We start from the raw sequence: 54839 nt of genomic DNA, 5'->3' as shown, positions 1-54839 counted from the left end.
GGCGGGCATGAAAGCTTCGTGGCCGAGCTGGGCGCCGACGTCTATGCCTACCCGACCGAGCGGCTGACCCTGCGCGCCGGGCCGCGCGCGCTCTTCGCCGAGGACGACTACGCCCAGACCTATTTCGGCACGCCGGGCTTCGATGCCGATGGCGGGCTGATCTCGGCCGGCGTCGAGGTCGGCGGCATCTACGCGTTCAGCGAGGACTGGGGGCTCGACGGCGCCGTCACCTATGAGCGGCTGCTGAACGACGCCGCCGACAGCCCCATCACCGAGGATGAGGAACAACTCGGCGCGCGGCTGGGGATCACCCGGCGGATCGATTTCCGGTTCTGAATCAGGCGGGCTTTGTCCCTCGGCTGCACGGCATGGCCTGGGGGCGGGCCTCGCGCCGCATCTCGTTACGGTCGAACGGGACACTTGAAGCAAATATGAAAAGGGCCGGTCCTCTCGGACCGGCCCTTTCGAATTCCGAAGACGCCGTACTCAGACCAGCCGCGAGGTTTCCACGGCGGCGCGCACGAAATCGGCAAAGAGCGGATGCGGCGCGAAGGGCTTGGATTTCAGCTCAGGATGGAACTGTACGCCGATGAACCACGGATGGTCCTTCCACTCGACGATCTCGGGCAGGCGGCCATCGGGCGACATGCCCGAGAAGCACAGCCCCTTGGCCTCGAGCGCTTCGCGATACTTGGTGTCGACCTCGTAGCGGTGACGGTGGCGCTCTTCGATGCGGCTCGCACCGTAGACCTCGGCGACGCGGCTGCCCTCGGCCAGCGCGGCGGTGTAGGCGCCGAGCCGCATCGTGCCGCCCTTGTCGTCGGTCACTGCCCGCTCGACCACGTGGTTGCCCTGAATCCACTCCTTGAGGTGGTAGACGACCGGCTCGAAGCGGCGCTTGCCGGCCTCGTGGTCGAACTCCTCCGATCCGGCGGTCTTGAAGCCCGCCACGTTGCGCGCCGCCTCGATCACCGCGAGCTGCATGCCGAGGCAGATGCCCAGATAGGGAATACCGCGCTCACGCGCGAACTGGGCTGTCTTGATCTTGCCCTCGGTGCCGCGCTCGCCAAAGCCGCCGGGCACGAGAATCGCATGGTAGCCCTCGAGATGTGGGGCTGGGTCCTCCTGGTCGAAGCGCTCGCTGTCGACCCATTCGACCGTCACGCGCACCCGGTTGGCCATGCCGCCATGGGTCAGCGCCTCCTTGATCGACTTGTAGGCGTCCTCGAGCTGCACGTATTTGCCGACGATCGCGACCTTCACCTCGCCCTCGGCATGGGTCAGTCGGTCGTTCACGTCGTGCCAGCGCGCGAGGTTCGGCTTGGGCGCGGGCGCGATGCCGAAGGCGTCGAGCACGGCCTGGTCGAGCCCCTCGCGGTGATAGGCCAGCGGCGCCTCGTAGATCGATTTGAGGTCGTAGGCCGCGATCACACTCTCCTTGCGCACGTTGCAGAAGAGGCCGATCTTCTCGCGCTCTTTTTCCGGGATCGGGTGCTCGGAGCGGCAGACCAGCACGTCGGGCGCGATGCCGATCGAGCGCAGTTCCTTGACCGAGTGCTGCGTCGGCTTGGTCTTCAGCTCGCCGGAGGCGGCGACATAGGGCAGCAGCGTCAGATGCATGAAGATGCACTGGCCGCGCGGCCGCTCCTGCGCGAATTGGCGGATCGCCTCGAAGAAGGGCAGACCCTCGATGTCGCCGACCGTGCCGCCGATCTCGCAGAGCTGGAAATCGACCTCGTCGGCGCCGATCGAGAGGAAGTCCTTGATTTCGTTGGTGACGTGCGGGATCACCTGGATCGTCTTGCCGAGGTAGTCGCCGCGGCGTTCCTTCTCCAGCACGTTCGAATAGATCCGGCCCGACGACACGCTGTCGGTGCGCCGCGCCGCGACGCCGGTGAAGCGCTCGTAATGGCCGAGATCGAGATCGGTCTCGGCGCCGTCATCGGTGACGAAGACCTCGCCATGCTCGAACGGGCTCATCGTACCGGGATCGACGTTGAGATAGGGGTCGAGCTTGCGCAGCCGGACCGTGTAGCCGCGCGCCTGCAAGAGCGCACCCAGCGCCGCCGAGGCCAGTCCCTTGCCGAGCGAGGAGACAACGCCGCCGGTGATGAAGATGTAACGCGCCATGGTCGGAAGTACCCCGTGATCGTCGAATGAGCATCGAATGGAAGACTGCCGCGAAACGAAGGCTTCGCGGCATCACGGGATTTGAGGATATCCGGATTCGGCCCGTGACCGCAACCGGGGGCGCAAGATCATGTGGCCGAAATCGGCCAACGCCCAGTGGTTGTGGGTGGCCTTTACTCGGCCAGCGGCACGACGGGGCCGTCGGTCGGCGCGGGCGGCAGCAGGCTGTCACCCAGATCGGTGGCGGGCGCATCCTCTTCCGCCGGGGTCCCGGCGGTCAGCCGGTCGAGCACCGAACCGCCGGCCGAGTTCTCGGCGGCGATGATCGTCAGCGCGATCGAGGTGACGATGAAGGCCGCGGCGAGGCCCCAAGTGACCTTGCCCAGCGCGGTCGCGGCCGCGCGGCCCGACATCACGCCGCCGCCGCCACCGCCCATGCCGAGGCCGCCGCCTTCGGAACGCTGCAGCAGAACCACGCCGATCAGCGACAAGGCGAGGATCAGGTGGACGATCAGGACGACGTTTTCCATGCGGACCTCTGCGTGCGGCGGGGTGGGGCGGAACGCGCCGTATCTAGAAGAGGGCGGCCTCTGTCGCAACCCCGAAGTGGGCGGGGCCGGAGGTCGCGGGCCAGTTTGCGGTTTCGCGGAGCCGCGCCCGGCGCTATAGGGACGCCGGATTGAAAGACCGGAGAGGGTACGTCCATGGCGAATGTGGTGGTCGTCGGCACCCAGTGGGGCGACGAGGGCAAGGGCAAGATCGTGGACTGGCTGTCCGAGCGCGCCGACGTGATCGCGCGGTTCCAGGGCGGTCATAACGCGGGCCACACGCTGGTCGTCGGTGGCGAGGTCTACAAGCTGCACGCGCTGCCCTCCGGCGTCGTGCGCGGCGGCAAGCTCTCGGTGATCGGCAATGGTGTCGTGCTCGACCCCTGGCATCTTCTGAAGGAGATCGAGGGCATTCGCGGCCAAGGCGTCGAGATCACGCCCGAAACGCTGATGATCGCCGAGAACACGCCGCTCATCCTGCCCTTCCACGGTGAGCTCGACCGGGCACGTGAGGGGCTCAACACCGTCGCCAAGATCGGTACCACCGGGCGCGGCATCGGGCCCGCCTATGAGGACAAGGTCGGCCGCAGGGCGATCCGCGTCGCCGACCTCGCCGACGACGCGACGCTCGAACTGCGCGTCGACCGGGCGCTGGTGCATCACAACGCGCTGCGCGCCGGTCTCGGGCTCGAACCGATCGACCGCGACGCTGTGCTGGCGCAGCTGCGCGAGATCGCGCCGGCGATCCTCGAATACGCGGCCCCCGTCTGGAAGGTGCTGACCGAGCGCCGCCGCGCCGGGGAGCGGATCCTGTTCGAAGGCGCGCAAGGCGCGCTGCTCGACATCGATTTCGGCACCTATCCCTTCGTTACCTCCTCGAACGTGATCTCGGGGCAGGCCGCCACCGGCACCGGCATCGGCCCGGGCGCGATCGACTTCGTGCTGGGCATCGTCAAGGCCTATACCACCCGCGTCGGCGAGGGCCCGTTCCCGACCGAGCTGCACGATGATGACGGCCAACGGCTAGGCGAGCGCGGTCACGAGTTCGGCACCACCACGGGGCGCAAGCGTCGCTGCGGCTGGTTCGACGCCTGCCTGGTGCGCCAGACCTGCGCCACCTCCGGCGTGTCGGGCATCGCGCTGACCAAGCTCGACGTGCTCGACGGCTTCGAGACGCTGAAGATCTGCACCGGCTACGAGCTGGATGGCGAGCGCTACGATTACCTGCCCACCGCCGCCGATCGTCAGGCGCGCTGCACCCCGATCTACGAGGAGATGCCGGGCTGGCAGGAAAGCACCGCGGGCGCGCGCAGCTGGGCCGATCTGCCGGCGCAGGCGATTAAGTACATCCGCCGCATCGAGGAGCTGATCCAGTGCCCGGTGGCGATGGTCTCGACCAGCCCCGAGCGTGACGACACGATCCTCGTCACCGATCCTTTCTCGGACTGAGGCGGGCATGGCGCGAAAGCTCAGCCACAAGGCGCGGCGACGTCTGTCGCTCCTGATTCTGCTGGTCGGCCTGCCGGGCTACATCGTGGTGGCGATCACGCTGGTCGGGCTGATCGAGCGGCCCTCGATCCTGGTCGAGCTGGCGATCTATGTCAGCCTCGGCCTGGTCTGGGCGTTGCCGTTCCGACGGATCTTTCTCGGCGTCGGCAAGGCCGATCCGGAAGAGCGCGACGACGGCTGAGACCGGCGTCGAGTCGAAACGCGAAAAAGGGCGGCACCGTGCGGTGCCGCCCTTTTTCGCATGTCATGTGGCCAAGCTCAGCCGGCGCGGCGCTGCGGGTTGAAGCGGCTCGACGGCGCCACGGCGAAGCGGCCGCTGCGCACCCGCGTCAGCGCACCCTGCCGCAACAGCGTGCCGAAGCTGCGCAGCCCGTCCTCGCGGCTGACCGGTTCCGGGCTGGCCTCGCGCACCCGCTCCATCAGTTGCGGGCGCGAGACATCCTCGGCCCCCTCGATGAAGGCGGCATAGGCGGCGGCGGCTTCGAGAAGTTCGCCCAGCTCCTGCGCGCCCATTCGCGCCGCGAAGGCCGAGAAGCTCTCGGAAGGGGTCGGGGCCGAGATCGGCTCCGCACTGGCTGCGGGGCGGGCGGGCTGCGGCGCCGGTTCGCTGGCATCGGCGACGGAGACCCGGCGCGGCCGCACCGGTGCGGCGCGCTCCTGCGAGGGCGCGTCGCTCAGATCGACGCGCTGGGCGGCAACCAGCTTGAGCGGCGCGGGGCGCGGCCGCTCGGGCCGGGCCTCTGCGGCCTCGTCGTGACCGCGCGGCGGCAGCGCCGGTCGGCGCGGCCGGACCGCTTGGCGCAGATCGTCGCGGAACGCTTCCTCCACCTTTGCGGGGCGTTCCACATCTCCCAGCCGGCGGGCGGCCTCGGTGGCGGCGACGGCGGCCTTGAGCTGCGAGATCGATTCGCGGCGGCGGCCAGTTTCGGGGTCCGCCATGCGGGCATCCGTGGCGGACATGATGCGCGACAGGTCCGCCTCGTCGGTGGCCAGCGCATGATGCGCCGCCGACCGGGCCGCGCCCGCGACATCGTCCTGCGGTGCCTCGACCTTGACCTCGGCTTCGACGGCCTCGTCTTCATCGGGTTTGGCCTCGGCCGAAGTCTCGGTCGGTGCCGCCGCGTCGTCCTGATCCTCATCCTCGTCCGACAGCGCCGCCACCGCGGCTTCGAGATCGGCATCCGCATCACGGGTTTCGATTTCGGCGCTCTCGGCCTCGCTCTCCGGGACGGACGATTCGTCTGCCGCGATCTCCTGGGAGGCGGGGCCATCCTGGCCGACGCCCATCTCGCGCTCCAGCGCCGCCAGCTCTTCGAGCAACGCCCGCTCGGCCTCGGCCGACAGGTCCGCGTCCTCGCTGGTCGAAGGCGTCATGTCCTCCTGCGAGGTTTCGGCGGCGGCTGCCGTCTCATCCGTCTCGCGTGCGGCCTCCTCGGCGCCCTGCCGTGCAAGGGCCTCCATGATGTCGGCGTCGGCATCCGCGTCGTCGGAAACCGCGTCCGAGGCTTCGGCTTGGGATGGCGCGGCTTCGGTCGCCTCGCTCACGGCCCGATGCGCTTCACCGCGCGCGACGGCGCGTTCGAAATCGGCCTTGCGCATCCGCACCACGCGGGCGCGTGCCGGGCGCGCCGCGTCGGTCTGTTCCGCCGCCGGCTCGCTCGACTGGGCCGAAGAGGATTCGGCCTCCGCGGGCTCCTGCTTCTGCTCCTTCTCCGCTGCGGGCTCGGTCGCGGCCGGTTGCGGAGCGGCGGGCCTGGGGGTCCGGACGGGGGCGGTGTCGAACAGCCCGGCGGCGGGGCGCTGGCGGGAGGCGGGCGCGATGTCCTCCTCCTCCTCATCGCTGGCAAAGGAAGGCTGGCGGCCGACCACGGCGCGGATGCGCTGTAGCTTGGCCGCGACGCTGTCGCCATCCATGGCCGGGCGCTGCGGGGCAGGGCGCGGCTGCGCCGGGGCGGGCGCCTGCTCGGCGGTTTCGGGACGCGGCGCCCCCTGCGGCGCGGCGGGGCGTTCCGCCTGGGCGGGTTGCTGGGTCGGCTGCGGCTCGGCCTCGCGCGGCGCCTCGGCGGCGGGCTGCGGCACGGGTTCCGCCTGCGGCTCGTCCTGCTCCTGCGCTTCGGGCGCGGGGGCCGGCTGGGCCTGCGGAGCGGGTTGCGCGGAAGGCTGGGGCGCCGGGCTGGCCGTCGGGGCCATCGGCGGCAGGGCCTGACCCGCGCGCAACACGATGCCGCTCGATTCGGTGCGGGCCTCGACCCGGCGTGCGACCTCGCGTTCGGCGATGCGCGCCAGCATCTCAGCATCCGGGGTCGGGGGTTCGGCCCCGAAGTAACGGTCATCGGCGGCCAGATCGCGGAAATACTCGGCGATGGCCTTCATCGTGTCGAACGAGTCGTCGAACCCCTCCAGCGTGCAGGAAAAGGTCCCGTAGGACACCGTGAGTATCTTGCTTGATCCAACCATCTGAGTGCTCGCTTTCTACCCTGTCCGTCCCGATGTAGCAGTGAATAGGTTTGAAACGGGATCACGACATGGGTGGCCGTGGGATGATTTCATGGCAAAACCGCGGCCGACCGTTTGGTTCGCGGGGATGATGGGGGAAGGCCGTGACGATTGTCCAGTGCGCCAATGAGGTTACTCTATTGGGGGGCGGGGCCCTCGGCGAGGGGGACCTCGCGCTGGCTCTGGCGCGCGCGCCGGTGCTCGTCGCGGCCGATGGCGGCGCGCGCCACGCCGCCGCTGCCGGGCTGGAGCCCCGCGCCGTGATCGGCGACATGGACAGCCTCGGCGATGCCGCCGCCCGTTTCGCCGACCGGCTGCACGAGATCGCCGAGCAGGACAGCACCGATTTCGACAAGGCGCTCAGGAGCATCGAGGCGGGGTTGGTGCTGGCGGTGGGCTTTACCGGCGGTCGTCTGGACCACGAGTTGGCGGCGTTTCACGTGCTCGCGGCGCGGCCCGACCGGCGCTGTCTGCTGATCGGTACCGAGAGCCTGGTGTTTCTCTGCCCGCCCGAGATCGCGCTCGACATCATGCCGGGACAGCCCTTCTCGCTGTTCCCGATGGGCGAGGTCGGCTGCGTCTCCGAGGGGCTGCGCTGGCCCACGGCGGGCATCGCCTTCTCGCCGGCGCAACGCATCGGCACCTCGAACGAGGTGACCGGGCCCGTGCGGCTGCGGGTCGACGCGCCTTTGATGCTGGCCATCGCGCCGCGCGCCGCGCTCGACGCGGTGCTGGCGGGACTCAAGAGTGCGCCGGAGGGCTGGCCGCCGCGCTGAGCGCACATGCTCCCCGCGCGAGGTCAACCCGGCGCGCAGCCTTGCGGGCTTTGCAAAACCGGCCCCAGCCGTTATCTGCACCAGCATCCCCGCCTCGGCCCCAATATCGTCAGGAATCGCCAGTGACCGAAAGCTTCGAGACCCCAGGCCCCGTGGAGCGCGACTGGTCCGACGCGATCAGCCCGATCGAGGAGATCATCAACGACGCGCGCAACGGGCGCATGTTCATTCTCGTCGATCACGAGGACCGCGAGAACGAAGGCGACCTGGTGATCCCGGCGCAGATGGCGACGCCCGACGCGATCAACTTCATGGCCACCCATGGCCGCGGCCTGATCTGCCTGTCGATGCCGGGCTCGCGCATCGATGCGCTGGGGCTGCCCTTGATGTCCACCAACAACTCCTCGCGCCACGAGACCGCCTTCACGGTCTCGATCGAGGCGCGCGACGGCGTCTCGACCGGCATCTCGGCGCATGACCGGGCGCTCACCGTGGCGGTGGCGATCGACGCCTCGAAGACCGCCGCCGACATCGCCACGCCGGGCCACGTGTTCCCGCTGCGCGCCCGCGAGGGCGGGGTGCTGGTGCGCGCCGGTCATACCGAGGCCGCCGTCGACATCTCGCGTCTCGCGGGGCTGAACCCCTCCGGGGTGATCTGCGAGATCATGAAGGAGGACGGGACCATGGCCCGTCTGCCCGACCTCGTCGCCTTCGCGCAGAAGCACGCGCTCAAGATCGGCACGATCAGCGACCTGATCGCCTATCGCCGGCGCCACGACAACCTCGTGCGGCTGCGCGACGAGCAGCAGATCCAGAGCGAGTTCGGCGGCGACTGGACCCTGCGCGTCTACACCGACACCACCCAGGGCGCCGAGCACATCGCGCTGATCAAGGGTGACATCTCGGGCGATGCGCCGGTGCTGACGCGGATGCACACGCTCGATCCGATGCTCGACGTGGTGGGCACCGGCCCCAAGGGCCGGGCACGTGAATTCGGCGACGCGATGCAGGTCATCGCCGAAGAAGGGCGCGGCGTGCTGGTGCTCCTGCGCGACCTGCACATGAAACTCGCCACCACCGAGGAGCATTCGCCGCACGTGCTCCGGCAATACGGTCTCGGCGCGCAGATCCTCTCGGCCCTCGGCCTGTCGCGGATCGTGCTGCTGACCAACTCCCCCAAACCCCGCGTGGTCGGGCTCGACGCCTACGGGCTCGAGATCATCGACACCCGCAAGATCTCGGAGATCGGATGATGGCCGGCCCCACCCACCACGCGCTCGCGCGTCCCGAATTCGACGAGGGTCCCAAGATCCTCATCGTCGTCGCCCCCTATTACAAGGACATCGCCGACAATCTCGTCGCCGGTGCCATGGCCGAGGTCGAGGCCGCTGGCGGCACCTACGAGGTCGTCGAGATGCCGGGCGCGCTGGAACTGCCCTCGGCCATCGGCATCGCCGCCCGGATGGGCGAATATGACGGCTTCGTCGCGCTGGGCTGCGTGATCCGCGGCGAGACCACGCATTACGACACCGTGTGCAACGACAGCTCGCGCGGTCTGACGCTGCTGGGCCTGCAGGGGATCTGCATCGGCAACGGCATCCTGACCGTCGAGAATTACGAGCAGGCGGCGGTGCGCGCCGATCCGCAGGGTCAGAACAAGGGCGGCGGCGCGGCGGCGGCTGCGCTGCATCTCGTCGCGCTGTCGCGCAAGCTCGCGCGCAAGGACAAGGGCCTCGGCTTCACCGCCGATCGGCTGGGAGAGGGCTGATGGCCGAATCGAACACCCAGAAGCGGCGCATGCGCTCGGCCTCGCGGATGTATGCGGTGCAGGCGCTGTTCCAGATGGAGGCCGCGGGCCAGACCGTCGACCGGGTGATGCGCGAGTTCGAAACGCATCGCTTCGGCGCCACCTATGACGAGGTGGAGTGGGAGGAGGGCGATCTCGCCACCTTCCGCAACCTGATGGAGGGCGCGGTCGAAGAGCAGGCCAAGATCGACCAGATGACCCATCGCGCGCTGGTCGCCAAATGGCCGATCGCGCGGATCGACCCGACGCTCAGGGCGCTGTTCCGTGCGGCCGGGGCCGAGCTGCTCGGCAAGGTGACGCCGCCCAAGGTGGTGATCGTGGAGTTCGTGGAGATCGCCAAGGCGTTCTACCCCGATGGCAAGGAATCGAAATTCGTCAACGCCGTGCTCGATCACATGGCGCGGGAGGCGCGGCCGGAGGCGTTCTGACCGGCCCAGGAGCATCGCATTTCGAGGGGCGCGGCCGCTGGCTGCGCCCTTTTGCATGTCGGCAGCCGGAGGGGATTGCGGATAATGCGCCGCAGAGCGGCTCGGAACTAAAGATTGTCGATCTCGCACCCCGTGGCCTCACGCATCCTCTCTGCCACGATCCGGCGATGGCAGCCCTTGGCGCAGGCCTCGAAGCACAGCAGCGCCGCGTGCCGCTCCCGGGCGATGGCTATTGCCAAGGCAAGGCCGTCCTGCGCCTCGGGCGACTGCATATGCGCGTCGAAGATCGCTTCCATTTCGGTGATGCGGCCCCGACGGGCCGCTTCCCGCCCCGGCTTGGGCGTGCCGAGCCCCCGCAGATGCTCGTAGGCGATGCCCTCGGCCTCCAGCGACGCGCGCAGCATGGTCTTGGAGAACCCGGCCCGCCGCGAGGCAGCCACGGCCCGGACATCGATGACCACCTCCACGCCCGCGATGCGCAGCTTCGCGATCACCTCCGGCAGCGTCGCGGATTCGTATCCGATGGTCGAGAGAATCATGTCCCAGCCTCCAAGGCGGCAGCCTCAGGCATATCATGACATTCAGGGTGCTCCGAAGCCGCACGGCAGTTGCCGCGCCATCGGACCTCGGGGCTATGTCATGGGCTCGCTGGAAAGGTGGCGGGAACCGCAGCGACCGTAGGGGTGAGAATTCCCGGGGACCTGTGTATACAGGTGGGCGCCAGGTAATCGAACCAGGGTCCGAACAGAGCCAGCTCCCGTGGAATTGCTTAAGGCCTCTGGAATTTGACCCCTTGGCACGAGAAGAGCAGAACCCGCCGCGACCACATCTAGGATCGTACCGGGGACGTGACAAGGGGCGGCATGCGGGCTTTCGCCGCTTGAAGCGTGTTGCCAGATTGTTCATGATGGCGACCATGCCTGATGATTGGGATGACTGGGAAGAGGGGGAGCGCCGCGTCGCCGCGCTGCCCGATGACGCGCTTTCGGCCGAGGCGCTGTCGCGGCCGCGTGCCGTTCCACAACCGGGGCAGATCCTGGCCCGGGGCGTCTGTCGCCACCTGCTGGGTCACGGCTTCGTCACCATTGAGGAGTTCGTGCCGGCCCCGGGGCTTCGGGTCGACGTGATGGCGCTGGGCCCCAAGGGCGAGCTATGGGTGATCGAATGCAAGTCCAGCCGCGCCGATTTCACCTCGGATCGCAAGTGGCAGGGCTATCTCGACTATTGCGACCGCTATTTCTGGGCGGTGGACGACGCGTTTCCGCTCGAGCTGCTGCCCGAGGAGACCGGCGTGATCATCGCCGACGGCTACGACGCGGAGATCGTGACCATGGCGCCGGAGGCAAAGCTCTCGGGCGCCCGGCGCAAGGTGATGCTGCAGAAATTCGCGCGCCATGCGGCGCTGCGCTGGCACAAGGCGCGCGATCCGGCGATCAGCCTTTCTTCTTGAGGGACCGCGCGGCGCGCGCCGCGGCCATGATCTCCTCGGCGATGTCCTCGGCCTCCTCGGGGTCGAAATCCATCGGGATCTCGGTCGCGCCCGCCTCGATGAACAGCCGCACCATGCCCTGATCGGTGGGGCCGATCTGCAGATTCGCCTCGATGTCGCGTTCGGTGTCGATGCCCATGTCGGTTCCTTTCCAAGCTGGGACGTGCCTAGCGCCGGCGCGCGCGGCGGGCAAGGCGGCGGTCGTCGCGGAAGCCGCGGCAGGGGGTTGCAATCCCCCGCCCGCGGCGCTAATTCCGCGCCAGTGCCGCCTTAGCTCAGTTGGTTAGAGCGCTGGATTGTGGATCCAGAGGTCCCCTGTTCAAGCCAGGGAGGCGGTACCATCTCCCCAAAGCGATGATCCCGAAAAATTGATCCGCGCCGTGGCTTTTGTGGTGCCGCGGCGATCGCCATTTTTTCCTTGGGGCCGGATTTCGGCACCCGTGGCCTCAGGGCCGTTTCCCGACAGGACGGGCGGCTCGGAGAGGCCGCGAACATGCGGGCCGGGCAGGGCCCTCGCGGGCAAGGCTTCCGGCCCCGGGAGGGAGACTGCAGATGAAACATCGACATCACTGGCAGGACTGGGTGTTCGGCGTGATCGGTCTCTGGCTGATCGTTTCGCCCTGGATCCTCGGCATGACCGGCGCCGCGACATGGAGCATGATGGCGCTTGGTGCTCTGGTCGTGATCCTGGGGGCGATCGGCCTGTTGCAGACCGAGGCGCAGGACTGGACCGATTACGCGGTGGCGGTGGTCGCGCTGCTGATCATCGCGGCGCCTTGGATGGTGGGCTTCACCGCCGTGGCGGTCGCCTCATGGAACGCGGTGGTATGCGGCATAGTGCTCGCCGTGGCGGCGCTGTGGTCGCATCTGATTCCGCATGAAGGTGGACATGCCTGACTGACGCGCGGCGTTCCCGGGCGGCATGCCGCCGACCGCCGCGCGCCTTGCGCGAAACCGGGCCGAACATGCATCGCCAGGTGGAACCGCTCCCCGGCGCAACGGGTTTTCGGCGCAGGTTTCCAGCAAGGAAAATGAAACATGTTCAAGCCCTTGATCGTCGCGAGCACGCTCGCGGCGGCGCCGGTTGGCATGGCCTCGGCGCAAATCTCCCTAATCTCCGTCAACCTGTCGAACGTGAACATCGAGATCGCGAAGAATCTGAATCTCGACCTCGACAAGGTCCCGATCAACGTGCTGCTGCCGATCAGCGTCGCGGCGAATGTCTGCGGCATCGACGTGGCGGCGCTGGGCGGCGCGACGCTGGGCGGCGACAAGCCCGAATGCGATGCCAACAACGTCACCATGGCGACGCAGCTCGTCTCGAACCTGATCGGCAGTGGCAGTGGCAGCGGCAGCGCTGCGCAGGCGCCGGAGAACTCCGCCGGCACCGTGCCCGGGCCCGCCGACACGACCGAGAGTGGTGCCACCGCTGAAACTCCGACCGACGAGACCACCGAACCCACCGCTGCCGATACCGGGCAGGAGGCGATTGAGGCGCCGGTCGATGCGACGGCAGGCGAAACCACGCCGTCCTCAACGAGCGATGGCGATGCCGCCGCGACATCCCAAGCCGAACCCGGGACGAACCCCGAACCCGGGACGAACCCCGAATCCATGACGGAAACCAGCGATCCCGCGTCGGACCCCGCAGCCGATGCCTCGGCCGATTCCGGCACCGAAGCGTCGCAGGCCGACGCAGCCGCCCAGTGATGACCCCGGAGATGAACATGACCTTCAAGACCACCGCCACCGCCATCGCCCTTGCCCTCGGTTGCGCCGCCGCGCCGGCCCTTGCGCAGACGTCCGGCCAGACCCTGCCGGGAATGCCCGATCTTTCGACGCTGCCGACCTCCGGCGGCGGGCAGCAACTGCCCGGCCTCGTTTCGGTCAATCTCGAGAACATCCGCGCCGAGATCGCCAAGGATCTCGACATCGATCTGCAAAACGTGCCGATCACCATCCAGCTGCCCGTGGCCGCGGCGGCGAATGTCTGCGGCGTCGATGTGGGCGCTCTGGGTGGGGGGCAACTCGGTTCCGACACGCCGGAATGCAGCGCCACCAACACCACCATCGCCACCCAATACGTGACCAACAGCCAGACCGCGGCGGGCGATACCGCCTCGGCGCCGACCGAGCAGCCGCTGGGCAACGCGACCGACGCGGATCGCTCCGATACCACGACCGAGGACCTGATCGCGCCGCAACCCACCGGATCGGATGCAGGGGGCGAGACACCGGACGCCGAGGCACCGGTGACCGAGGGGGCGCCAAGCGATCAGATCGAGGCAAGCCCGGCGCCCGAAAGCGCCGCGACGGGCACCGATGCCTCGGCCGAGACTGCAGGCTCGACCGAGGCCGACGCTTCGGGCGAAACCACTGCCGGCAGCGAGGCCGATGCACAGGCCGACACGACGACCGCGAACTGATTTCGCGGCAACGTCTGAAAGCCGCCCCCTCGGGGGCGGCTTCTCACTGCGGCTCGATCTCCACGCTCTGCCGCAACGCGCCGTCGCGGCCGAAGATCAGCACTTGGTCATCCGTCGTAACCACGGCGATCCAGTCACGTCCTTGGGTGAAGGCCATCGCCTCGGCGCCCTCGGGCAGGGCGATCCGCTCGGGCAGCGGCAGCGGTTCGGCATCGAGGCGGATGACAATCGCCGCGATCAGCACTAGGAAGCCTGCGATCATCACGCCTGCTAGCGCGATCACCAGCCATTTGAGCCATCGCAGCTCTGGCGGGATCCGGGCCGGGCCGTCTGTCTCGGGAGCCTGCATGGCCGATACCTCCAACGATCCGTCCACCGTCCGCTTCATCATCGCCGACGATCCGCCGGCGCGTCTTGATAAGGCGCTGGCCCGCGATGTGCCAGAGCAGGCGGCGCTGTCGCGCTCGCGCATCGCCAAGCTTCTGGCCGAGGGTGCGGTGCGGGTCGACGGCGTGGTCGCAACGGATGCGAAAGCCGCCATCGCCGAGGGGGCCGAGGTCGAGATCTCGGTGCCCGAGGCCGCCGAGAGCCATATCGGCGCGCAGGAGATCCCGCTCCACGTCGTCTGGGAGGATCACGACCTGATCGTGATCGACAAACCAGCCGGCATGGTGGTGCACCCGGCGCCGGGCTCGCCCGACGGCACGCTGGTCAACGCGCTGATCCATCATTGCGGCGAGGATCTCTCGGGCGTCGGTGGCGCCAAGCGGCCCGGCATCGTGCACCGGATCGACAAGGACACGTCGGGGCTCCTCGTCGTGGCCAAGACCGATCGCGCGCATCAGGGGCTGGCGATCCAGTTCGAGAAGCACAGCGCCGAGCGGCACTACCTCGCCCTGTGCCACGGCGTGCCCGATCCCAACGATCCGCGGTTGCGCGGCGTGAAGGGCGCGAGCTTCGAGACCGGTTCGGTGCTGAAGATCCAGACCATGCTTGGCCGTCACCGCACCGACCGGCAGCGGCAGGCGGTGAGCTTCGAGCAGGGCCGCCACGCGGTGACGCGGGTGAAGGTGATCGAGGCCTTCGCCGGCGCGGCGTTGGTCGAATGCCGTCTCGAGACCGGGCGCACACACCAGATCCGGGTGCACATGTCGCATGCCGGGCACGCGCTGATCGGCGACCCGGTCTATGGCGGTCGGCGCAAGCTGTCGGAAAAGGCGCATGGCACGGCCGCCGTGGCTCTGGCGGGGCGTTTCGGGCGGCAGGCGCTGCACGCGGCGAGCCTCGGCTTTGCCCATCCCGTGACCGGCGAAAAGCTGCGCTTCGAGAGCCCGCTGCCGGCCGATATGGCGGAACTCCTCTCCGCGCTGAGGGGTTGAAAGGCCGTAACAGAATTCACATATGATCGAGCCTTTCGCACGCCCCCTCGCCGGGTTGGGGGCGAAGGGTTCATCATTGCACAAGGCTGATGCGATGGCGGCGCTTGCCGGGCAGGGGCAAGGGACGTATCGCTCGGGTGACACAAGGACCGAAAGGAGGGGCCCATGGCAGAGACCTATACCAATCTCCCCGCCCCGTCGCCGGAACAGGGGCTGAATCGCTACCTGCAGGAAATCCGCAAGTTTCCGATGCTGGAGCCGGAAGAGGAATACATGCTGGCGAAGCGCTGGGTGGACCACGAGGACGCCTCGGCCGCGCATCGGCTCGTCACCTCGCACCTGCGCCTCGCGGCGAAGATCGCCATGGGCTACCGCGGCTACGGCCTGCCTCAGGCCGAGGTCATCTCCGAGGCCAATGTCGGCCTGATGCAGGCGGTGAAGAAGTTCGACCCCGAGAAGGGCTTCCGCCTCGCCACCTACGCGATGTGGTGGATCCGCGCCTCGATTCAGGAATACGTGCTGCGGTCGTGGTCCATGGTCAAGCTCGGCACCACCTCGGGCCAGAAGAAGCTGTTCTTCAACCTGCGCAAGGCCAAGGCGCGGCTCGGCGCGCTGGAAGAAGGCGATCTGCGGCCCGAAAACGTCAAGAAGATCGCCACCGATCTCGGCGTGACCGAGGAAGAGGTCGTGTCGATGAACCGGCGCATGTCGGGCGGCGACGCCTCGCTCAATGCCATGGTCGGCACCGAGGGCGACAGCGCCACGCAATGGCAGGACTGGCTCGAGGATGACAGCGCCGATCAGGCCACCGATTACGAGGAGCGCGACGAGCTCGACGCCCGGCGCGAGCTGATGGCCGAGGCGATGGGCGTCCTGAACGAGCGCGAGCGCGACATCCTCGTGCAGCGGCGGCTTCAGGATGAGGCGGTGACGCTCGAGGAGCTGTCGGGGCAGTACGAGGTGAGCCGCGAGCGGATCCGTCAGATCGAAGTGCGCGCCTTCGAGAAGCTGCAGAAGCGGATGCAGGAGCTGGCCCGCGAGCGGGGCATGCTCGAGAACGCCTGACGCGTTGCACTCCGCGCCACGTGAATTACCCTTCCCCGGGAGACCGGGGAGGGGTTTTTCCTTTCCGGCAGGCAGGGAAAAACCGTGATGAGTGAACCGATCCGCTGGGGCGTGCTGGGCGCCTCGAAATTCGCGCTGGGCGCCATGGCCCGCGCCATCCATTCCGCCGAGGGTTCCGAGTTCGCGGCGCTGGCCACCTCCTCGGAGGAAAAGGCCGCGCCGTTCCGCGCCTTCCAGCCCCGGCTGCGCGTCCATCTCGATTACCAAGCGCTGCTCGACGATCCGGAGATCGATGCGATCTACATCCCGTTGCCCAACGCCATGCATGTCGAGTGGACACTCAAGGCGCTCGAGGCGGGCAAGCACGTGCTATGCGAAAAGCCGCTGGCGATGAAGGCAGAGGAGTTCGACGCGGTGATCGCCAAGCGCGACGCGACCGGGCTGATGGCGGCCGAGGCCTACATGATCGTGCACCACCCGCAATGGATCCGCGCGCGCGAACTGGTCCGGGGCGGCGCGATCGGCCGGCTGCGCCATGTCGAGGCGGCGTTCAGCTTCAACAACGCGTCCCAGACCGACAACATCCGCAACAAGCCCGAGACCGGCGGCGGCGGGCTGCCCGATATCGGCGTCTATGCGTTCGGCTCGGTGCGCTTCGTCACCGGCGAGGAGCCGCAGGAGGTTCGCCACGCCAATATCCGCTACGAGAACGGCGTCGATGTCTATGCGCAGGTCGCGGCGCGCTTCGCGAGCTTCGACTATTCCGGCATGGTGTCGATGCGGCTGCATCCGCGCCAGGAGGTCACCTTCCATGGCGAGGAGGGCGTGCTGAAGATGTTGTGCCCGTTCAACGCCAACACCTTCGGCCAGGCCGAGATGACGCTCGAGACCGAGGGCATGCGGGTGATGCACGAGCGCTGGCCCGGCATCGATCACTACAAGCTGCAGGTCGAGGCCTTCACCGCCGCGATCGATGGCGCGGATTACGCCTGCCCGCTGGAATTCAGCCGGGGCACGCAGGCGATGATCGACATGGTCTATGCCAAGGGCGGGAACGGCTGAGCCGGATCGCGGTTGTTCCGGCGAAGATCACCGGAGGCAACCGCGATGGCTGACCAGATGAAGATCCTCGTGCTCGGTGCGCATGGCGTGACCGGGCAGGAGGTGGTGAAACAGGCGGTGGCGAAGGGCCACCATGTCCGCGCCGCCGAGATGAAATGGCCCGAGGACGCGCCCCCCGCCGGGCACAATGTCGAGCGGGTGACCGCCAACGTGATCGAGGACGACCTCGGTACGATCGTCGAGGGCGTCGACGCGGTGATATCCGCGCTGGGCGTCCCGGGCGATCCCAAGACGCTGCTGGACCCGCCGCCGCTCTACACCCAAGGCACCCGCAACCTGATCGACGCGATGGCGTCGCGCGGCGTGAAGCGGCTGGTGACGATCTCGGCGAGCTTCGTGGTCACGCATGACCGCGGGCCGCTGCTGTTCCGCACCACGGCGATCCCGGCGCTGACCCGGGTGCTGCACCAGATGGGCGAGATGGAGGATATGCTGCGCGCCAGCGATCTCGACTGGACCGCGGTGCGGCCCGGCTGGCTGCTGCCCGAGCCGTTGACGGCCGATTACGTCGTCGCGCCCGACGTGATCCCCGAGGATCTGATCCGCACCCGCCATGCCGATCTGGCGCATTTCATGCTGCATTGCGTGGAAAACGGCGAATGGATCCGGCAGACCCCGGCGATCGCGCGGCCCGAGGCCGAGGAGTTGAACTCGTCCTTCGAGGTGGTGAAGGAGATGCTGGCCTAGGAAAGCTCGAGCCGCATGACATGCTGCGGCCCGGCCGATCCATTGTGGTAGAGCACGCCGTCATCGATCCAGCCGCCGCGCAGATAGACGCGCCGCGCGACCGGGTTGCGGCAATTCACGGTGAGCCAGATCCGCCGCAGCCCCGGGTGGCCCCGCCGCAGGTAGGGCGGCAGCGCCGCGAAGGCGGCGCGGCCGATGCCGCGCCCCTGCGCCCGCGCGTCGATCATCACGCCGCGCAGCCCCCAGGCGCCGGCCTCCGCCAAATGCCGCCCGTCCTCGTAGTCGCTGTCGGTCTTGAACAGGCCGACCGGTACGCCGCCCGAAAGTATCACGTGAAACGCGACGCTTTCGCGCGGATCGGCAAGGATCGCGGCGGCACTGCCCGAGAATTGCTCCTGCGCCGGATGCGGCGCGAGGCCGCGCAGCACCGGCAAATGCGCGGGATCGAGCGGCGCCAGCGTCACCGGCGCCGCCCCCGTCAGATCGAGGCTCACGCCTCCATCTTCTCCAACTCGTCGATCATGCCCTCGATCATCGACAGGCCCTTGTCCCAGAAGGCCGGATCCGAGGCGTCGAGGCCGAAGGGCGCCAGAAGCTCCTTGTGGTGCTTCGAGCCGCCCGCCTTGAGCATCTCGAAATACTTCTCCTGGAAATCCTCGCCACCCTCCTCGTAGACCGCGTAGAGCGCGTTCACGAGGCCATCGCCGAAGGCGTAGGCGTAGACGTAGAAGGGCGAATGCACGAAGTGCGGAATATAGGCCCAAAAGCTCTCATAGCCCGGCGCGAAGTCGAAGATCGGCCCGAGGCTCTCGGCCTGCACGCTCATCCACAGCGCATCGATGTCGTCGGGGGTCAGCTCGCCCTGCGCGCGGGCCGCGTGCAGCTTGCATTCGAAATCGTAGAAGGCGATCTGGCGCACGACCGTGTTGATCATGTCCTCGACCTTGCCGGCGAGCAGCACCTTGCGCTCGTTGGTGTCCTTCGCCTTGGCGAGCAGCTTGCGGAAGGTGAGCATCTCGCCGAACACGCTCGCCGTTTCGGCCAGGGTCAGCGGGGTGGAGGACAGAAGCTCGCCCTGACCGGCAGCGAGGCGCTGATGCACGCCATGCCCCAGCTCATGCGCCAGCGTCATCACGTCGCGCGGTTTGCCGAGGTAGTTCAGCATCACGTAGGGATGGACGGTCGAGACGGTGGGATGCGCGAAGGCGCCGGGCGCCTTGCCCGGCTTCACCGCCGCGTCGGTCCAGCCTTCGTCGAAGAACGGTTTCGCCAGTTCGGCCATGCGCGGATCGAAATCGCCGTAAGCCTCCTCGACCATTGCGCGCGCCTCGTCCCAGCCGACGATCCGGTCGGTTTCCATCGGCAGGGGCGCGTTGCGGTCCCAGACCTGCATGCGGTCGAGGCCGAGCCACTTCGCCTTGAGCGCGTAGTAGCGATGCGACAGGCGCGGATAGGCGGCGACGACGGCATCGCGCAGCGCCTCGACCACCTCGGGCTCGACATGGTTGGCGAGGTGGCGCCCGGTCTGCGGCGTCGGCATGCCGCGCCAGCGATCCTCGATCTCCTTTTCCTTGGCGAGCGTGTTGTGGATCCGCGAGAAGAGCCGGATCTGGGTCTTGAACACCCGCGCCAGTTCCAGCGTCGCGGCCTCGCGCTTGGCACGGTCCTGCTCGGTCAGCAGGTTCAGCGTGCCCTCGATGCCGAGCTCCTCGCCATCGACGGTGAAGGTCAAGCCGGCGATGGTCTCGTCGAACACCTTGTTCCATGCGGCGGCACCGACGCTGGACTGGTCGTGGAGGAATTTCTCCAGCTCGTCGGAGAGCTGGTAGGGCTTCATCGCGCGCATCCGCTCGAAGACCGGGCGGTAGCGGTTCAGCTCCTGGCTCTGGCCGAGCAGTGTCTCGAGGTGATCCTCGTCGAGACGGTTGAACTCCAGCCCGTAGAAGACCAGCGGCGTGGTATAGGCGGTGATCCGGTCCTGGCAGTCCGACATGAACTTGGCCCGTTCGCTGTCGGTGGTCTGCTGGTAGTAGCGCAGCCCGGCATAGGACATGATCCGGCCCGCCACGATGTCGATGCGCTCGTAGCGCTGCACCGCCTCGAGCAGGCCATGCGCGTCGAGCGTGGCGAGCTTGCCCTCGTAATCGCCGGCGAACTCGGCGCAGGCTTTTTCGAGCCAGTCGATGTCGTTCTTGATCTCGGCCGAATCCGGAGCCGGGTAGAGGTCGGTCAGGTCCCATTCCGGCAGGTTGCCCAAGGGGCGGCCCCCGGTCTCGGTCGCGGCGTCGAAGCGGGGGGTCTGGGTCATGCTCTGGCCTTCTCGTCTTTTGTCATGGAGGCGAAAGATAGGATCGCGGCGGAGGCGGCTCAACCCGTCTCAGCCGTCCATCGCCGCGTCCGACAGCGCGCGGGCCTTGTCGAAGGTGGTGCGCGCCTCTTCGAGATCGCGGTCGTTCACGGTGAGGATGCGCTGGTCCGCGTTCACGGTGAAGCACAGCTCGGCCAGCACCGGGTAGTGGTCGGAGCCGATGCCCGGCAGCACCTCGAAGCGGGACATGGCCAGCCCCTGCTGCCACAGGATCTGGTCCAGCGGCCATTTCATCCACCAGGAATTGGCGTCGAAGCTGACCATCGGTCCGCGCCCGGCGCGCGGATCGATCAGCCGCCCCAGCCGCAAGCTGCGGCGCGAGGTGCGCTCCCAGGGGGTGGCATTGAAATCGCCGGCGAGCAGGGCCGGGTGTATGTCGTCCCGCGCCCCCATCGCCGCCTCCAGCATCGTCGCGTCGCGCAACGTCGAGGGCTGACCCATCTGCGGCGGGCGCGGATGCACGCCGAAGACCCGCAGCTTGCCCGCGGGATGCGCCAGCACGCCGTCGAACAGCGGCGTATCGGCGCCATAGGGAAAGCGCATTTCGGCGCTGTCGAAGGGATGGCGGGAGAAGACGTGCATGCCGTAATAGGTCGCCTCCCTGGGGATGTCCTGGACGTGATGCGCATAATTGGCGTCGAGCGGGGTCAGCGCCTCGTCCCACCAACCGTCGGTCTCGAGCACGAAGAACAGATCGGGATTCTGTTCGCGGGCCAGGGCGATGACCTCTTCGGATTGGTGGTTCTTGCGCTGCACATTGGCGACGAGGACGCTCAACCGCTCTTCCGGCGCGCAGCTGGCGAGGCCGGGGTCCATCTTCGCGGCGAGTGGCTGATAGGGCCAGAGCCGCCAGCCGTGATAGGCGAGCGCGGCGATGGCCAGCACCGTGAGCCAGCGCGCGGCGCCATGACCGATGCCACCAAGCGCCACCATCGCGATCCAGAAAATCACCAGCAGCACGGCGATCTGCAGGCGTGGGAAATCGAGATAGCGCACCCACCACGCATCCGTTTCGGCCAGCGGCAGCAGCGAAGCCGCGCAAAGAAGGGCGAGCAAGACGCCCGCGGCGATGGCGAGGGCTCTCCTCATGCGGCGCTCTCCCCGCCATAGGCCGCGAGCATCTGCCTGAGATCCTCGAGCGTGTTGATCTCGTCGAGAGGCTTGTCGTGGCGCCAGCGCAGCATGCGGGGAAAGCGTAAAGACACGCCGGACTTGTGGCGCGGGCTGGGCTGGATGCCCTCGAAGCCGATCTCGAAGACGTGCTCGGGTTTCACGTGACGCACCGGGCCATAGCGCTCCAGCGTGTTCTTGCGCACCCATGCGGTGATCTTGCGAAACTCGGCATCGGTCAGGCCGCTATAGGCCTTGGTGAAGGGGACCAGCCCATTGCCATCCCTCACCGCGAAGGTGAAGTCGGTGAACATGTTGGCGCGCCGCCCCGAGCCTGCCTGCGCATAGACCATCACCGCGTCGATGGTCAGCGGATCGACCTTCCATTTCCACCAGTCGCCCTTCTTGCGCCCCGAAAGATAGGGGCTGTCGGCGCGCTTGAGCATCAGCCCCTCGGCCATCAGTTCGCGCGACTTGGCACGTTCCTCGGCCAGCTGGTCAAGGCTTTTCACCGGCACCAGCGGCGACAGCCGGAACGGCGCCTCGGGCGGCAGGTCGCGCCCCAGCGCGTCGAGCCGGGCGCGGCGCTCGGCGAAGGGCAGGGCGCGGATGTCCTCGCCGTCCTGCTCCAGGAGATCGTAACCCATGAGGATCACCGGCGCCTCGGCCAGGAGCTTCTTCGGCACGGTCTTGCGGCCGATCCGCTTCTGCAACGCGTTGAAGGAGAGCGGCACCTCGTCGCCCCAGCCCAGCACCTCGCCGTCGATCACCGTGCCCATCGGCAGGAAATCCTTCATGCGTGCGAGTTCGGGAAAGCGGTCCGTCATCAGCTCCTCGCCGCGCGACCAGAGATGGTGATCGCCGCCGCGCAGGATCAACTGGCCGCGGATGCCGTCCCATTTGCGCTCGGCCATCCATTGGGCAGGGTCGCCCAGCGCTTCCGGATCGTCGAGCTGGTAGGCGAGGTAGAAGGGGTAGGGGCGCGACAGGCTCGCCGTCGGGTCCGGCGCATGGACGAGGCTGTGCCAGGTGATGTCGTCGGGCGTCCATGACCCCATCAGCCGGTGCGTCAACTCGGCCTCGTCGATCTCGGTGGCCTGCGCCAGCGCGCGCGTCATCAGTTTCTGGCTGACCCCGACGCGGAAGCTGCCCGTCAGCAGCTTGGTGAACAGGAGCCGCTCGGTCGGGCCGAGCCGGTCCCACGCCGCGAGGATGCCGGCCTTGCGCGCGGCATCGTCCTGCTTCGACAGGCGGCGGATCTCATCGATCCAGTGGCTGAGCGGGCGATCCTCCTCGGCCTCGGCGGGCGGCAGGACCAGCGATATGGTTTCGGCCAGATCGCCGACGATCGGATAGGCTTCCTCGAACAGCCACAGGGGAATGCCCGCCCGTTCCGCGGCCCATTCGCGCAGCACGGTCGCGGTGATGGTCCGGCGCGGCCGGCGCCCCGAGAAAAGTGCCACGGTCCACAGCTTGTCGGCATCGGGCGCCTCGCGGAAATAGGCAGCCATCGCCGCGACCTTCTTGGTGGTGCGGGTGGTCTGGTCGACGGCGCGGAACAGTTCGGCAAAGCGCTTCACGCGGCCTCTCCCTCGTCGTCGGCATCGACGTTCTCGCCCGCATATTCGGTCGAGACGACATGGGCCTCGAAGCCTTCGCTCTCCAGCCAGCGTCGAAAGATCGAGGTATAGCCATGGGTGACGAAGATCTTCCGCGCCCCGGTTTCGCGGATCGCGGCGTTGAGGCCGGGCCAGTCGGCGTGATCGGACATGATGAAGCCGCGATCGGCGGCGCGCCTGCGGCGCACGCCCCGAAGCGCCATCCAGCCGGAAGCGAAGGCGGTGGAGGCGGGATTGCCCGCGACGTTGAACCGCCGCGCCCAGGGCCCGCCGAGGCCCGGCGGCGTCGCCACGACCAGCGCGCCCGCATGCGCCTTGAGGTCGAGATCGGGCGTCACGCGGATCGTGTCGGGGAGCGCGATGCCCTGCGCGCGCAGCACCTCGTTGGTGTTCTCGACCGCGCCATGGGTGAGGATCGGGCCGATCGAGGTATCGGCGAGCGTCAGGATCCGCTGCGCCTTGCCCAGCGCATAGGCCCCGATCAGCGAGAACCGTCCCTCCGCGGCATTGGCGGCCCACCAAGCATTGAGGTCACGGGCGAGCTCCGCCTGCGGGGTCCATTTGAACACCGGCAGGCCGAAGGTCGATTCGGTGATGAAGGCATCGCAACGCACCGGCTCGAACGGCGTCGAAAGCCCGTCATCGATGGTCTTGTAATCGCCCGAGGCGACCCAGACCTCGCCCTTTCGCTCGACCCGGATCTGCGCGGAGCCGGGCACGTGCCCGGCGGGGTGGAAGGATACCGTGACGTCGCCGATGCGCCGCGTTTCGCCATAGCGGATCGTGTCGAGGGAGATCTCGCCGAGCCGGTGGCGCATCACCGGCGCGGCGATGTCGGTCGCGAGGTAGCGGGCCATGCCCTCATGCGCGTGGTCGGCATGCCCGTGGGTGACGAGCGCGCGGTCCACGGGGCGCCACGGGTCGATGTAGAAATCGCCCGCTTCGCAGTAGATACCCCGGTCGGTGAAGGTCAGAAGATCGGCCATGCCCCCGAGGGTAGCGCCGGGGCCGGGGCCGGGTAGTGCGTATTGATGGAAAGATGAACGAGGACGGCGCGCTTCCCTTGTCCATCTCTCTCCAAATTCGCCGGGGGAGGACCGAAGACCCGGGGGCGAAGCCCCTCGCGGCTCAGGCCACCTCGCTCAGCGTGGCCTTGGGCGCGATGCCCAGCGCATGGCAGACGTCGCGGGTGAGGTCCGGCTTGTTGAGCGTATAGAAATGCAGGTGCTCGACGCCGCCCGCGATCAGCTTGTCGCACAGCTCCGTGGCGAGCGCGGTGGCCAGCAGGTCGGCCTCGGCCTGATCCTTGGCATGCTCGAAGCCGTCGGCCACGACCTGCGGGATCGAGGTGCCGCACATCGCCGCGAATTTCCGCGCGCCGTTCCAGTTCTCGATCGGCAGGATGCCGGGGATGATCGGCCCCTCGATCCCGGCCTTCGCGCAGGCATCGCGAAACCGGAAGAAGGTGTCCGCTTCGAAGAAGAACTGGGTGATCGCGCTGTGGGCGCCGGCATCGAACTTGCGCTTCAGGTGCTCGACATCGGCCAGCTCATGCGCGGCGTCGGGATGCGGCTCGGGATAGGCGCCGACGCGGATCCGGAAATTGCCGCGCGCGGCCAGCGCCTCGATCAGTTCGACCGAGCCCGAGAAGCCCTCGGCATGGGGGCGGAAACCGCCGGTGCCCTTGGGCGGATCGCCCCTGAGCGCCACGATCTCCTCGACCCCCGCCTTGGCATAGCCGTCGACGATCTCCATCGTCTCGGCGCGGGTGGCGTCGACGCAGGTCAGGTGCGCCGCGACACGCAGATCGGTCTTCTTATGGATCGCGTCCACCGCCTCGTGGGTCAGCTTGCGGGTCGTGCCGCCAGCGCCATAGGTCACGGAGACGAACTCCGGTCCCATCGGCGCCAATGCCTGCACCGTGTCCCAAAGACGGAACGAGCCTTCGATGTTCTTCGGCGGAAAGAATTCGAAACTGACGGCGGGGCGGGTCATGGACGGTCTCCTGTGGGATGGGGAGCTTGTCGCAGATGGGGGGCTGTGAGACAAATTCATAACCCTCACGACGATGATGAGTTTCACTTGCATATCGAGTTCCGGCATCTGCGCACGATCAAGGCGATCCATGACACCGGCGGTCTGGCCCGGGCGGCCGATCTGCTGAACATAACACAATCGGCGCTGTCGCATCAGATCAAGGGAATCGAGGACCAGGCCGGGGTCGAGCTCTTCGTGCGCCGCTCCAAGCCGCTGAAGCTCTCGGCCGCCGGGATGAAGCTCCTAGCCGCCGCCGAGGACATCCTGCCGCGCGTCGCCGATCTGGAGGCCGAGTTCGCCGGTCTGGTCGCGGGCAAGTCGGGGCGGCTACACATCGCGATCGAATGCCATGCCTGCTTCGAATGGCTGCTTCCGGTGCTGGAGCAGTTCCGCAAGGCCTGGCCCGAGGTCGACGTCGACATCCGCCCCGGCCTCGCCTTCGACGCGCTGCCGGCGCTCCGGCGCGAGATGGTCGATCTGGTGATCTCCTCGGACCCCGAGGATCTGCCCGAGACCGATTTCACGCCGCTCTTCGACTACGAGCCGGTCTTCGTCGCCTCGTCCGCCAACCCGCTGGCCGAGAAGCCCTTCGTCGAGGCCGGGGATTTCGCGGACCAGACTCTCATCACCTACCCGGTGGAACGGACCCGGCTCGACGTGTTCACCGAGCTTCTGATCCCTGCGAAAGTGGAGCCGGCAGCGATCCGCCAAGTCGAACTGACGGCGGTGATCCTGCTTCTGGTGGCCTCGAACCGCGGCGTCTCGGTGCTGCCCGACTGGGTGGTGCGACAGCTGCGCAGCAACTCCGACTACGTGACGCGGCCGCTCACCGCGCAGGGCAAGACCCGCAGGCTCTATGCCGCGACCCGTTCCGACGACACCTCGCGCCCCTATATCGCGCATTTCACGCGGCTGGCGCGGCAGGAGGCGGTGAAGCTGCAAAGGGGCTAGGCCCCCTTGGGCCTCTTGCCCGGCGGAGCGCGAGCGGCTATGGCCCCGTGATCCGTACATCTCAGGGCCCCGAAGGGCCTGACAGCCCATAGCCCGAGGAGGCCCCGATGGCCCGTTCCGCCAATCTCAACGTGATGATGAAGACCGCCCGCCGCGCCGGTCGGGCGCTGCTCAAGGACTTTGCCGAGGTCGAGCAGCTGCAGGTCTCGACCAAGGGGCCGGGCGACTTCGTCACCCGCGCCGACCGGCAGGCCGAGCAGACCATCCGCGAGGCGCTGATGGAGGCGCGGCCCTCCTATGGTTTCCTGGGCGAAGAGGGCGGACCCTTGGAGGGCGAGGACCCGACCCGGCGCTGGATCGTCGATCCGCTCGACGGCACCACCAACTACCTGCACGGCATGCCGCACTGGGCGATCTCGATCGCGCTCGAGCACAAGGGCAAGATCGTCGCGGGGGTGATCTACGATCCGGTCAAGGACGAGATGTTCCACGCCGAGAAGGGCGAGGGCGCCTGGCTCAACGAGAGCCGGCTGCGGGTGTCGGCGCGCCACCGTCTGGTCGAATCGATCTTCGCGACCGGCGTGCCCTGCGCCGGCCGCCGCACCCTGCCGGCGATGATCCAGGATCTCGCGCGGATCGCCCCCGAGGTGTCCGGCGTGCGGCAGTACGGCTCGGCCGCGCTCAACATGGCCTATGTGGCGGCGGGCCGCACCGAGGGCTACTGGGAGCGCGAGCTTAAGATCTGGGACATCGCGGCGGGCATGATCATCGTCACCGAGGCCGGCGGCTTCGTCGGTGCAATCCGCGACGGCCACGATCCGCTCGAGCATGGCGACGTGGTCGCCGCCAATGCCGACATCTTCGAGAAGTTCGCCAAGCTGGTCCGCGCCCGCGAGGCCTGAGGTTCTAGCGGTCGGCGGCGTGGTTGACGCCGTCCGACCACGGGATCTCGCCGAGGTCGCGGGGGTTCAGCCCCGCGATCGCGCCCATGTTGACGCTGTATTCGTTCGGGTTGGAGCGGCGCTGGTGATGCGTGTGGTTGCCGCAGATCCGGCAGAACCAGTGCTTCGCGGTCATCGTGTTCCACTGGTAGAGCGTCAGCATCTCCGCACCCCGCAGCAGCTCCAGCTGGTCGAGATCGACCGGCCCTGCGACGTAGCCGCGGCGGCGGCAATAGGAACAGTCGCAGCGATGCGCGCCGGACAGCCCGTGCTTGAGATGCACCCGTAGCTCGACCGCGCCACAGTGGCAGCTCACATGGTGGATAGGATCCTTCAGGCTCATCTGCGTTTCCTCACGACGGGGATGTTGCTGCGGCCCAGCGGCGGCGCGGGATCGTGCGGCGGCAGGCCATGGGTGCGGCTCCAGAAGGCGGGGCCGCCGCGCCGGAGCCAGAGCGGCACCGCGAAGGCGAGACCCGCGGCGAAGCCCCCGGCATGGGCCCAGTAGGCGATGCCGCCGGTCTCCGGGTCGGTGCCGATCCCGCCCAGCAGCTGCATCCCGAACCAGACCGCCAGCACCAGCCAGGCCGGCACCGGTATCAGCCTGATGAACACGATCAGGAAGATCAGTATGTCGATCCGGGCGCGGGGGAACAGCAGCAGGTAGCCGCCCATCACCCCGGCGATCGCGCCCGAGGCACCGATGGTCGGCACGATCGAGAACGGCTCCGAGCCGAGCTGCACGAGGTTGGCCGCGACACCGGAGGCGAGGTAGAATCCGGCGAAGCCGCCATGGCCCAGCTGCTCCTCCATGTTGTCGCCGAAGATGAACAGGAACAGCATGTTGCCCGCGAGGTGGAACAGCCCGCCATGCAGGAACAGCGAGCTGACCAGCGAGACCGGGTTCTCGAACGCGGTGATCCGCGCCGGGATCATCGCCCAGCCGTAATAGAGCCGCGCCAGGTCTTCGCCGGTGTCGAGCGCCACCACCATCCACAGGTAGATCGCCACGTTGAGCGCGATCAGGCTCCAGGTGACATAGGGCGTGCCGGTCGAGGGGTTGTGGTCGCGGATCGGGAACATGCGGGGTCCGGTCTGGAAAACGTGAAGCGCGGTGCCGCGCGTGGGCAGTTGACGCGCGGGGTGGCGCTTGGGCAGCATGTAGCATGATCCGCGCCGTCGCCATGGTCCTGTGCCTTGCCGCCGCCCCCGCCGCGGCGCGTGACTGCCCATCGCCACCCGATCACGCCAGCGTCATGGCGGGGCTGCTCGACCGGCTCGCCCGCGCCCCCGATCCGCTCACCGCGCAGCGGCTGATGGACCGGCTCTGGACGCTCTGGCTCATTGCGCCCGATGCCGAGGCGCAGCTGCTGCTGGACCGGGCGATGGCGCTGCGCGAGGCGGGGCAGGGCGAAGGGGCAATGGCGGCGCTCGACCAGCTGGTGGCCGAATGCCCCGATTATGCCGAGGGCTGGAACCAGCGCGCCTATCTGCATTTCCTGCAGGGCGACCATATGACCGCGCTCGCGGATCTCGACGTGGCGCTGAGGCTTCTGCCCGACCATGTCGGCGCGCTGTCGGGCCGGGCCTTGGCGCTGTTTCATCTGGGCCGCGAAGCCGAGGCGCGTCGCGCCCTTGACGACGCGCTGGCGCGCAACCCCTGGCTGCCGGAGCGTAGCCTGTTCGAGGCGCCGGGCACCGATATCTGAAGCGGGCGACGACGCTTTCGCTGACGCTTTACCACCGCGCCTTGGCATCGTAAGCCTGCGCCCGGGCCCGCGTGGTGAAATGGTAGACACACGAGACTTAAAATCTCTTGCTCTTCGGGGCGTGCCGGTTCGAGTCCGGCCGCGGGCACCAGGACTTTTTCTTAAGGCGCTGATGACTATCAGCTTTCAGTCAGATCAGGCCAAGGCGTAGCACACGCCGGAGTCCCTTTCCGTCCCTCCTTGCTTCCGGAAGGACGGCATCATCTATTTCCAGCGTCGGGTGCTGCTTGGGTTTAGACGCCGATATACGCCATCAAGAATTTCGTATTCTCTGACGGCGAGGTCAGTGCGGGTTGCAGCTGCACGGGCCGTACAGGCAGCGAGCCAATTCGACGGCTACTGGTATGACCTACGATGCCAGGACGAGGATCTTTCGAGTGCGCCCATGCCGCGTCTGAGTGTGGGTGGTCCCGGCCAGCAAGCCTCCGATGGCGGCGGGGCCGACATCGACTGTATGAGCCTCTCCGACGCTGTGGTGGTGTACCTGCGGCTCAGAGGCGGTGGGAAGGGGATCACCCATCAGGCAGCCGAGCGGGCCTGCGGTTACTTGACCGACACTTGCGGCATGCTGCTTACCGACTACACGGCGCTGGATGCTCATGCCTTTCGTGATGCTCTGAGCGCCAGAGGCATGACTGGCAGCAATATCCCCTAAGTCTTCGTCAAGTGGGGTCGGCTGACAAATCCCTTCGGCGAGGTCTACTCCGACCGATCCGCAGATATGTCGGATCGCCAGCCCGTCCCGGTCGAAGCTATCCGTGCCGCACCGGCCGAGTGTTATCGCCTGGACAACGAGGTCCCTTGGCTGATGCCCATGGTCGCGGATACGGGAATGCGCCCGTGGGAAGCAACTTGGCCGCTTTGCCGGACCGCGTGCCGTGGAATGCCCGGCAGATATCGTCGGTCAGATGGGCGGCTGGAAGACCGAGACTGTGGGTCATGGCTATGGAAACGGCTACGCGCTGTCCGTACTTTAGAATTAGACAGAATTAGCAATCACCATCGGCCATGACCCGCTACAATAGTAACATTGTACTAGTTAACATGAGCTAAGCTAGTACCCGCCCAGTCCTTGACCAGTGGTAAGGCAAGGCGAAATTTGCGGAAGGGAGCTTTCCCCTTCCGCATGTGCTGCGGGCTCGATAAGATTGCGCAAAAGCAGGGTTTCACAAAGCTTTAGCTGATGTCTTGGTGGGCGCAGCCAGCCGCAGGCCGGACGTGGGCACCAATCCCGACACAAACGAGGAACGGATCATGACCGGGGTCACGCTGATTTCGACGGGCGGTACCATCGCCTCGCGCCATTCCGAGAAGGCGGGCGCGGTGGTCGCCGGGCTGGGCGGCAGCGCTTTGCTGGCGGCGCTGCACGACCCGATCGACGGGATTGAGGTCCGGGTGGAGGAATTCCGCGAACTCAACAGCTTCGCGCTGACGCTTCAGGATGCGCATGGCCTCGTGGCCGCGATCCGCGCCGCGCTGGCGCGGCCCGATTGCGACGGCGTGGTCGTGACCCATGGCACCGACACGATGGAGGAAAGCGCCTATCTCGCCGACATCCTCGTGGCAGGCGACAAGCCGGTGGTCTTCACCGGGGCGCAGCGCCATGCGGGCGACCCGGACACCGACGGGCCGCGCAACATCGCCGACGCGATCCGCGTGGCGGCCGACCCGGCCACGCGCGGCATCGGCGCGGCGATCGTGTTCGAGGGCGAGATCCATGCCGCGCGCGACGTGACCAAGGCGCATGCCTCGCGCACCGACACCTTCCGCTCGCCCGGCATGGGCAAGATCGGCGAGGTCGATCTGCGCGAGGTTCATCTCTATCGCCATCCCGGTCCGCGCCGGGTGGTGGAGGATGCGGGTCTCGTCGAAGGGGTCGAGCTGTTGAAGCTGGCGCTCGGCACGACACCGGCATTCCTGGAATTCTGCGCCGAGAGCGGCGCGCCCGGCATCGTCATCGAGGGCTTCGGCCGGGGCAACGCGCCGCGCGGCTTCGCGAGCGTGGTGGCGCGGCTGACGGCCGCAGGCGTACCGGTGCTGGTCGCCTCGCGCTGCTACGAGGGGCGGACGCGCGCGGTCTATGGCGGCGACAGCGGCGCCACGACGCTGGTCGAGGCGGGGGCGCTGCTTTGCGGCACGCTGAGCGGTCTCAAGGCGCGGCTGCTGCTTTCGGCGCTGCTCGCGAAACGGGCCTCGCGCGAGGAAATCGCGGCGGCGCTGGCGCGGGCCTAGCCCGGCACGAAGATCACCTGAAAGCAGAAGCCCGCAGGGTCGAAATCGAAGCTGACCTCGGCCCCCAGCTCGGCCTTCAGCACCAGTCCGATCATCTTGGTGCCGAAGCCGCGCCGGGTCGGCGGCACCACCGGCGGGCCGCCATGCTCGCGCCAGAGCAGCCGCAGCCGGCCATCATCCTCAATGTCGAGATCGACCTGCACATGGCCCTCGGCGCGAGACAGCGCGCCGTATTTCAGGGCGTTGGTGACCAGCTCGTGCAGCGCCATCGAGAGCGAGGTGGCCTGCCGCGCGCCGAGCCGCACCGGCGGGCCGTTGATGTGCAGCCGCGCTTCACCGCCTGCCTCGCGACGGGCGAAATCGAGAAGGTCGTGCAGCTCGGCGCCGGTGCCATCGGTGGCGGTGAGCGCGTCATGTGCCTGCGACAGCGCCTGCAGCCGCGACACGAATTGCGCGGCCTCCTCCCGTCCGAGGCTCTGCCGCGCGATGCCCGATACCACGCCGAGCGTGTTCTTCACCCGGTGCTTCATCTCGTCGACCATCACCCGCAAATGCTGCTCGGCGGCGTGGCGGCGGCTGACGTCGCGCAGGATGACCGACCAGTCCTCCTCGTCCGGCAGGCCGCGCTCGCCGATCGGGGTGAGCGTCACCTCGAAGGCGCGACCGCATCCATGAACGGCCTCGAACAGGATCTCGGGCCCGTCGCAGCCCGGCGCGACGCTCGCCGTGAACCAGTCCGGCCGATCCTCGAACGGGATGACCTCGTCCACCTGCCGTCCTAGCGCCGCCTCGGCATCGAGCCCGAAAAGCCGCGTCGCCCCGGCGTTCCAGCGACGCACCCGGCCCGCGGCATCGACCCGCAGGATCGCGTTGGGAGAGCTGCGCACGATCGCGGCGAGCTCGTCCGCCTCGCGCTGGGCATGGCGCAGCTCCTCCTCGTAGACGCGGCGTTCGCGAGCGTCGAAAATGGTGTAGTCGAAGCGCGTGAAGCTGCCGCCCGCGTCGCGCCGCGCGACGCCGCTGAGCATCACCGGCAAGGGCGGGCCGCCCTCCACCTCGAGCGCGCAGGAGATCTCGCGCACGTAGCCCTGCAGCCGCATCATCGGGGCCATGTGGGTCTCGTAATACATTCGCCCCGGCAGGGTGAGCAGTTCGGACAGCCGGCGCCGCGGCCGCTCTGGCCGGGCGTTGAGGGCCAGCCAGTTCGACAGGGTGGCGTTGATGTATTGCAGGCGACCGTCGGGGTCGGTCACGGCGATGCCACAGGGCGCGTCCTCGATCAATTCGGCGGCGACGTCGAGATGCCGGGGCTGAGCGAGGTCGGCCATCAGCCCGATCCGAGATAATCGCGGGTTTCGGCCGAGACGACGTCCGGCACGGTCATGTGGGGGCAGTGCCCGGTGGCGGAAATCACCCGCAGCGTCGCGCCCGGGACCTTCTCGCGCATCCAATCCGCCACCGGCATCGGCACCAGCGCGTCATCGTCGCAATGCAGGATCAGCGACGGCCTGGCCGCGCTTTCGAAATCGGTACGGCGGTCGGCGAAGAAGGTGACATGTCCGAAATGCCGCGCGATGGCCGGGTCGGTGCGGCAGAAGCTCTGGGTCAGCTCCTCGGTCGCCTCGGAGCCGGCGGGCTGACCCGCGATGGTGGGCGCCATCTGGGCCGACCAGCCGAGGTGATTCTCGTCGAGAAACCCCACCAGGCCTTCGAGATCCGCGCGTGAGAAGCCGCCCGCATAGCCCTGTTCGGCATCCTCGAGGAATGACGGGGTGGGCGAGACCATCACGAGCCGCGACACCAGATGCGGGGCGCGGTTGGCTGCCAGCAGGGCGATCGTCGCGCCGATCGAATGCCCGATCAGCACCGCCTTCGCGAGCTGCAGCTCATCGAGGATCTCGAGCAGGTCCTCGGCATGGGCGCCGAGATCGGCGTAGCGGTTGGGCACATAGGCGGCGAGGTCGGATTTGCCCATGCCGGTGAGGTCGTAGAGGATCAGCTTGTGGCGGTCGGTAAAGGCCGGCAGCACCTGACGCCACATCGTCTGGTCGCAGCCGAAACCATGCACGAGGACCAGCGGCGTGCCATCGGGCGCACCCGTCACGGTCACGTTGTTGCGTTCCGTCGCCCTCATCGTTCCCGTCCCATTCCCACAGCCCGAAGCCCGTGTCTCATGCTAGGACAGATATTCGATGCATTCCATGGCAATGGCGGGTCGCGAGAGCGTCCTTTGCCCCGTTCGCCCCGAGGGGGTCAGATCAGGCTCTGGTCGCGTGCCATCATGGCGGCCTGGGTACGGTTTCGGGCACCCAGCTTGCGGCACAGCGTCTTGACGTGCAGCTTGACCGTCACCTCCTGGATGTCGCGGTCGAGCGCGATTTCCTTGTTCGACTTGCCCTGAGTCAGCCCTTCGAGCACCTGCCGCTCGCGGGGGGTGAGGAAGCCGGCGGCGGGCGCTTCCTCGGCGCCGTTCATGAAATCGACCGGGGCGTAGGTTTCGCCCATCACCATGAACTTCACGGCGTTCACCAGCGAGCGCGCCGCCATGGTCTTGGGCAGGAAGCCGGCGGCACCGGCCGCCAGCGCGGCCTCGGCGACCCGGCGGTCGGCGCTGCCCGAGATCAGCGCGACCGGGTTGCCGCCATTGGCGGCGAGCGCGCTGCGCAGCCCTTCGAGTCCCTGCATCCCCGGCATCATGTAGTCGAGCATCACCAGTTCGAACGGCCCCTTGCGCCACATCTCGGCCATCGCCTCGCCATGGCTGGCGGCCTGAACGACCCGCATCCCGCCATCGCGCTCGAGAAACGCCGCCAGCATTTCCCGCACGAGGTCGTGGTCATCGGCGATCAGGATATGCATGAGGTCCTCCGGTTGCAGCTGCGGTCGCGCCTGCTCAATTTATGCAGCAAGAACCTTGCCAAATCCCGGCCATTTCGTGGCGATTGGCCCTTTCGTGCCATGTGACGGTGCGTTCAAGGCGGTTCAAATCGTGAACTCCTTTTGGCCCGGTATCGATGTTTCGAATTCGAGGCATTTCGGGAAACTTCCTATCCGTTCGAATAGGGAAATGACCGGATGCCTCGTAGCGCCTGGCTGGACTTTCCCGCAATGTCGCGGTGTCGCAACCGGAGGGTGATTCGACATGCTCAAGGCTCTGACAACTGCCCTGACCATTTCCTGTCTGACCGGCCTGCCAGCTGCCGCGCAGCCCGGCTCCATGGCGCTGAGCGTGACGGGACCCGACCGATCGGTGACGATGCTCGATCTCGCGGCGCTCGACGCCATGCCACAGGAATCCTTTGTCACCGGCACGATCTGGACCGATGGCGATGCGCGGTTCTCGGGCGTGCCGCTGGCGGCGCTGCTCGACCGGTTGGGTGTCGCGGCCGAGGCCGGAACGATCGAGCTGGTGGCGCTCAACGATTACCGGGTCGAGATCCCGATCGAAGAGATCGACGACAGCGCACCGATCGTCGCCACCCGGATCGACGGGGAGACCGTTCCGGTCCGCGAAATGGGGCCCTATTGGGTGGTCTATCCCTACGATCTGGATCCCCGCTACCGCACCGAGGCGACCTTCGCGCGCAGCATCTGGCAGCTGGCGCAGGTGAACCTCGTTCCCTGATCGGCCTAGTTTGCCTCCTTCTGCAAGGTTGCGCCAAGGGCAACACGACGGCATCCTCCTGCGTATCCGGCTGTGGAGGTTCCTCGTGGCATGTCCTTTGCCCGCTTTGCCCAATGTCAGCTCCGGCGCGGCCGGCGCGGCACAGGGAAGGAGCCGGTCCAACCTCCGGGGACATTCGCAAAACGAAGATCACGGCAGGACCACCGCCTGTGATCATCTTCGGCGAGGTCGCACGAATGAAACCGGAGCGGTGATCCTGTACATCGCTCACCGGTGCGGCGCCTGTGGCGAATGGGGCTCCCATCTCAGCCGATCCTTCAAGCTGGGGCCCGCCGCATGTGAGGGGGGCATACTTCCTGACTGCACGCGCCCCAGCCTCGACCGACGGGCCGGGATCGAGGCCTTGCCGGTCCGTGAGACCATGACCGACCCGGTCGTCCCGAACGGCGCCAGCACTACTCTCGCTTGCACCCCCAAACTGCAAGCGAACGCTGGGGTAAAAGCCAAGTTACAGGCGGAACCGGATCAAGCGCCCGTGCCGTAACCCGTTGACACCGGCGGAGTGTTGACTTTCACGGGGGGGACATCACGCTTAGGCGAGCCAATCGCCGAGGCGACCAACGACAAGCAAGAACTCTAAGGGAGAGACATCATGAAGACCTATCTCGTCGGAGCCGCGACCGCGCTGACCCTCGCCGCTGGCGGTGCCGCCGCGCAGGACGGCCAGCAATTCATCTCGATCGGCACCGGTGGCGTCACCGGCGTCTACTACCCGACCGGCGGCGCGATCTGCCGCCTGGTGAACCGCGGTCGCGCCGATCACGGCATCCGCTGCGGCGTCGAATCGACCGGTGGTTCGGTCTACAACATCAACGCCGTCCGCTCGGGCGAGCTCGAGTTCGGCGTGGCCCAGTCCGACTGGCAGTTCCACGCGATCGAGGGCACCTCGCAGTTCGAGGAGCAGGGCCCGTTCGAGGATCTGCGCGCGGTGTTCTCGGTCCACCCCGAGCCCTTCACCGTCGTGGCCCGCGCCGATGCCGGAATCGAGACCTTCGAGGATCTCAAGGGCAAGCGCGTCAATGTCGGCAACCCCGGCTCCGGCCAGCGCGGCACCATGGAGGTGCTGATGGAAGCCATGGGCTGGACCATGGACGACTTCCAGCTCACCTCCGAGCTGCAGGCCGCCGAGCAGTCCCAGGCGCTGTGCGACAACAACATCGACGCGATGGTCTACACCGTGGGTCACCCCTCGGGCTCGATCCAAGAGGCGACCACCGCCTGCGACGCGGTGCTGGTCGACGTTTCGGGCGAGGCGGTGGACAAGCTCGTCGAGGAAAACCCCTATTACCGCACCGCCACCATTCCGGGCGGCATGTATCGCGGCAATGACGAGCCGACCGAGACCTTCGGCGTCGGCGCGACCTTCGTGACCTCGGCCACCGTGCCCGAGGAGGTGGTTTACGAGACCGTGAAGGCCGTGTTCGAGAACTTCGACCAGTTCAAGGGCCTGCACCCGGCCTTTGCCGAGCTGACCAAGGAAGAGATGGTCGCCGACGGTCTCTCCGCGCCGCTGCATGCGGGCGCCGAGAAGTACTACCGCGAAGCCGGGCTGATCGAGTGATCGCCCAGCCGCGCTGAACGACCGGCCGGGGCGCGCGTGATGCGCCCCGGCCATTCCTGTCCCGAGGGATGGGCCTGACACCGACACAGCATGAGGGAGCGCGTCCGATGGCCGAGCAGCGCGAGGACCGGGACGACCGGCAATATTCGGACGACGACCTGCAGGATCTCGTCACCAGTTCGGATTCCGGCGCCCGCGCGCCCGTGAACCGCGCCACCGCGATGCTGATCGCGGGCACCGCCATGGCCTGGTCGCTGTTCCAGCTCTGGATCGCGCAGCCGCAGCTGTGGTTCGGCGCCTACCTGCCGGTGCTGAACTCCTCGCAGACCCGACCCATTCACCTCACCTTCGCGATCTTCCTCGCCTTCCTCGCCTATCCGGCCTTCAAGTCGAGCCCGCGCCACAAGGTGCCGCTGGCGGATTGGGCCCTGGCGCTGATCGGGGCCTTCTGCGCCTTCTACGTGTTCTGGTTCTCCGACACGCTGGCGATGACGGCGCGCTCCGGCCTGCCGACGCAGACGCAGGTGATCATCGGCTCGGTCGGCATACTGGTGCTGCTCGAGGCGTCGCGCCGGGCGCTGGGCCCCGCGCTCACCATCGTCGGCGGGCTGTTCCTGGCCTATGCCTATTTCGGCACCGGCTGGCTGATCCCCGATCTGGTCGAGCATGAGGGTCTCTCCTTCACCTCGTTGATCAACGCGCAGTGGCTCGACACCGCCGGCGTCTTCGGCATCCCGCTCGGCGTCTCCACCGCCTTCGTGTTCCTGTTCGTGCTGTTCGGCTCGCTTCTCGACAAGGCGGGCGCCGGCAACTACTTCATCCAGCTCGCATTCGCGGGGCTGGGGCATCTGCGCGGCGGTCCCGCGAAGGCGGCGGTCGTCGGCTCCGCGATGACCGGCCTGATTTCGGGCTCGTCGATCGCCAACGTGGTGACCACCGGCACCTTCACGATCCCGCTGATGAAGCGTGTGGGCTTCTCGCGGGAACAGGCGGGCGCGGTCGAGGTGGCCTCCTCGGTCAATGGCCAGATCATGCCCCCGGTGATGGGCGCCGCCGCCTTCCTGATGGTCGAGTTCATCGGCATCTCCTATCTCGAGGTGATCAAGCACGCCTTCATCCCGGCGGTGATCTCCTACATCGCGCTGGTCTACATCGTGCATCTCGAAGCGCTGAAGCGTGGTATGCCGGCGCTGGGCGAGAGCAAGAGCTTCGCCGGCATGATCGTGAAGTTCGCGATCGGCTTCGTGGTCGCGGGCATCGGCTTCACGGCGCTGATCTACGGCGTCGACGCGCTGGAATCCGCGCTGCCCTCGCTCACCGCGCCGATCATGATGCTGGTGCTGGCGGCGGTCTATCTCGGCCTCGTCTGGGTCGCGGCCAAGCGGCCCGACCTGCATATCGACGATCCCTCCGACGAGGAGATCAAGCTGCCCACCGTGGCCGAGGTCTATGCCACCGGCCTGCATTACGTGCTGCCGATCCTGGTGCTGGTGTGGTTCCTGATGGTCGAGCGGCAGAGCCCGGCGAAATCGGCCTTCTACGCCACCTGCCTGATGCTGCTGATCATCGTCACCCAGCGCCCGCTCAAGGCGCTGTTCCGGGGCAGGGGCGGCGAGATCGCCCATGAATTCGGCGCCGGGCTCCACGACCTGCGCGACGGCCTTGTCGCGGGCGCGCGCAACATGATCGGCATCGGCGTCGCCACGGCGGCCGCCGGCATCATCGTCGCCACCGTCACCAAGACCCCGATCGGCACCGAGCTCGCCGGTCTCGTCGAGCAGCTCTCGGGCGGCATCCTGATCCTGATGCTGATCTTCGTGGGTCTGTTCTCGCTGATCCTCGGCATGGGGCTGCCGACCACGGCGAACTACATCGTGGTGTCGTCGCTGATGGCCTCGGTGGTGGTGAATCTGGGCGCGCAGGAAGGGCTGATCGTGCCGCTGATCGCGGCGCATCTCTTCGTCTTCTACTTCGGCATCATGGCCGATGTGACGCCGCCCGTGGGTCTCGCGAGCTTCGCGGCCGCCGCCGTCTCGGGGGGCGATCCGATCAAGACCGGCTTCACGGCCTTCTTCTACAGCCTGCGCACCGTCGCGCTGCCGTTCCTGTTCATCTACAACCCGGCGCTGATCCTCTACGGCATCGACCTCGGCACGTGGTTCGGGATCGGTCAGGCGGCGTTCATCTTCGTGGTCGCGACCATTGCGATGCTGCTCTTCGCCGCCGCCACCCAGGGGTATTTCCTGGCACCGTCGAAGATCCACGAATCCGCGGCGCTGCTGGTCGTGGCCTTCACCCTCTTCGTGCCGGGCTTCTGGCTGAACCAGATGCAGAGCCCGTTCCAGACCTTTGCCCCGGCCGAGTTCGAAACCGCCGTGGCCGAGGCCAACCCGGGCGACCGGCTGCGGCTCAGGATCGAGGGGCCCGACTTCAACTCGGGCGCGCTGACCTCGACCACGCTGGTGATGGATATCGAGGGCGAGGGCGGCGCCGCCGAGCGGATCGACGCGTCCGGGCTGCTGCTGTTCCCGGAGGGCGAGGTCGTGCGGCTCGACGAGCCGATGTTCGGCACTCCGGCCGCCGAGAAGCTGGCCGATTTCGACTTCTATTCGGACAGGCCGGTGCAGATCGCACAGGTGCAGGCGCCGCGCGAACGGATCACCAAATACGTGTTCTACATCCCGGCACTGTTGCTGCTGGCGGGCGTGGTGCTGCTGCAGCGCCGCCGCCAGACCGTTCCCGCCTTCTGATCCGTTCGGGCCCCGCGCGCCGGGGCCCGACTATCACCTACGCCACACCGTGCAGTGATAGGGCAGGCGGCGCGGCCCTCACCCCTCGGTCGGAAGGGCCATGCCCAAAGGATTGGGGGCGGTTTCCGCACAGATCTGCGTCAGAGTGGGCGCGCCCGGCGTGCGCAGCACCGCGATGCGGCCATCGGTCTCGAACTGGCTCTCTTCCTCGGGCCGGCTCGACGGGCCGAGCAGCTGCCAGCTTGCCCCCGGGACGGCGCGGGTGATCGCCTCGGCCTGGCTGTTGCGGGCGCTGTCGGTGAAGGGAAACAGGTCGTAGGCCAGCACCGGCAGCGGAATTCGCCCGGCGAGGCGCAGCGTCACCGCGTCGATCCGCCCCACCGACCCGAGATAGAGCGGCGGCACCCCGGAGGGCACGGCCACCGGCCAGAGCCGCAGCTGGGTGCGGGGCACCGCGCCGCGTCGTTCCTGCCAGGCGAGGTCGGTGGCGACGCCCTCGATCAGCAGCGACGAGGCCGGGGGCAGCCCCCGATAGGTGAGGCGCAGGATCTCGGCCGGATCGAGATCATCACCCGCATAGGTGCGGTTGCGCAGCCAGCCCAGCCCGCCAAGCAAGGCATCGGGGGCATAGTAACCGACGAGGGCGAGGTTGACCGGCTGCGCCGCGTGCAGCGGCGTCTCGCCGGTCCGGGCGATCAGCGTCTCGTCGAGCGCGCGGCAGGCCAGTTCCAGCGGCAGAGGCGCGATGCGGCCCGCCGCCTCGGCCCGGCCGGTCAGGGTGCCGAGGTTGATCGCCACGAACATGGCCAGCGCCAGAAGCGCGGCATGGGCGATGCGCAGCGGCAGCGCGTGGCGCGCCCGGCGCAGGATCAGTGCCCAGCCCACCAGCAGCATCAGCGCCAGCCCGATCAGTAGCCAGTAGGGCCCGAGCAGCACCAGAAGCGGCTCCTTGGGCTGCAACCCCAGCGCCGCAAGGCCGGTGGCCGAGGCATAGCCGATCGCCGCGTATTGCAGCACCGCCAGCACCGCGCCCAGCGCCGAAACCACGAGATAGGTGCGCGGTCGCATGCCCCAGGCCCCCGCCAGCACCTGGCAGAGCGTGGCGATCGGCCAGATCAGCTGCGCCAGCACCACGAAGGGCGGGCCTCGGCGCTCGAACAGGGCGCGGGCACGGGCCATGGCGGCGGGGGCGGCGTTCATTCGCGCCAGCACCCGCGCCCCGGCCGTGCGCCCGAGCCAGAACGAGCCCTGCGCGCCGATCCACGCCCCTAGCATGCAGGCCAGTAGCGAGGTCCAGCCGCCCTGCGGAAGCTGGGTGCCGAGATAGACATAGACCGGTTCGGTCGGCACGAAGACGCTGATCACCGGCAGCTGGTTCACGATCGTCGCCAGCAGCAGCGCCGGCACGCCCCATGACAACATGCAAGGGCCCCTCTGGTGTCCCGCGGCGCCCAGGCGCCACGGAACGCATCCCTACAGCTTCGGCGGGCCGGGCGCACCCCCGATCGCGGTCCGGGCGCGTCGCGCGGCCGGACCCGTGGCGCGCGCGCGTCTCAGCCGCCCTCCGCCTCGGTGACGCGGGATTGGAAGCTGCGTTCGCGGTCGGGCCATGTGGACTTGATGTAGTCGAGGATCGCGTCGATCTCGGCATCGGTCAGAATGTCTTCGAAGCCCGGCATGTCACTTTCGTAGCCTTGTCCCACCACGGCGGCGGAGCCGCGCCGCACGATCTCGCGCAGCACCCGGTCCGGGTGATGCCAGGTATGGCCGCTCGCGTCATGCGGCGGCGCGGGCAGGCGCCCCGAGGGGCCGGGCCGGCGCCAATCGGGCTGCCCCTCGAGCGCCGCGCCGTGACAGGACGCGCAATTGTCGAGATAGAGCGCACGGCCATTGACCTCCGGGACCGATGGCCAAAGCAACAGGCCCCCCGCCGCCAAAGCCACGGCGCCGGCCCCGGCGGCCATGGCGATGCGCGCCTTGCCCTTCACCCTAGTTTTCCGGGCTGCGGAGGTACTTGACCAAGGCGGCCGCCGCGAGCAGCAGCACCGCGACTGCCAGCAGGCAGACCGCGCCCATGGCGAGCATCATGCCGCCCCCCATGCCGTTCATCATCATCATGTCGGTATCCATCCCATCGATTCGATCTGCGGGCGGGACCGGCGCGCCGGTCCCGCCAAGGCCGGCTCACTCGGCCGGGTAGGGGTGCGACACACCCTCGGCGTCGATCAGCATCACGTCGAGCTGCGCCTCCGGATCGTCGCCCATGCCCGGCGCGCCCATCGGCATGCCGGGGAGGGTGATGCCGATGGCGCCTTCGGGCTTTTCCTCGAGGAAGCGTTTGATCAGGTCGGCCGGGACATGGCCGCTGATCGCATAGCCGTCGACCACCGCCGTATGGCAGCCGTGCTGGCCGAGCGGTACGCCGGCTTCCTTGTTGACGGTGGCGAGATCGTAGGTCTCGCGGATCTCCACCTCGAAGCCGTTCTCGCGCAGATACTCGGCATGCGCCGTGCAGCAGCCGCAATTCGGATCCTTGTGAAGCGTCATGGACTGGGCGAGCACCGGCAGCGCGGCAAAGCCGAACACGGTGGCGGTCGCGAGGGTTCTGATGGTTTTCATGGTGATATCCTGTCGGTCGTGAATGCCGCCATCGGCGGCCTGAAAGGGCTCCCGGTCCCGGCCATCATCCGGCCCCGTTCTCCGTGCGTGAAGGGGCAGAAGGGGCGAAGATGGCCGTTCCGGTTTGACGAGAACCACGCTGTGCGTGGCATGGCTTCGCGTCGCGAAACCGTGCGATCGATCAGGCCGTATGTTTCGGAGGGGCGGGAATCGGGACAGGATGGCCGCCGGTTGGCGTCTCCACTGCAAAGCAGCGTGGCAACTCGCTGCAGACCGAACCGGGGCCGGACGGGTCGATGGCCGGGGCCAGCACGCCCGGGGCCGGGGCGCAAAGCCCGGTGACCGCGCAATCCATGATGGCGCGGCTGTCGCCGGGAGCGCAGTCGGGGCAGTGCGGGGAGGTTTGGGCCATCGCCATCTCGTGACCGCTCACGGGACCCGCGGGCGCAGCCGTCGACAGCTGGACCAGGGAGCCGATCAAAAGCAGGCAGATGGCGACGAGGCGGATCATGGGACGATATGTGCGATCTTCGTCCGGCTTCGCAAGGGGAACGCGGTCACGTGGCGGTGGGGCGCGCGCTGAAACGGACGTGACGATAGGGTATTGCGCGAGAAAATGCCGAGTTTTCGCGCCTTTCGTGTTCGTCGTACCGCCCTCGCGACGATCCCCGCCGACCGTCCGGGCCGGTCGGCGGGGTGGTTTCCGAGCATCCTCGCGCTTCAGGTCCTGTAGGCGACGATCTCACCCGAGCGCAGCCGCCTGCCATAAGAACGGAGCTCTTGGCGAACCACCTTCATCAGGAAGTAGAGGCCAAGGATGTTGACCACGGCCATGGCGAAGATCGCGGCATCGGAGAAGTCGATCACCGGCCCGAGATTGGCGGCCGCGCCGATCACCACGAAGGCGCAGAAGATCAGCTTGAAGATCAACTCCTTGGTCTTGCCCTCGCCGAACAGGTAAGTCCAGGCCTTCAGCCCGTAATAGGACCAGCTGATCATCGTCGAGAAGGCGAAGAGCACCACCGCCACGGCCAGCACGTATGGGAACCAGCTGATCCCGGTCGCGAAGGCGGCCGAGGTCAGCGCCACGCCGGTATTGCCGTCGATCGTGGCGATCGCGGCACCGGCCTCGTCGAGCACGAAGCGGCCGGTCTGCGGGTCGGTGATGAGCTGCCCCGAGATGGTGATCACGAGCGCGGTCATCGTGCAGATCACCACCGTGTCGATCAGCGGCTCCAAGAGCGAGACGAAGCCCTCGGTGATCGGCTCCTTGGTGCGCACCGCCGAGTGGGCGATCGCGGCGGAGCCCACGCCTGCCTCGTTCGAGAAGGCCGCCCGCTTGAAGCCTTGGATCAGCGCGCCCACGAGACCGCCCGCCACGCCGAGCCCGCTGAAGGCGCCTTCGAAGATCTGACCGAAGGCCCAGCCGATCTTGTCGTATTCGACGATCAGGATGATCAGGGCCGCGCCGACATAGAGGATGCCCATGAAGGGCACGATCTTTTCGGTGACCCGCGCGATCGACTTGATACCGCCGACGATCACCAGGAACACCACGAAGGCGAAGACGAGACCGGTGATCCAGCCGGGGTAGTCGCCGAGAATGCCCGAGATCTGGGCATGCGCCTGGTTGGCCTGGAACATGTTGCCGCCGCCCAGCGAGCCGAGGATGCAGAACACTGAGAATAGCACCGCCAGCACGCCGCCGCCCGGCAGGCCCAACTCGCGGAAGCCCTTCGACAGGTAGTACATCGGGCCGCCGGAAACGGTGCCGTCCTCGTACTCGTTGCGGTACTTCACGCCCAAGGTGCATTCGGTGAACTTGGACGCCATCCCGAGGAGCCCCGCGAGGATCATCCAGAAGGTCGCGCCCGGCCCGCCGATGCCGACCGCCACCGCGACGCCCGCGATGTTGCCAAGCCCCACCGTGCCCGAAAGCGCCGTGGCCAGCGCCTGGAAGTGGCTGACCTCGCCCGCATCGTCAGGGTCGGAGTAGTCGCCCTTCACCAGCCGGATCGAATGGCCGAAATAGCGGAACTGCACGAAGCCGAAATAGAGGGTGAACACGGTGGCCGCGATCACCAGCCACATCACGATCCAGGGGAAATCGGTGCCGTAGAGCGGCGCGAAGATGAAGCTGACGAAGGGTCCCGTGATCTCGGCGAAGATCTGGTTGACGCGCTCGTCGAGCGTCATGGCCTCCTGCGCCCGCGCGGCGCCTGCGGTCAGAAGTGTCGCGGCGAACGCCGCCATCGCGGTTGCGGTCATCCGCGGCCCCCTCATTGCACCACCGTGACCGGCAGATCGGCCCCCTTCACGAGGTTGAAGGTCGAGGAGCCGAAGATGCGGCTGGAAAAGCCGCCCTCGGAGGAGCGCGCCACGATGATCTGCGCCGCCTTCTGCTGCTTGGCGATGGCGTTGAGCGTGTCGGCCACGTCGCCATGGCGCACGACACCGGTGGCCTTGATCCCCAGCTTTTCGAGTTTATTCACCGCCGGGTCGATCACCCGGCTCATCACCGTGCTGATCTCCTCCTCGCGGCGCCTGTGGCGCTGCGCGTTCTCCTCGGCGGAGTGGAACGAGAATGGCGACCATTCGATCACATAGGCGACCACGAGATCGCAATCGCCGATGAGCCGGGCCTGGGTGACGGCAAAGTCGAGGGCGCGTTCCCCCGAGGCATGGCCGTCCAGACCGACTACGAGCCGTGTCGTCATTGGGGCATCTCCTGTCTTGGCGGCGGTCGGCGCCCTGGCGCCTTTCGCTTTGCATCGATCACACGGGGGAAACGCCCGCGTGATCAGCATAGTATCGCGGGGATCGAGTGTCGCCCACTCGTTTGCGCGTGCCCCGAGGCAGCGCCGCCGATCCCTCCGGTTCGGATGCAGAGGCATGGGTGGCGGCGTGGCCGCATGATCTCCGCCTCTAATCCTTTGATCGAAGTCACCCGGTCGACAGCAGTCGGTCCGGTAAAGCGGCATGCCCTTCATGCGGGCCGGGAAGTCGCCGCAAGACGGCTCGTCGGAGCTCCCCCCCGGTGTGTTTCTCACCCCGTTGCCGCAGATGACTCCTATGCACGTGCCTGCCGTCGACACCATCGGACTGCGGCGGTCATTCGGACCCGAGGGGATGGCGACGGCCCCTGTGCCGCCGCCCCTTGCCACCTCGGGCGGGGCTCGTTCTCAGCGCTTCTTCATCGCCTCGAGCAGGGCCGAGCCGAAGGCGCCGGGTTGATCCCCACTCTTGGAAGCGCCGCGCCCGTGACCACCTTTATGAGACGGCTTTCCGGCGTTTCGCGGGGCATCCCGGCGCGGCGCCTGCCGGTCGCCCCGGGCGTTGCGCTCCTCCTTGGCCGAGGCGCCGCCATCCTTGCGCATCGTCAGGCCGATGCGCTTGCGCGCCACGTCCACCTCGGTCACGCGCACCTGCACGACGTCGCCCGCCTTCACCACCTCATGCGGGTCCTTCACGAAGCGGTCCGCGAGTTGGCTCACATGGACCAAGCCGTCCTGATGCACGCCGATATCCACGAAGGCGCCGAAGGCCGCGACATTGGTCACCGTGCCTTCGAGGCGCATGCCCTCGCGCAGGTCGGTGATCTGCTCCACGCCCTCGGCGAATGTCGCCGTCTTGAAGCTGGGGCGCGGGTCGCGGCCGGGCTTTTCCAGCTCGGCGAGGATGTCGCGCACGGTCGGAAGACCGAAATGCTCGTCGACATATGCCTCCGCCCGCAGGTTCTTCAGCGCCTCGGGATTGGACTGGAGCGCGCGCAGGTCGCGGCCGCAATCCGCCAGGATCCGGCGCGCCACGCCATAGGCCTCGGGGTGAACCGCCGAGGCATCGAGCGGCTCGCGGCCATCGCGGATGCGCAGGAAACCAGCGCATTGCTCGAAGGCGCGGGGGCCGAGGCGGCTGACCTTCAGAAGGTCCTTGCGGGTGGTGAAGGCCCCGGCCTCGTCGCGATGGGCGACGATCGATTCCGCCAGCCCCGGTGTCAGGCCCGAGACACGCGCGAGCAGCGGTGCCGAGGCGGTGTTGAGATCGACGCCGACCGCGTTCACCGCGTCCTCGACCACTGCTTCGAGCGATTTCGACAGGCGGCGCTGGTCGACGTCGTGCTGGTACTGGCCGACGCCAATGCTCTTGGGCTCGATCTTCACCAGCTCGGCGAGCGGATCCTGAAGCCGCCGGGCGATCGAGACCGCCCCGCGCAGCGACACGTCGAGGCCGGGGAACTCCTTCGATGCCAGCTCGGAGGCGGAATAGACCGAGGCGCCCGCCTCGCTGACGATCACCTTCGTCGGCTTCTTCACGTCGGCAGGGAGCAAGGCAAGCGTGTCCGCGACCAGCTTTTCGGTCTCGCGCGAGGCGGTGCCGTTGCCGATGGCGATGAGCTCGATCCCATGCGCCTTGATCAGGCCGATGATCCGGGACTGGGCGCCCTGCACGTCCTTCTTGGGCTGGAAGGGGTAGAGGGTGTCGGTGGCCAGCAGCTTGCCGGTGGCGTCGATCACGGCGGCCTTCACGCCGGTGCGGATGCCTGGGTCGAGCCCGAGCGTCGGCCGCGCGCCCGCCGGGGCCGCCAGCAGAAGGTCCTTGAGGTTGCGCGCGAAGACGGAGATGGCCTCCTCATGCGCCCGGGCGCGCAGCTCGGCCACCAATTCGGTCATCATCGAGGTCGATAGCTTTACCCGCCAGGCCCAGCTCGCGACATCACGCAGCCAGCGGTCGCCGGGGCCATCGCCCGAGGGGTTCAGCCGCGCGGCGATCATGGCCTCGCAGCGCGGCTCGCCGACCTCCTTGTCGGGGCCGATTTCGAAGCGGATGACGCCCTCCTTCATGGCGCGCAGCAGCGCCAAGGCGCGGTGCGAAGGCATGCTGGACCACTTCTCGGAATGGTCGAAGTAATCCGAGAACTTGGCCCCGGCCTCTTCCTGACCGGAGACCACCTTGGCGGTCACGATGGCTTCCCTCCGGAGATAATTCCGAAGGTCGCCCAGCAACTCGGCGGTCTCCGACAGCTCCTCGGTGAGGATGTCGCGGGCGCCGTTCAGCGCCTCCTTCACATCCGGCACCGCCTCGCTCAGATAGGCTTTCGCGAGCGTTTCCGGGTCGCGGGTCCGGTCCGCCATGATCGCGTCGCGCAGGGGCTCGAGCCCGTTTTCGCGCGCGATCATCGCCTTGGTGCGGCGCTTGGGCTTGAAGGGCAGGTAGATGTCCTCGAGCTGGGTCTTGGTTTCCGCGGCGCCGATCGCGCGGGCCAGCGCGTCGGTGAGCTTGTCCTGCTCGCGGATCGACTTGAGGATCGCGTCGCGCCGGTCGTCGAGCTCGCGCAGATAGCCGAGCCGTTCGGCCAGCAGGCGCAGCTGCGCGTCGTCGAGCCCGCCCGTGGCCTCCTTGCGGTAGCGCGCGATGAAGGGGACGGTCGCCCCCTCGTCGAGCAGCTTGATCGCGGCCGCGACCTGGGTCGCGTTCGCCCCGATGTCCTGGCCGATGGTCCGGTTGATACGGGTGGCGCGATCCATGTCAGTCCTTTCTTCCCCTGCGAGGTCCCTCATACGCCCGCGGGCCGAGCGGCAAAAGGGTGACTGCGGCGACCGGCCTGACGAAGTCGGAGCTTGGGCGACGACGCGCCGGAAACGCCGAAGTCGGCCGGCGTCCTGTCCGATCTCCCGGCCGAGGGACGGGACTGATCGGCCGGATTAAACGGTGAGCAGCTTCCGGTACATCTCGATCAGGAACGCCTCGGCATCCGCGAAGCGGTCCTTGGCCTTTTCCGGCGCGATCTCCTCGATCTGGACGTCGAAATCGGCGTAGTGCTGGGTCGTGGCCCAGATCGAGTAGAGCAGGTGATGCGGATCGACGGGCGCGATGCGGCCCGCCTGGATCCAGTCTTCCAGCACCGCGATCTTGGCGTTGTAGAGCTCCTTCAGCGGACCGAAGATCTCGCTCTTGGACTGCGGCAGCCCGCTCAGGATCTCGTTGGCGAAGAACTTGCTTTCCTTGGGAAAATTCTTGGAGATGTCAAGCTTGCGCCGGATGTACTGGCAGATCTCCTCGACCGGCTCGCCATGCGGGCTGAGCATGTTCAGAGGCGCCATCCACAGCTGCAGGGTGCGGGCCAGAAGCTCGCGGCGGATCGCGTCCTTGCTTTCGAAGTAGTAGAGCAGGTTCGGCGTGGTCAGCCCGGCGGTCTTGGCGATCAGGTTGATTGAGGCGCCCGAGGAGCCGTGCTGCGCGAAGACCTCGAGCGCGGCGCCGAGGATCTGTTCGGTGTTCTTGCGCTGGATCCGGGTCTTGGGCTTCGTGCCTGCCATGCGTGCCATGAGCCGTCCAGCCCCTCGTATAGGTCGATCCGCCCGCCCTATCGCACAACTGGAGTGGCGAGGCCAGCGGGGGCGGACCGTACCGGCGGGCAGGGTGGGCTGCCCGCCGGTGGGCGTCTCCGCGCGGGGGCGCCTTAGGAGACGGCCTTCAACTTGGTGACGTTGTCCGCCTTCTCGCGGAAGGCCGGGATCACCGTGTCGCCGTAATCGGCGATGATCTTTTCCTCGTCGCCGCTGTCGAGATAGATGTTGAACTGCGTGGTGCCCGCTTCCTCGAGCTCGCGAATCTTGGCGATGTGTTCCTCCGGGGTGCCGAGCACGCAGAAGCTCTTGATGATGTCCTCGGTGATAAAGTCGAGATACGGGTTATCGCTCTGGCCATGCTTGGAGTAGTCGTAGCCCTTGCGGTTCTCGATGTAGGAGGTGAGCGAGGAGGGCACCTGGTCGCTGTCGGCGCCGTATTTCTCGACGATGTCGGCGACGTGGTTGCCGACCATGGCGGGGAACCACTTCACCTTCTCGATCGCCTCGTCGATCGGCCCGGTATGGGCGGGGGCGGCGGCCATCACCTTGTAGTTCGACATGTCGAGCCCGGCCTCGGTGCCGGCATTCTTCGCCTGGTCCGCGAGCCACTTGACGATCTTCGGCTCGGCGATCTGCAGCACCACGCCATCGCCGACGCGGCCCGCCGAGGCCAGCGCCTTGGGGCCATAGGCGCCGATCCAGACGGGAAGCTCGTAGCCGTCGGCCCAGGGGAACTTCACCGGCTCGGGGCATTCGCCGTACTGCACTTCTTCGCCGCGAATGAGCGCCTTCACCACGTGGGTGAACTCCTCGAGGCGCTTGAGGGTCGAGGGCTTCTTGCCCATGACACGCACCGCGCTGTCGCCGCGCCCGAGGCCGATGTCGAAGCGGCCGCCGGACTGCTTGGCCAGCGAGCCGAACAGCGAGGCCGCGACCGACCACTCGCGCGAGTTCGGGTTGGTCACGAGCGGGCCGAAGCGCATCTTGGTGGTGTGCTCCATGCACATCGCCATGGCGACGAAGCTCTCGCGCCACAGGATGTGGCTGTCGTAGAACCAGCAATAGTCGAAGCCTGCGTTCTCGGCCTGGCGGACCAGGGCGCGGGCGCGTTCGGGCTCGACGAAGCCCTTGAAGCAGATGCCGAATTCCATGTGATTTTTCCTCCCTAGAAAATCGATGGTCTTGTTTTGGGTCAGTGGTCGGGCGGGCAGATACGGATGCCCGCATGGCTGAAGGGCACCGCTTTCGAGATGTTCAGCCGGATCAGGATCGGCGTGATCGCCTCGATGCAGCGCGCGGACTGCGCGTCGCCCGCGTTGTAGGCCTCGACGCCGAGCTTGCGCACCAGCTCGATCACCTTCTTGCGGGCCTCGAGACTGTTGCCGCAGACGAGGATGTCGCAGTTGATCGACTGGTCGAGCGCCTTGAGCGTCACCGCCGAGACGTTGTGCAGCGCGCCGATCACCGGGATGTCGGGGCCCAAGAGCGCCTGCGCGGCCTCGGTGGCAGAGCCCTCGGGCGGCATGTCGACCTTCTTGGGGTCGCCCTCGGCCAGCGGCACGACGATGTCGACAAGGATCTTGCCCGCGAGCGCAGGCTTGAGCGCCTCGAGCGTGGCGTTGTGGGCCGAGAAGGGAACCGCGAGGATCACCATCTCCTCGGCAGCCTTGGTCGCACCCTCGTTGTCGAGGCCGCGGATCTTCGCCGCGTCCGAAGGCAGCTGCGCCTGAAGCTCCTCGGCGATGGCGGCGGCGCGCGGGCCGTCGCGGCCGCCCAGCACCACCTCGACGCCGGCGCGGGCGAAGCGCAAGGCGAGGCCCTGTCCCTGCGGCCCGGTGCCGCCAATGATCGCGATAGTCATCTGAACATGTCCTCTTGTTTCTTGCGGAGTATGTCGGCGCCGCGGCTCTCGGCGGGCGTCCAGTCGAGCCCGCGCAGCAGCACCGCGGGCGTCTTGCCGTCCTTGCGCACCACCAGCCCCGAGGCGGCGGCGATCTCGTCGGCGAGCGCGGGTTCGGTCACCTGCAATGGGCGGCCCCAGGCGTCGGTGTTGCCCTGCTCACGGATCGTCGCGGGCACCTTCGACAGCCCGATCGCGACGTTGACCTGGCCCAGCCGCCATGGCCGGCCGAAGGTGTCGGTCATCACCACGCCGATCTCGGCGCCGAAGCGGGCGTGCAGCGCCTCGCGCAGCGCGGCGCAGCTGGCATCCGGGTCGGGCGGCAGCACCATCACGGCGCTCTCCTCGCCGAAGTTCGATTCATCGACCGCAGCGTTGGCCGAGATGAAGCCGAGCCGATGCTCGCAGATCATCGTGCCCTCGTTCTGGTCGGGGCGCCGGAACGAGCGGACCACGCGGGTGCTCTCGCGCAGCACCACCTCGACCTTGCGGGCGTCCTTGTTCAGTTCATCGGCGTAGCGCCGCGCCTCGTCGGAGGGCGTCACCGTGGCGAGCGGGATGATGCAGCCCTCTGCCTTGGAGAACACCTTCTGCGCGACGCAGAGGATGTCGCCGTGGCGCAGGCCGAGACCCGCCGCGTCGAGCCGGTCGCCAATGATCGCGGCGAGATCGTCGCCCTCGCGGATGTCAGGAATGCCGGGAATGGCGGTCAGAGAGACGGAAAGGCTCATTGCGCATGCTCCTGGCGCGTGCGCCGCAAATGGCCGGAGGGCAGGTGATGGAGATCCTCGACCGTGTCGACGTCGACGCGCAGGCTGCCCAGTGGCATCATCACCGGGGTCAGCCCGGCGGCCTCGGCGGCGCGGCGGTGGCGGATCGTCGATTTCGCCCCATAGGCGAAGGCGAAGGGGCGGGGCAGCGGCACCATCAGCGCGTTGGTGCCCAGATCCTTGGCCGGGCAGATCACCGCCGTGCCACCCTCGAGCGGGTGATCCAGCAGCCATGCGAGATCAACCGGGTCGGGGTCGGCGAGATCGCCGGGCAGGATACAGAGCGCGCCGTAGCCATGCCTGGCGGCCCAGTCCGCGGCGGCCTCGAGGGCCAGCGACAGCGACGGCGCGCCGCCATCGTCGATGACGGTCAGCCCGAGCGTCTCGGCGACGTCGCGGATGATCGGGCTGGCGCTGACCGCGGCGAGATCGACCTGGCATTCCAGCCCCTCCACCGCTTCGCGCAGTCGCGTCACCGTGGCCCGGAACAGGATCAACGCCAGATCACCGCGCTGTTCAGGAGAGAGGGCGAGGCCGAGCCGGGTCTTGGCATCGCGCGGATCCTTCATCGGGATCGCGACGAGCCGCTTTGCGGTGCCGCTCATGCCACTGCCTCCGCAGGCGCGAAGGCGAGATCGAGGATCTCGCGCGCCAGCCGCGCCTTGTCCGCCTGGGTCTTCATCAGGATATCGCTGCAATGGGGGACAGGGCCCGCGGTCGCGATCTCGGCCCCCAGCGCGGCATCGGCATGATCGATGACCAGCCTGTCGGCCAGCCCGCTGTAGCGCCGCGCGACGCCGAGCGCGTCGGCGCGCAGCCCCAGCGCCGCCATCATGCGGTCGGCCGGGCCCTTGACCACTCGGCCGTCAATGAAGGGGCTGACCGCGATCTTCGGCGCGGTGGCGGCGCGCAGCGCCTGGCCGATGCCGGGAATGCCGAGGATCGGCGCGATGCTCACCAGCGGGTTCGAGGGCGCGACGACGATCAGCTCGGCCTCGGCGATGGCGGCCAGCGCCTCGGGCGTGGAGCGCGCCATGTCCATGCCAGTGAAGGCGATCTCCCGGATCTCCGGTGCGCAGCGCTCGCGCACGAAATATTCCTGAAAGCTAAGCCAGCGCCCGTCGGTCGTCCGCAGCCGAGTTTGCACCACGTCATCGGTGGGCAGCAAAATTTCAGGGGTCACGCCAAAGGCGCGGGCCACGTCGCGGGCGATGTCCGAGGGCCGGTCGCCCTTTGCGCGCCGCATCGTGCGGTGGATGTGCAGCCCGAAATCGCGGTCGCCCAGCGACATCCAGGTCTCCGCGCCCAGGAGCTTCAGCGTCTCCAGCGCCCGGTGCCCCTCATCGGCGACGCCCCAGCCCTGCGCGCGGTCGATCCGCCCGGCGAGGCTGTAGGTCAGCGTGTCGATGTCGGGCGAGACCCAGAGCCCGTGGAAGCTCTCGTCATCGGCGACGTTGCCGATCACCGACAGCGCCACGTCGTCATGGGCGGCAAGCCCCTCGGCCATCTTTGCTCCGCCGACGCCACCGGCGAGCAGGCAGACCTTGCGCGGGCTCATCGCGCGGCCTCAATCGCGGCGGGGCGCTCGGGGAACATCTCGAGAAAGGCAAGCGGGTCGCGGCCCTTGCGGTCTACGAGCGGCGCCAACTCCTCGGGGTCGTGGTTCTCGAACACCTCGCGCGTCTCGTAGACGGTGTTGCGGCGTACCGGCACGCGGCCTGCGGCGCGGATCATCCGCACCAGCTCGCGGGCAGTGATCTCCTGCCCGTGGTCGGAGCCTGCGGCGCGCGAGATGCTTTCGTTCATCAGCGTGCCGCCGAGATCGTTGACCCCGCGCGACAGCATCTGCTGCGCCCGCGCCGCGCCGAGCTTGGTCCAGCTCACCTGGATGTTGTCGATCCAGCCATGCAGCATGATCCGCGACACCGCGTGCATCAGGTCGACCTCTTGCGCGGTCGGGCCGGGGCGCACCTTGTCGGGGTTCTGGGCGTAGAGCGGCGAATCGGTGTGCACGAAGGACAGCGGCACCAGCTCGGTGAAGCCGCCGGTGTCCTTCTGGATGTCGCGCAGCAGCGCGATATGCGCGGCCCAGTGCTCGGGCGCGTCGACATGGCCGTACATGATCGTCGCGGTGGTCGGGATGCCGACCTCGTGCGCGGTGCGGATGATCTCGACCCAGCGCTCGGCCGAGAGCTTGTTGGTGGTGAGCTGCATTCGGACCTCGGTGTCGAGGATCTCGGCCGCGGTGCCGGGCATCGAATCGAGCCCCGCCTCCTTCAGATCGGTCAGGAAGTCACGGTAGGACATCTTGGTCTTGGACGCGCCGTACCAGATCTCGAAGGGCGAGAAGGCGTGGATGTGCATGCCGGGCAACGCCGTCTTGATGGCGCGGATGATCTCCCGGTAGTAGGTGCCCTCCATCTTCGGGTGCAGCCCGCCCTGGATGCAGACCTCGGTGGCGCCGCGATCCCAGGCCTGCTGCGCCCGTTCCACGATTTGCGCGGGCTCGAGCCACTCGGCGGATTTGTCCTCGGTCCGCTTGGCGAAGCCGCAGAACTTGCAGCCCATGTAGCAGATGTTGGTGAAGTTGATGTTGCGGTTCACCACGAAGCTGACCCGGTCGCCATTGGCGCGACGGCGCAGCGTGTCGGCGGTGCGGTAGACGGCGTCGATATCCGTCCCCTCGGCGCGGAACAGCGCCACACCTTCCTCGGTGCTCACCTCGCCACCCGAAAGCGCCTTTTCGAGGATCGCGCGGATCGGGTCGGATGCGCCGCCCACGGCGGCGGGATCGCAGGCGAACTGCCGGGTCGTCGACTGGTAGGTCATGCTGTCTCTCCGATATGCCGCTGCTCGCGCGCCAGCCCTTCGCCCCCGGCCATGCCGAGCGCGCGGTTCCGAACGGAGGCGTTGATGAACCCCGAATCCTCGGTGAGGTATCTCGGGTAGACGGTGAGCCTTTCGCGCAGCTCGAACCCGGCTTCGTCGCAGGACCGCGCGAGGCTGCGGATCTCGGGCCAGTCGTGCTGCGGGTTGATGAAATCGATGGTGACGGGCGAGATACCGCCCCAGTCGTTGATGCCCGCGTCGAGATAGGCGATGTGCCGCGCGCTCAGGTTCGGCGGCGCCTGCAGGCTGATCTCCGGCGCGAGGATGATCCGCGCCGCGGCGATGGTGCGCAGCATGTCCTCGAGCCCGGGCTCGGGGTGATCGGCCATCTCGATGTCGGGCTTGCGCTGGAAGTTCTGGATGATGACCTCCTGCACGTGACCGTGGCGGGCATGGGCGGCGTTGATCGCCTCCAGCGCCTCGATCCGCTCCTCCCATGTCTCGCCGATGCCGATCAGCAGCCCGGTGGTGAAGGGCACGCGCTTTTCACCGGCGCGTTCCAGCGTGCGCAGCCGCTGCACCGGCGTCTTGTCGGGGCAGGCGAAATGCGGCTGGCCCTTGCGGGTCAGGCGCCGGCTGACGGTTTCGAGCATCATGCCCATGGAGGCCGAGACCGGCTTGAGCACGTCGATCTCGTCGTCGGTCAGCGTGCCGGCATTGACATGCGGCAGCAGGCTGGTCTCGCGCAGCACCAGCGCGCACATGTCGCGAAGATAGTCGGTCAGCCTCGAATAACCCAACCGTTCCAGCCCCTTGCGCGCCGCCTCGTAGCGCAGTTCGGGCTTCTCGCCGAGGCTGAACAGCAACTCCTTGCAGCCCTCGCGCTCGCCGCGCAGCGCTTCGGCCAGCACCTGTTCGGGCGTCATGATCCGCGCCTCGGGCGAGGAGGGGTGCTTGACGAAGGTGCAGTAGCCGCAGGTGTCGCGGCACATGTTGGTCAGCGGCACGAAGGCCTTGCGCGAATAGGTGATCCTGCGGCCCCAGGCCGCATCGCGGATCTGGCGGGCGCTGGCCATCAGGGCATCGAGATCCCCGGTTTCGGCAAGCGGCGCGCCGGTGCTGGGCAAGTGGCTGGTCATGATCTCCTCCTGCCCTCAAGGCTGAGCGATCTCGACGCGACTTGTCAAAACTATTTTTAGTATCAGGTCAAAAAACAGCCTATGAGCAGTTTATATCGTTTTGTGTCAGTGCACTAACATATGATGCAATATCTTCACGATCAAAATAATTGACTACTAGATAAAACTACGCGGATAGTCGGGGAAAGCTTCACTCGGCGCTTGGGAGGGCGCCGTGGGGCAATGGGAGGACAGTATCGTGAGGATTGGAGCGCCACGCGAAGTGGCCGCCGGCGAGGCGCGGGTATCGATGACGCCTGCGTCGGCGCGGGACTTGGCGAAGCTGGGGCATGCGTGCCTGATCGAGG

The 54839-nt window shown here is 67.7% G+C and carries 56 protein-coding genes, 2 tRNA genes and 1 pseudogene (1 of these 59 running past the window's edge); 26 read left to right on the top strand and 33 right to left on the bottom strand.

The genetic code is table 11. The features are described 5' to 3' along the window. Positions 1-336, top strand: the 3' end of a protein-coding gene (locus O4G76_RS16415) for a MipA/OmpV family protein (protein WP_269398331.1). 447 nt of this gene lie to the left of the window's left edge; the window shows 336 of its 783 coding nt (coding positions 448-783); its start codon lies off the left edge, out of view; it ends in the stop codon at positions 334-336. A gap of 150 nt (positions 337-486) precedes the next feature. Here the strand turns inward: O4G76_RS16415 and O4G76_RS16410 are convergent, their stop codons facing one another. Then, positions 487-2130 (bottom strand): CTP synthase, encoded by a 1644-nt coding sequence (locus O4G76_RS16410; RefSeq protein ID WP_085896047.1) that lies wholly within the window; start codon positions 2128-2130, stop codon positions 487-489. Positions 2131-2303: 173 nt separating this feature from the next. Next, complete coding sequence (gene secG, locus O4G76_RS16405) at positions 2304-2660, bottom strand: preprotein translocase subunit SecG (RefSeq protein ID WP_269398330.1); 357 nt, start codon at positions 2658-2660, stop codon at positions 2304-2306. Between the two features lie 174 nt (positions 2661-2834). On the opposite strand from secG, the gene O4G76_RS16400 reads away from it, so the two are divergent. Next, positions 2835-4127: an adenylosuccinate synthase gene (locus O4G76_RS16400; RefSeq protein ID WP_269398329.1), complete on the top strand. Its 1293-nt coding sequence runs from the start codon at positions 2835-2837 to the stop codon at positions 4125-4127. Between the two features lie 7 nt (positions 4128-4134). Beyond that, positions 4135-4368 (top strand): DUF2842 domain-containing protein, encoded by a 234-nt coding sequence (locus tag O4G76_RS16395; RefSeq protein WP_269398328.1) that lies wholly within the window; start codon positions 4135-4137, stop codon positions 4366-4368. A 77-nt stretch (positions 4369-4445) separates the two neighbouring features. Here O4G76_RS16395 and O4G76_RS16390 read toward each other — a convergent pair whose 3' ends face one another. Then, positions 4446-6617: a hypothetical protein gene (locus O4G76_RS16390; protein ID WP_269398327.1), complete on the bottom strand. Its 2172-nt coding sequence runs from the start codon at positions 6615-6617 to the stop codon at positions 4446-4448. 170 nt (positions 6618-6787) lie between these two features. On the opposite strand from O4G76_RS16390, the gene O4G76_RS16385 reads away from it, so the two are divergent. The 4 genes from O4G76_RS16385 to nusB all read left to right on the top strand — a co-directional run bounded on the left by O4G76_RS16385 (position 6788) and on the right by nusB (position 9694). Beyond that, on the top strand, positions 6788-7459 hold the full coding sequence (locus tag O4G76_RS16385; RefSeq protein WP_269398326.1) for a thiamine diphosphokinase: 672 nt from the start codon (positions 6788-6790) through the stop codon (positions 7457-7459). Positions 7460-7581: 122 nt separating this feature from the next. Further along, positions 7582-8712, top strand: a complete 1131-nt coding sequence (gene ribB / locus O4G76_RS16380; protein ID WP_269398325.1) for a 3,4-dihydroxy-2-butanone-4-phosphate synthase — start codon at positions 7582-7584, stop codon at positions 8710-8712. Further along, positions 8712-9227: a 6,7-dimethyl-8-ribityllumazine synthase gene (locus O4G76_RS16375; RefSeq protein WP_269398324.1), complete on the top strand. Its 516-nt coding sequence runs from the start codon at positions 8712-8714 to the stop codon at positions 9225-9227. The genes ribB and O4G76_RS16375 overlap by 1 nt, the downstream gene beginning before the upstream one ends. Further along, entirely contained in the window at positions 9227-9694 is a 468-nt protein-coding gene (nusB, locus tag O4G76_RS16370; RefSeq protein ID WP_085896039.1) for a transcription antitermination factor NusB, read from the top strand. Before O4G76_RS16375 ends, nusB begins: the two co-directional genes overlap by 1 nt. 107 nt (positions 9695-9801) lie before the next feature. On the opposite strand, the gene O4G76_RS16365 is transcribed toward nusB, so the two are convergent. Then, positions 9802-10233, bottom strand: coding sequence for a DUF488 family protein (locus O4G76_RS16365; RefSeq protein ID WP_269398323.1), 432 nt, complete (start codon positions 10231-10233; stop codon positions 9802-9804). A 377-nt stretch (positions 10234-10610) separates the two neighbouring features. Here O4G76_RS16365 and O4G76_RS16360 point away from each other — a divergent pair, with 377 nt between their 5' ends. Then, entirely contained in the window at positions 10611-11144 is a 534-nt protein-coding gene (locus O4G76_RS16360; RefSeq protein ID WP_269398322.1) for an MmcB family DNA repair protein, read from the top strand. Here the strand turns inward: O4G76_RS16360 and O4G76_RS16355 are convergent. Continuing rightward, on the bottom strand, positions 11128-11322 hold the full coding sequence (locus O4G76_RS16355) for a DUF6324 family protein (protein WP_085896037.1): 195 nt from the start codon (positions 11320-11322) through the stop codon (positions 11128-11130). The genes O4G76_RS16360 and O4G76_RS16355 overlap by 17 nt on opposite strands. 125 nt (positions 11323-11447) lie before the next feature. On the opposite strand from O4G76_RS16355, the gene O4G76_RS16350 reads away from it, so the two are divergent. From O4G76_RS16350 to O4G76_RS16335, 4 genes are all read left to right on the top strand, one after another. Beyond that, positions 11448-11524 (top strand) — tRNA-His (locus tag O4G76_RS16350). Positions 11525-11735: 211 nt separating this feature from the next. Next, positions 11736-12080 carry an SPW repeat protein gene (locus O4G76_RS16345; RefSeq protein ID WP_269398321.1) on the top strand — a complete coding sequence of 115 codons (345 nt, stop codon included), beginning with the start codon at positions 11736-11738 and terminating at the stop codon, positions 12078-12080. 141 nt (positions 12081-12221) lie between these two features. After that, on the top strand, positions 12222-12893 hold the full coding sequence (locus O4G76_RS16340) for a hypothetical protein (protein WP_269398320.1): 672 nt from the start codon (positions 12222-12224) through the stop codon (positions 12891-12893). A 17-nt stretch (positions 12894-12910) separates the two neighbouring features. Further along, positions 12911-13609, top strand: a complete 699-nt coding sequence (locus O4G76_RS16335) for a hypothetical protein (RefSeq protein ID WP_269398319.1) — start codon at positions 12911-12913, stop codon at positions 13607-13609. A gap of 43 nt (positions 13610-13652) precedes the next feature. On the opposite strand, the gene O4G76_RS16330 is transcribed toward O4G76_RS16335, so the two are convergent. Next, positions 13653-13958 carry a DUF6476 family protein gene (locus O4G76_RS16330; RefSeq protein WP_269398318.1) on the bottom strand — a complete coding sequence of 102 codons (306 nt, stop codon included), beginning with the start codon at positions 13956-13958 and terminating at the stop codon, positions 13653-13655. On the opposite strand from O4G76_RS16330, the gene O4G76_RS16325 reads away from it, so the two are divergent. The 4 genes from O4G76_RS16325 to O4G76_RS16310 all read left to right on the top strand — a co-directional run bounded on the left by O4G76_RS16325 (position 13957) and on the right by O4G76_RS16310 (position 17862). Next, complete coding sequence (locus O4G76_RS16325) at positions 13957-14988, top strand: RluA family pseudouridine synthase (RefSeq protein WP_269398317.1); 1032 nt, start codon at positions 13957-13959, stop codon at positions 14986-14988. The two genes, O4G76_RS16330 and O4G76_RS16325, sit on opposite strands and share 2 nt — an antisense overlap. A gap of 165 nt (positions 14989-15153) precedes the next feature. Further along, positions 15154-16053 (top strand): RNA polymerase sigma factor RpoH, encoded by a 900-nt coding sequence (gene rpoH / locus O4G76_RS16320; RefSeq protein WP_269398316.1) that lies wholly within the window; start codon positions 15154-15156, stop codon positions 16051-16053. A gap of 87 nt (positions 16054-16140) precedes the next feature. After that, a complete protein-coding gene (locus O4G76_RS16315; RefSeq protein WP_269398315.1) occupies positions 16141-17115 on the top strand; it encodes a Gfo/Idh/MocA family protein in 975 nt (324 codons plus the stop codon). Positions 17116-17160: 45 nt separating this feature from the next. After that, positions 17161-17862, top strand: a complete 702-nt coding sequence (locus O4G76_RS16310; RefSeq protein WP_269398314.1) for an NAD(P)-dependent oxidoreductase — start codon at positions 17161-17163, stop codon at positions 17860-17862. Here the strand turns inward: O4G76_RS16310 and O4G76_RS16305 are convergent. The 6 genes from O4G76_RS16305 to metF all read right to left on the bottom strand — a co-directional run bounded on the left by O4G76_RS16305 (position 17859) and on the right by metF (position 24954). Then, positions 17859-18356, bottom strand: coding sequence for a GNAT family N-acetyltransferase (locus O4G76_RS16305; RefSeq protein WP_269398313.1), 498 nt, complete (start codon positions 18354-18356; stop codon positions 17859-17861). The genes O4G76_RS16310 and O4G76_RS16305 overlap by 4 nt on opposite strands. Beyond that, on the bottom strand, positions 18353-20170 hold the full coding sequence (locus O4G76_RS16300; protein ID WP_269398312.1) for a M3 family oligoendopeptidase: 1818 nt from the start codon (positions 20168-20170) through the stop codon (positions 18353-18355). The genes O4G76_RS16305 and O4G76_RS16300 overlap by 4 nt, the downstream gene beginning before the upstream one ends. Positions 20171-20239: 69 nt before the next feature. Next, positions 20240-21319, bottom strand: coding sequence for an endonuclease/exonuclease/phosphatase family protein (locus O4G76_RS16295; RefSeq protein ID WP_269398311.1), 1080 nt, complete (start codon positions 21317-21319; stop codon positions 20240-20242). Next, entirely contained in the window at positions 21316-22920 is a 1605-nt protein-coding gene (locus tag O4G76_RS16290) for an ATP-dependent DNA ligase (protein WP_269398310.1), read from the bottom strand. Before O4G76_RS16290 ends, O4G76_RS16295 begins: the two co-directional genes overlap by 4 nt. Next, on the bottom strand, positions 22917-23945 hold the full coding sequence (locus tag O4G76_RS16285; protein WP_269398309.1) for a ligase-associated DNA damage response exonuclease: 1029 nt from the start codon (positions 23943-23945) through the stop codon (positions 22917-22919). The genes O4G76_RS16290 and O4G76_RS16285 overlap by 4 nt, the downstream gene beginning before the upstream one ends. A gap of 142 nt (positions 23946-24087) precedes the next feature. After that, positions 24088-24954 carry a methylenetetrahydrofolate reductase [NAD(P)H] gene (gene metF, locus O4G76_RS16280; protein WP_085896024.1) on the bottom strand — a complete coding sequence of 289 codons (867 nt, stop codon included), beginning with the start codon at positions 24952-24954 and terminating at the stop codon, positions 24088-24090. Between the two features lie 87 nt (positions 24955-25041). Between metF and O4G76_RS16275 the strand changes: the two genes are divergently transcribed. Together O4G76_RS16275 and O4G76_RS16270 are read left to right on the top strand one after the other, a co-directional pair. Continuing rightward, entirely contained in the window at positions 25042-25947 is a 906-nt protein-coding gene (locus tag O4G76_RS16275) for a LysR family transcriptional regulator (protein ID WP_085896023.1), read from the top strand. A 107-nt stretch (positions 25948-26054) separates the two neighbouring features. Further along, positions 26055-26849 carry an inositol monophosphatase family protein gene (locus O4G76_RS16270; RefSeq protein ID WP_269398308.1) on the top strand — a complete coding sequence of 265 codons (795 nt, stop codon included), beginning with the start codon at positions 26055-26057 and terminating at the stop codon, positions 26847-26849. A 4-nt stretch (positions 26850-26853) separates the two neighbouring features. Here O4G76_RS16270 and O4G76_RS16265 read toward each other — a convergent pair whose 3' ends face one another. Then, entirely contained in the window at positions 26854-27231 is a 378-nt protein-coding gene (locus tag O4G76_RS16265; RefSeq protein ID WP_269398307.1) for a GFA family protein, read from the bottom strand. Beyond that, positions 27228-27971, bottom strand: a complete 744-nt coding sequence (locus O4G76_RS16260) for a rhomboid family intramembrane serine protease (protein ID WP_269398353.1) — start codon at positions 27969-27971, stop codon at positions 27228-27230. Before O4G76_RS16260 ends, O4G76_RS16265 begins: the two co-directional genes overlap by 4 nt. 83 nt (positions 27972-28054) lie before the next feature. On the opposite strand from O4G76_RS16260, the gene O4G76_RS16255 reads away from it, so the two are divergent. The 5 genes and pseudogenes from O4G76_RS16255 (at position 28055) to O4G76_RS16240 (ending at position 30889) form a co-directional block, all read left to right on the top strand. Further along, complete coding sequence (locus tag O4G76_RS16255; protein WP_269398306.1) at positions 28055-28597, top strand: tetratricopeptide repeat protein; 543 nt, start codon at positions 28055-28057, stop codon at positions 28595-28597. Between the two features lie 65 nt (positions 28598-28662). Then, positions 28663-28748: transfer RNA gene (locus tag O4G76_RS16250), tRNA-Leu, on the top strand. Between the two features lie 129 nt (positions 28749-28877). After that, positions 28878-28952, top strand: a pseudogene (locus O4G76_RS22075) (hypothetical protein); the annotation flags it as partial. A gap of 159 nt (positions 28953-29111) precedes the next feature. Then, positions 29112-29312 (top strand): hypothetical protein, encoded by a 201-nt coding sequence (locus O4G76_RS16245; protein ID WP_269398305.1) that lies wholly within the window; start codon positions 29112-29114, stop codon positions 29310-29312. Positions 29313-29848: 536 nt separating this feature from the next. After that, a complete protein-coding gene (locus O4G76_RS16240; RefSeq protein ID WP_269398304.1) occupies positions 29849-30889 on the top strand; it encodes an asparaginase in 1041 nt (346 codons plus the stop codon). Here O4G76_RS16240 and O4G76_RS16235 read toward each other — a convergent pair. From O4G76_RS16235 to O4G76_RS16225, 3 genes are all read right to left on the bottom strand, one after another. Continuing rightward, complete coding sequence (locus O4G76_RS16235; RefSeq protein ID WP_269398303.1) at positions 30886-32217, bottom strand: sensor histidine kinase; 1332 nt, start codon at positions 32215-32217, stop codon at positions 30886-30888. The genes O4G76_RS16240 and O4G76_RS16235 overlap by 4 nt on opposite strands. Beyond that, complete coding sequence (locus O4G76_RS16230) at positions 32217-33023, bottom strand: alpha/beta fold hydrolase (protein ID WP_269398302.1); 807 nt, start codon at positions 33021-33023, stop codon at positions 32217-32219. The genes O4G76_RS16235 and O4G76_RS16230 overlap by 1 nt, the downstream gene beginning before the upstream one ends. 119 nt (positions 33024-33142) lie before the next feature. Next, positions 33143-33748: a response regulator transcription factor gene (locus O4G76_RS16225; RefSeq protein ID WP_269398301.1), complete on the bottom strand. Its 606-nt coding sequence runs from the start codon at positions 33746-33748 to the stop codon at positions 33143-33145. A gap of 283 nt (positions 33749-34031) precedes the next feature. Here O4G76_RS16225 and O4G76_RS16220 point away from each other — a divergent pair, with 283 nt between their 5' ends. The 3 genes from O4G76_RS16220 (at position 34032) to O4G76_RS16210 (ending at position 38885) form a co-directional block, all read left to right on the top strand. Then, the gene (locus O4G76_RS16220; protein ID WP_269398300.1) at positions 34032-34514 is read left to right on the top strand and encodes a molybdopterin-dependent oxidoreductase; all 483 of its coding nucleotides are present in this window, start codon (positions 34032-34034) and stop codon (positions 34512-34514) included. Positions 34515-35166: 652 nt separating this feature from the next. Then, on the top strand, positions 35167-36135 hold the full coding sequence (locus tag O4G76_RS16215) for a TAXI family TRAP transporter solute-binding subunit (RefSeq protein WP_269398299.1): 969 nt from the start codon (positions 35167-35169) through the stop codon (positions 36133-36135). Between the two features lie 107 nt (positions 36136-36242). Continuing rightward, positions 36243-38885 carry a TRAP transporter permease gene (locus tag O4G76_RS16210; RefSeq protein ID WP_269398298.1) on the top strand — a complete coding sequence of 881 codons (2643 nt, stop codon included), beginning with the start codon at positions 36243-36245 and terminating at the stop codon, positions 38883-38885. A 78-nt stretch (positions 38886-38963) separates the two neighbouring features. Here the strand turns inward: O4G76_RS16210 and O4G76_RS16205 are convergent, their stop codons facing one another. From O4G76_RS16205 to cofG, 16 genes are all read right to left on the bottom strand, one after another. Further along, complete coding sequence (locus O4G76_RS16205; protein ID WP_269398297.1) at positions 38964-40307, bottom strand: VTT domain-containing protein; 1344 nt, start codon at positions 40305-40307, stop codon at positions 38964-38966. 131 nt (positions 40308-40438) lie between these two features. Beyond that, a complete protein-coding gene (locus O4G76_RS16200; protein WP_269398352.1) occupies positions 40439-40849 on the bottom strand; it encodes a cytochrome c in 411 nt (136 codons plus the stop codon). A 25-nt stretch (positions 40850-40874) separates the two neighbouring features. Then, a complete protein-coding gene (locus O4G76_RS16195) occupies positions 40875-41015 on the bottom strand; it encodes a hypothetical protein (RefSeq protein WP_269398296.1) in 141 nt (46 codons plus the stop codon). A 54-nt stretch (positions 41016-41069) separates the two neighbouring features. Beyond that, positions 41070-41504 carry a DUF411 domain-containing protein gene (locus tag O4G76_RS16190; RefSeq protein ID WP_269398295.1) on the bottom strand — a complete coding sequence of 145 codons (435 nt, stop codon included), beginning with the start codon at positions 41502-41504 and terminating at the stop codon, positions 41070-41072. A 181-nt stretch (positions 41505-41685) separates the two neighbouring features. Next, positions 41686-42015 (bottom strand): hypothetical protein, encoded by a 330-nt coding sequence (locus O4G76_RS16185; protein ID WP_269398294.1) that lies wholly within the window; start codon positions 42013-42015, stop codon positions 41686-41688. Positions 42016-42224: 209 nt separating this feature from the next. Continuing rightward, positions 42225-43772 carry a sodium:alanine symporter family protein gene (locus tag O4G76_RS16180; RefSeq protein WP_269398293.1) on the bottom strand — a complete coding sequence of 516 codons (1548 nt, stop codon included), beginning with the start codon at positions 43770-43772 and terminating at the stop codon, positions 42225-42227. An 11-nt stretch (positions 43773-43783) separates the two neighbouring features. Further along, entirely contained in the window at positions 43784-44221 is a 438-nt protein-coding gene (locus tag O4G76_RS16175) for a universal stress protein (RefSeq protein ID WP_269398292.1), read from the bottom strand. A 465-nt stretch (positions 44222-44686) separates the two neighbouring features. Next, positions 44687-47029, bottom strand: a complete 2343-nt coding sequence (locus O4G76_RS16170) for a Tex family protein (protein ID WP_269398291.1) — start codon at positions 47027-47029, stop codon at positions 44687-44689. Between the two features lie 177 nt (positions 47030-47206). Next, positions 47207-47830 carry a TetR family transcriptional regulator C-terminal domain-containing protein gene (locus O4G76_RS16165; protein WP_269398290.1) on the bottom strand — a complete coding sequence of 208 codons (624 nt, stop codon included), beginning with the start codon at positions 47828-47830 and terminating at the stop codon, positions 47207-47209. Positions 47831-47964: 134 nt separating this feature from the next. Next, complete coding sequence (locus tag O4G76_RS16160; RefSeq protein WP_085896005.1) at positions 47965-49005, bottom strand: TIGR03842 family LLM class F420-dependent oxidoreductase; 1041 nt, start codon at positions 49003-49005, stop codon at positions 47965-47967. A gap of 41 nt (positions 49006-49046) precedes the next feature. After that, positions 49047-49715 carry an NADPH-dependent F420 reductase gene (gene npdG / locus O4G76_RS16155; protein WP_269398289.1) on the bottom strand — a complete coding sequence of 223 codons (669 nt, stop codon included), beginning with the start codon at positions 49713-49715 and terminating at the stop codon, positions 49047-49049. Further along, positions 49712-50485 carry a coenzyme F420-0:L-glutamate ligase gene (cofE, locus tag O4G76_RS16150; protein WP_269398288.1) on the bottom strand — a complete coding sequence of 258 codons (774 nt, stop codon included), beginning with the start codon at positions 50483-50485 and terminating at the stop codon, positions 49712-49714. The genes npdG and cofE overlap by 4 nt, the downstream gene beginning before the upstream one ends. Then, positions 50482-51129, bottom strand: a complete 648-nt coding sequence (gene cofC / locus O4G76_RS16145; protein WP_269398287.1) for a 2-phospho-L-lactate guanylyltransferase — start codon at positions 51127-51129, stop codon at positions 50482-50484. Before cofC ends, cofE begins: the two co-directional genes overlap by 4 nt. Next, positions 51126-52082 carry a 2-phospho-L-lactate transferase gene (gene cofD, locus O4G76_RS16140; protein ID WP_269398286.1) on the bottom strand — a complete coding sequence of 319 codons (957 nt, stop codon included), beginning with the start codon at positions 52080-52082 and terminating at the stop codon, positions 51126-51128. Before cofD ends, cofC begins: the two co-directional genes overlap by 4 nt. Then, the gene (cofH, locus tag O4G76_RS16135) at positions 52079-53353 is read right to left on the bottom strand and encodes a 5-amino-6-(D-ribitylamino)uracil--L-tyrosine 4-hydroxyphenyl transferase CofH (protein ID WP_269398285.1); all 1275 of its coding nucleotides are present in this window, start codon (positions 53351-53353) and stop codon (positions 52079-52081) included. Before cofH ends, cofD begins: the two co-directional genes overlap by 4 nt. Beyond that, a complete protein-coding gene (gene cofG / locus O4G76_RS16130; protein ID WP_269398284.1) occupies positions 53350-54492 on the bottom strand; it encodes a 7,8-didemethyl-8-hydroxy-5-deazariboflavin synthase CofG in 1143 nt (380 codons plus the stop codon). The genes cofH and cofG overlap by 4 nt, the downstream gene beginning before the upstream one ends. Positions 54493-54839: the final 347 nt, after the last annotated feature.

The organism is Limimaricola sp. G21655-S1, from assembly GCF_027213785.1.
Taxonomy (GTDB): domain Bacteria; phylum Pseudomonadota; class Alphaproteobacteria; order Rhodobacterales; family Rhodobacteraceae; genus Limimaricola.
This window is presented reverse-complemented; position numbering and strand designations above follow the sequence as displayed.

Bases quoted from the DNA above. Each gene is read 5' to 3' on its own strand.
- O4G76_RS16410 (WP_085896047.1), bottom strand. From the start codon at position 2,130: ATGGCGCGTTACATCTTCATCACCGGCGGCGTTGTCTCCTCGCTCGGC.
- secG (WP_269398330.1), bottom strand. From the start codon at position 2,660: ATGGAAAACGTCGTCCTGATCGTCCACCTGATCCTCGCCTTGTCGCTG.
- O4G76_RS16400 (WP_269398329.1), top strand. From the start codon at position 2,835: ATGGCGAATGTGGTGGTCGTCGGCACCCAGTGGGGCGACGAGGGCAAG.
- O4G76_RS16395 (WP_269398328.1), top strand. From the start codon at position 4,135: ATGGCGCGAAAGCTCAGCCACAAGGCGCGGCGACGTCTGTCGCTCCTG.
- O4G76_RS16375 (WP_269398324.1), top strand. From the start codon at position 8,712: ATGGCCGGCCCCACCCACCACGCGCTCGCGCGTCCCGAATTCGACGAG.
- nusB (WP_085896039.1), top strand. From the start codon at position 9,227: ATGGCCGAATCGAACACCCAGAAGCGGCGCATGCGCTCGGCCTCGCGG.
- O4G76_RS16365 (WP_269398323.1), bottom strand. From the start codon at position 10,233: ATGATTCTCTCGACCATCGGATACGAATCCGCGACGCTGCCGGAGGTG.
- O4G76_RS16360 (WP_269398322.1), top strand. From the start codon at position 10,611: ATGCCTGATGATTGGGATGACTGGGAAGAGGGGGAGCGCCGCGTCGCC.
- O4G76_RS16355 (WP_085896037.1), bottom strand. From the start codon at position 11,322: ATGGGCATCGACACCGAACGCGACATCGAGGCGAATCTGCAGATCGGC.
- O4G76_RS16345 (WP_269398321.1), top strand. From the start codon at position 11,736: ATGAAACATCGACATCACTGGCAGGACTGGGTGTTCGGCGTGATCGGT.
- O4G76_RS16340 (WP_269398320.1), top strand. From the start codon at position 12,222: ATGTTCAAGCCCTTGATCGTCGCGAGCACGCTCGCGGCGGCGCCGGTT.
- O4G76_RS16335 (WP_269398319.1), top strand. From the start codon at position 12,911: ATGACCTTCAAGACCACCGCCACCGCCATCGCCCTTGCCCTCGGTTGC.
- O4G76_RS16325 (WP_269398317.1), top strand. From the start codon at position 13,957: ATGGCCGATACCTCCAACGATCCGTCCACCGTCCGCTTCATCATCGCC.
- O4G76_RS16330 (WP_269398318.1), bottom strand. From the start codon at position 13,958: ATGCAGGCTCCCGAGACAGACGGCCCGGCCCGGATCCCGCCAGAGCTG.
- rpoH (WP_269398316.1), top strand. From the start codon at position 15,154: ATGGCAGAGACCTATACCAATCTCCCCGCCCCGTCGCCGGAACAGGGG.
- O4G76_RS16315 (WP_269398315.1), top strand. From the start codon at position 16,141: ATGAGTGAACCGATCCGCTGGGGCGTGCTGGGCGCCTCGAAATTCGCG.
- O4G76_RS16310 (WP_269398314.1), top strand. From the start codon at position 17,161: ATGGCTGACCAGATGAAGATCCTCGTGCTCGGTGCGCATGGCGTGACC.
- O4G76_RS16300 (WP_269398312.1), bottom strand. From the start codon at position 20,170: ATGACCCAGACCCCCCGCTTCGACGCCGCGACCGAGACCGGGGGCCGC.
- O4G76_RS16295 (WP_269398311.1), bottom strand. From the start codon at position 21,319: ATGAGGAGAGCCCTCGCCATCGCCGCGGGCGTCTTGCTCGCCCTTCTT.
- O4G76_RS16285 (WP_269398309.1), bottom strand. From the start codon at position 23,945: ATGGCCGATCTTCTGACCTTCACCGACCGGGGTATCTACTGCGAAGCG.
- metF (WP_085896024.1), bottom strand. From the start codon at position 24,954: ATGACCCGCCCCGCCGTCAGTTTCGAATTCTTTCCGCCGAAGAACATC.
- O4G76_RS16270 (WP_269398308.1), top strand. From the start codon at position 26,055: ATGGCCCGTTCCGCCAATCTCAACGTGATGATGAAGACCGCCCGCCGC.
- O4G76_RS16265 (WP_269398307.1), bottom strand. From the start codon at position 27,231: ATGAGCCTGAAGGATCCTATCCACCATGTGAGCTGCCACTGTGGCGCG.
- O4G76_RS16260 (WP_269398353.1), bottom strand. From the start codon at position 27,971: ATGTTCCCGATCCGCGACCACAACCCCTCGACCGGCACGCCCTATGTC.
- O4G76_RS16255 (WP_269398306.1), top strand. From the start codon at position 28,055: ATGATCCGCGCCGTCGCCATGGTCCTGTGCCTTGCCGCCGCCCCCGCC.
- O4G76_RS16245 (WP_269398305.1), top strand. From the start codon at position 29,112: ATGAGCCTCTCCGACGCTGTGGTGGTGTACCTGCGGCTCAGAGGCGGT.
- O4G76_RS16235 (WP_269398303.1), bottom strand. From the start codon at position 32,217: ATGGCCGACCTCGCTCAGCCCCGGCATCTCGACGTCGCCGCCGAATTG.
- O4G76_RS16230 (WP_269398302.1), bottom strand. From the start codon at position 33,023: ATGAGGGCGACGGAACGCAACAACGTGACCGTGACGGGTGCGCCCGAT.
- O4G76_RS16225 (WP_269398301.1), bottom strand. From the start codon at position 33,748: ATGCATATCCTGATCGCCGATGACCACGACCTCGTGCGGGAAATGCTG.
- O4G76_RS16220 (WP_269398300.1), top strand. From the start codon at position 34,032: ATGCTCAAGGCTCTGACAACTGCCCTGACCATTTCCTGTCTGACCGGC.
- O4G76_RS16215 (WP_269398299.1), top strand. From the start codon at position 35,167: ATGAAGACCTATCTCGTCGGAGCCGCGACCGCGCTGACCCTCGCCGCT.
- O4G76_RS16210 (WP_269398298.1), top strand. From the start codon at position 36,243: ATGGCCGAGCAGCGCGAGGACCGGGACGACCGGCAATATTCGGACGAC.
- O4G76_RS16205 (WP_269398297.1), bottom strand. From the start codon at position 40,307: ATGTTGTCATGGGGCGTGCCGGCGCTGCTGCTGGCGACGATCGTGAAC.
- O4G76_RS16200 (WP_269398352.1), bottom strand. From the start codon at position 40,849: ATGGCCGCCGGGGCCGGCGCCGTGGCTTTGGCGGCGGGGGGCCTGTTG.
- O4G76_RS16195 (WP_269398296.1), bottom strand. From the start codon at position 41,015: ATGGATACCGACATGATGATGATGAACGGCATGGGGGGCGGCATGATG.
- O4G76_RS16190 (WP_269398295.1), bottom strand. From the start codon at position 41,504: ATGAAAACCATCAGAACCCTCGCGACCGCCACCGTGTTCGGCTTTGCC.
- O4G76_RS16185 (WP_269398294.1), bottom strand. From the start codon at position 42,015: ATGATCCGCCTCGTCGCCATCTGCCTGCTTTTGATCGGCTCCCTGGTC.
- O4G76_RS16180 (WP_269398293.1), bottom strand. From the start codon at position 43,772: ATGACCGCAACCGCGATGGCGGCGTTCGCCGCGACACTTCTGACCGCA.
- O4G76_RS16175 (WP_269398292.1), bottom strand. From the start codon at position 44,221: ATGACGACACGGCTCGTAGTCGGTCTGGACGGCCATGCCTCGGGGGAA.
- O4G76_RS16170 (WP_269398291.1), bottom strand. From the start codon at position 47,029: ATGGATCGCGCCACCCGTATCAACCGGACCATCGGCCAGGACATCGGG.
- O4G76_RS16165 (WP_269398290.1), bottom strand. From the start codon at position 47,830: ATGGCACGCATGGCAGGCACGAAGCCCAAGACCCGGATCCAGCGCAAG.
- O4G76_RS16160 (WP_085896005.1), bottom strand. From the start codon at position 49,005: ATGGAATTCGGCATCTGCTTCAAGGGCTTCGTCGAGCCCGAACGCGCC.
- npdG (WP_269398289.1), bottom strand. From the start codon at position 49,715: ATGACTATCGCGATCATTGGCGGCACCGGGCCGCAGGGACAGGGCCTC.
- cofE (WP_269398288.1), bottom strand. From the start codon at position 50,485: ATGAGCCTTTCCGTCTCTCTGACCGCCATTCCCGGCATTCCTGACATC.
- cofC (WP_269398287.1), bottom strand. From the start codon at position 51,129: ATGAGCGGCACCGCAAAGCGGCTCGTCGCGATCCCGATGAAGGATCCG.
- cofD (WP_269398286.1), bottom strand. From the start codon at position 52,082: ATGAGCCCGCGCAAGGTCTGCCTGCTCGCCGGTGGCGTCGGCGGAGCA.
- cofH (WP_269398285.1), bottom strand. From the start codon at position 53,353: ATGACCTACCAGTCGACGACCCGGCAGTTCGCCTGCGATCCCGCCGCC.
- cofG (WP_269398284.1), bottom strand. From the start codon at position 54,492: ATGACCAGCCACTTGCCCAGCACCGGCGCGCCGCTTGCCGAAACCGGG.